The following is a 56468-nucleotide window of genomic DNA, read 5'->3' as shown; positions in this document are numbered from 1 at the left end:
ACGGAAGAAGGGCCGTGCCGTGGGTAATCGGACTACTACGAAACGGTACTACAAAAACGAAGCGCGTATTCTAGCACAGACCGTCGTGGCGGCCACCCGCCCGTAATGGGGGGCTCAAGGGCGTTTCATCCTGCACATGACAGGCGGCACCGTCTGGGCGCGCGGCAGCGCCAGGACCGTGCGAAAGCCGTAACCCGACCCCTCGTTGTCGAATCGAACGCCCGGCGTGCCGGCTTTGTCCATCTCCATTACATAAAGGGGCTGGATGAGCTGATGATCGTCGGCCCGCATCGTGACGTGTTGAAAGCCGTTTTCGTAATCCATGCCCTCGAGCGCCCGGGCGACGTCCTCGGCCCGAGTCGTATGCGCGCGGGAAATCGCCGCGGCAAGCATTTCGATCATGATTTCCATGCGCAAGACGGGGTAGTCGTCCCGCGCGGCCGGGAAACGCGTTCGGAAAGCGGCGTAGTAAGCGTCCGAGGCCGCCGGATTCGCCCCGGCCGCCCGATCCGGAAACAGGGCTGACGCGCCGGCGTTCGGATGCCAATCAGCCACCGCCAGCACGCGCTTCACTCCGGCATCGCCGAGCGCCGCCGGTGCTCCCAGGCTGTTGCCGTAAAACGTATAGAACTTGCCCGCGAAGCCCTGCTCCCGGGCCGCCTTCACGAGCAGCGTGAGATCGTTGCCCCAATTGCCCGTGACGACGGCGTCGGCGCCGCTCGCGCGGATCTTGGCGATATAGGGCGTGAAATCCTTGATCCGGCCGATCGGGTGGAACTCGTCGCCCACGATGGCGATGTCGGGGCGCTTTTCGCCGAGCGCGGCGCGAGCCAGCGCGCTCACGTCGTGCCCGAAGCTGTAGTCCTGATTGAACAGGTAGACCTTCCTGATCGCGCGGTCCCCGGCGATGACGGTCGCCAGCGCGTTCATGCGCATGCCCGCGTGCGCATCGAAGCGAAAGTGCCAGAAACTGCAGCCGGCTTCCGTCAATGCGGGATCGTCGGCCGAGTAGTTGAGGAACAATTGACGGTTGTCCGGCTCGCGAGCGTTGTGCTTGTCGATAGCCGCGATGAGCGCGGCAGCCACGGCCGAGCTGTTGCCTTGCAGGATGAACGGAATGCGCCGGTCCGCCGCGACGCGCTCTTCGACGAGCGCCTGCTCGACGCTGCCGCGGCTGTCCAGCACGACGAGTTCGAGCGGATGGGCGCCGTCGGCGAGCATCACGCCGCCGCGCTGGTTCACCCGCTCGATGCCGAAGCGCAGATTGCGCTCCACGGCCGCGCCGGCGTCGGCGAATGGCCCGGACATGCCCTCGATCAATGCCAGCCGGACGGGCTCGCCGCCCGGACCTGCCGCCGCCGCGGCCAACGCCCACGCCCCAGCCACGATTGCCACCGCCACACGGGCCGCCCATTGCATCATCGGTATGTCTTCCTCTTGCTCTGAATCGCTCGAAGCGCGGATCATAGGGCGTGCGGCGCCGCGCCGCAAGCGTGGACCGCTCGCCATGCACGGTGGCCGAACCCGTGATAAAACGCCGCTGGGATGCGCGAAGGCGCAATGCAACGAACTGCCGGCGAAACGCGAGGCAAATGGAGGATTTTCATGTCGATGCGAATGCGTCTTTACGCCACGCTGGCAGCCGCGGTGCTCTTGGCCGGATGCGTGCCGCCGTGGGAGCACTTTCAGCCCGGCGAGGACCAGTCGGCACTCGTCGCCCGTTTCGGGCCGCCGCGCGAAATCTACGATCTGCCCAGCGGCGGCAAACGTCTGATGTGGCCGACCCAGCCGATGGGCGAAATCACGATGGCGGCCGATGTCGACCCGACGGGCAAGGTACAGAGCCTGCGGCAGGTGCTGCAACCGAGCGAGTTCTATAAGGCCCAGATCGGCCAATGGACGCGGCGCGATGTGCTCGTCAACTTCGGCCGGCCCGTCGAGACCTCCTACTTTCCGCTGATGAAGCGCGAGGTCTGGACCTATCGCTATCTGGAAGCCAATGTCTGGTACATGATGTACAGCTTTTATTTCGACGATGCCGGCATATTGCGGCTCACCCAAAAGACCCCGGACCCGCTGCACGACCCCGATCGTCACCGCTTCGGGTTGTGATGTGGCGCAACGCGGTGGCATGAGGCATGCGCGCCTGATGGGTTTGCGCTAGGCACGCGGATTGCTCCCTAAAAAAGCATCCCCAGCTCGCAGGGAGGTGTCGATGGAGCCGTTCCGAATTCTCCTGACTGCAACGGTGCTTTTTGCCATTGCGGCCGTAGGCGGGGTGGTCATGGCCGGCATGCGTTTCGCCGGCAAGGACTACCCTCCGACTTCCCTGGCGATGCTGCACGGCACACTGGCAGCCGCCGCCCTCACTCTGCTCATCTACGGCGCCGCGACGGTAGGCGTGCCAGGCCTCGCGATCGCTGCCATTGTCCTGTTCGTGCTGGCTGCCGCGGGCGGAGCCTTCATGAATCTGAGCTACCACTGGAAGCATCTGGCGCTGCCGAAGGCCATCGTCATCGTGCACGCCGTCATTGCGGTGGTGGCCTTCATTTTGTTGATTCTCGCGACTGTGGCTGCGCACGGCTGAGCCGCGCGGGACGCTGAACAGCAAAAAGGCCTTCCGGGGAAGGCCTTTCGATCGCTGCGTGAAGTCGCGCCGCTGCACGGCGCGTCGTCGTCAAAGCTCGGGGCGTTGCGGGTTGACCTTGTCGGCTCCCGAATAGAGCTTGTTGAGCGCCGAGATATAGGCCTTTGCCGAGGCCGCGACGATATCGGGATCGGTACCGACACCGTTCACGATGCGCCCGCTCTTCGAGAGCCGCACCGTCACCTCGCCTTGGGCCTGCGTACCCGTCGTAATGGCGTTCACCGAGTACAGCAACAGTTCCGAGCCGCTCGCGGCCTGTGCTTCGATGGCATTGAGCGTCGCGTCGACGGGACCGTTGCCGTCAGCCTCGCCGACCACTTCCTTGCCGCCCACCGATATCACGATGCGCGCATGCGGCCGCTCGCCGGTCTCCGAGCGCTGCGAAAGCGAGACGAACTTGTAGTGCTCCCGCTCCTGCGCTTCGGCCGATTCCTCGGAAACGATCGCGATGATGTCTTCGTCGAAGATCTCGGCCTTGCGGTCCGCGAGTTCCTTGAAACGCGAAAATGCGGCGTTGACCTCGGTTTCGCTGTCGAGCGTGACGTGCAGTTCCTGCAGGCGCTGCTTGAACGCGTTGCGGCCCGAGAGCTTGCCCAGCACGATCTTGTTGGCCGACCAGCCCACATCCTCGGCGCGCATGATCTCGTACGTATCGCGAGCCTTGAGCACACCGTCCTGATGAATCCCGGATGCGTGAGCGAACGCATTGGCGCCCACCACCGCCTTGTTCGGTTGCACGACGAAGCCGGTGATCTGCGAGACGAGCTTCGATGCGGGCACGATCTGCGTCGCGTCGATGCCGAGTTCGAGACCGAAGTGGTCTTTGCGCGTCCTGACGGCCATCACGATTTCTTCCAGCGCCGTATTGCCGGCACGCTCGCCCAGGCCGTTGATCGTGCATTCGACCTGACGCGCGCCCCCGATCTTCACGCCCGCGAGCGAGTTCGCGACGGCCATGCCGAGGTCGTTATGGCAATGCACCGAGAACACGGCCTTGTCCGAATTCGGAATGCGCTCGCGCAACGTCTTGACGAGGTTGCCGTAGAGCTCGGGGACGCCGTAGCCGACCGTGTCGGCGATATTGATCGTGGTCGCGCCCTCGTCGATGACCGCTTCGAGCACGCGACACAGGAAGTCCATATCGGAACGGCTGCCGTCTTCGGGCGAAAACTCGACATCGTTCGTGAATTTGCGCGCGAAGCGCACGGCAAGCCGAGCCTGCTCGTAGACCTGTTCGGGCGTCATGCGCAGCTTCTTCTCCATGTGCAGCGGAGAAGTCGCGATAAACGTATGAATACGGAAACGCTCGGCCGGACGCAATGCATCGGCGGCCCGCTGGATGTCCTTGTCGTTCGCACGCGCGAGCGAGCAGACCGTGCTTTCCTTGATGATCGAGGCGATCGCATTGATGGCGTCGAAATCGCCATTGGAACTCGCCGCGAAACCGGCCTCGATCACATCGACCTTCATCCGCTCGAGCTGCCTCGCGATGCGAATTTTTTCGTCTTTCGTCATCGACGCGCCCGGCGATTGCTCGCCATCGCGCAACGTCGTGTCGAAAATAATCAGCTTGTCTGCCATCTCGGGTCTCCAGGGACGATGATAGGTGCGTTCGATAAGGGGAATTGCGGCGTGGCCACCGCTGGCGACGCCGAACAACGAACGAGGCAGACGGGGGCGAAAACGGTCAGCGCGATAGGTGCGCGAGCGCAGGCGCGAGACCGCATAGCGGCGCACCGGCTAGAAACGACAGGAGGGGAAATGCGAATTTCGGCATGTCGCCGAATATAACGGCATTCGCAAAAACGTGCAATCGCCCGGCGCCGCGCGGAAAACCCCGAGCGGCGCCGCAGCGGATCAGTCGTGCGGAGCCGAGCGGGCAGGATTGGCACGGCGGCGCAGTGACAGATAGGCCCAGAACGCGTAGCCGGAAAGGCCGTAAAGCACGAAAAGGCCGAACAGCATGAGGGGCGGATCGGACGAAACGAGCACGAACGCCATGACGACCAGCAAGATGGCCGCGAACGGCACGCGATGCCGCACGTCCAGCGCCTTGCCGCTGTAAAACGGTGCATTGGACACCATCGTCACCCCGGCATAAACCGTGAGGCCGAATGCCACCCACGGCAGCCACACGAGCTTGAGCGGCACCCGGTTATCGGTCGCGAGCCAGACGAAGCCCGCGATCAGCGCGGCAGCGGCCGGGCTCGGCAAGCCCTGGAAGAAACGCTTGTCGACCACGCCGATATTCGTATTGAAGCGCGCGAGCCGCAGCGCGGCGCCCGAACAGTAGACGAAGGCGGCAAGCCATCCCCATCGCCCGAGATCTTTCAAAATCCACTCGTACATGACGAGCGCCGGCGCGACGCCGAACGAGACCATGTCGGACAGGCTGTCGAACTGCTCGCCGAAGGCGCTTTGGGTATGCGTCATGCGCGCGACGCGCCCGTCCATGCCGTCGAGCACCATTGCGACGAAAATGGCGATCGCCGCAATTTCGAAGCGCACGTTCATCGCCTGTACCACGGCGAAGAACCCGCAGAAAAGCGCGGCCGTCGTAAACGCGTTCGGCAGCAGATAGATGCCGCGCTTGCGCAGGAACTGCTGGCGTGCCGCGCGACGCCTTTCGGCCGGCGCCGGGGCACCGCCCGATCCGGCATCCCCCATGGAGCCGTCCCGCTGGACTTCCCCGGGAAACATCTTATGACGGCGAAACGGCCGCGGCAGCGCCGATTTTCCGGCGCGTGGGCGACGCGGTTTGAATGCGGCCATCGAACTCTCCTCGAGCCAGGCTCAAAGCTCGGCGAGGATCGTCGAGGAGGCATACACCTTCTCGCCGATCGAGACACGGGCGCGGCTGCCGAGCGGCAGATAGACATCGACGCGCGAACCGAAGCGGATGAAGCCATAGCGCTGCCCCCGCGCGAGCGGCTCGCCTGCACGCACGTAGCAGAGAATGCGCCGCGCGATGAGGCCGGCGATCTGCACCGCGGTCACCGTATGGCCGCTGCCTGTCTCGATGACGACCGCATTGCGTTCGTTTTCGAGCGAGGCTTTATCGACGGCTGCATTCAGGTAGGCACCCGGAAAGTACTCGACCTTCGTGATGGCGCCGTCAACGGGCGAGCGTTGCGAATGCACATTGAAGACGTTCATGAACACGCTGATTTTGAGCGCTTCGCGACCGGCGTAGGGATCGAGCGTAGTCTCGACTGCGACGATGCGGCCATCGGCCGGGCACAGCACCGCGTTCGGCTCGCTCGGAATCGGGCGCGGCGGATCGCGGAAGAATTGCACGACGAAGACGAGCAGCAGCCAGAAGAGCCACGCCACGCCGAACCCCGCGATCGCATGGATCACGAGCGCGAGGACAGCGGCAATCGCGATGAATGGCCAGCCTTCGCGCGCGATGATCGGATGAGGGTAATTCATGGATCGGTTCAGTCTTTTTGTAAAACCATAGGATAGCAAAAGCCGTCCGGCGCACGACGCGCGGGACGGCCTCAGGTATTGCACATTCCTTTCGCGAGCGGACCTTTTTCAGCGCTGTGCCGAGCGAGGCCCGCCATTGACGCGCGAAAATCAGTTCTTCGACTGGTCGACGAGCTTGTTCTTCGCGATCCAGGGCATCATCGCGCGCAGCTTCTCGCCGACCTGCTCGATCTGGTGCTCGGCCATCAGACGGCGGCGCGACTGCAGCGTCGGTGCGCCAGCGCGGTTTTCGAGGATGAAGCTCTTCGCGTACTCGCCCGTCTGGATATCCTTGAGCACGTCCTTCATGACCTTCTTCGTCTCTTCGGTGACGACGCGCGGCCCCGTCACGTATTCGCCGTATTCGGCGTTGTTCGAGATCGAGTAGTTCATGTTGGCGATGCCGCCTTCGTAGATCAGATCGACGATGAGCTTCAGCTCATGCAGGCATTCGAAGTAGGCCATTTCGGGCGCATAACCGGCCTCGACCAGCGTTTCGAAACCGGCCTTGATGAGCTCGACGGTGCCGCCGCAGAGCACGGCCTGCTCGCCGAAGAGGTCCGTCTCGGTTTCTTCGCGGAAGTTCGTTTCGATGATGCCCGCGCGTCCGCCGCCGTTGGCCGCCGCGTACGAGAGCGCGATGTCGCGCGCCGCGCCCGACTTGTCCTGCGCCACCGCGATCAGGTGGGGCACGCCGCCGCCTTGCGAGTACGTGCCGCGCACGGTGTGGCCCGGGGCCTTCGGCGCGATCATGATCACGTCGAGATCGGCGCGCGGAATCACCTGGCCGTAATGCACGTTGAAGCCGTGCGCGAAGGCGAGCGCCGCGCCTTCCTTGATGTTCGCATGCACTTCGGTCTTGTAGACCTCGGCGATCTGCTCGTCGGGCAGCAGCATCATGACGACGTCAGCGCCCTTCACGGCTTCGGCCACTTCCTTGACCGCGAGGCCCGCGCCTTCGGCCTTCTTCCACGATGCACCGCCGCGGCGCAGGCCGACCGTCACGCGCACGCCGCTGTCCTTGAGGTTCAACGCGTGGGCATGGCCTTGCGAGCCGTAGCCGATGATCGTGATGTCCTTACCCTTGATGAGGGAGAGGTCGGCGTCTTTATCGTAGAAAACTTTCATGTTCGTTCCTTCGCTTAATCGATTCGATTCAATGAACTGCTGGGCGGTGCCCTGGCTTCGCGTTTCGCAGGCAAGGCACCGGTCGTACCGGCCTCAGACCTTCAGTATCCGCTCGCCGCGGCCGATACCCGAGCTGCCCGTGCGGACCGTCTCGAGGATCACCGTCGTGTCGAGCGCCTCGATGAAGGCATCGAGCTTGTCGCTCGCGCCTGTCAGCTCGATCGTATAGGTCTTCTCGGTCACATCGATGATGCGGCCGCGGAAGATGTCCGCCATCCGCTTCATTTCTTCGCGCTCCTTGCCGACCGCGCGGACCTTGATCAGCATCAGCTCGCGCTCGATGTGGGCGCCTTCGGTCAAGTCGACCACCTTCACCACCTCGATCAGGCGGTTCAAGTGCTTCGTGATCTGTTCGATCACGTCGTCCGAGCCAATGGAGACGATGGTCAGGCGCGAGAGCGAGCGATCCTCGGTCGGCGCCACCGTCAAGGTTTCAATGTTGTAGCCGCGTGCCGAAAAAAGACCGACGATGCGCGAGAGCGCACCCGGTTCGTTTTCCAGCAGGACGGAGATGATGTGTCTCATTTCGTGTTTCCCGTTTTATCCAGATGTCGATGCGAAGCGATGCCGCCGCTCCCGCTCGCCGCTTCGCGCCTTTCGTGAAGGCGGGCGGACGAACGCAGGCCGCGCGCGGCACCGGCCGTCGTTAGAGGTCCTCGGCGCCGAGCAGCATCTCGGTGATGCCCTTGCCGGCTTGAACCATCGGCCAGACGTTTTCTGTCGGATCGGTCTGGAAATCTAGAAACACGGTGCGATCCTTGAGACGCAGCGCCTCCTTCAATGCGGGTTCGACATCCGCCGTTTTTTCGACGCGAATGCCGACATGGCCATACGCTTCGGCCAGTTTCACGAAGTCCGGCAGCGCATCCATATAGGAATGCGAATAGCGCTTGCTGTATTCGATCTGCTGCCACTGGCGGACCATGCCCAGATAGCGGTTGTTGAGCGAAATGATCTTGATGGGCGTGTCGTACTGCTTACAGGTGGACAGCTCCTGGATGCACATCTGGATGGACCCTTCGCCCGTGATGCAGACGACCTCGGACTCGGGGTGCGCCATCTTGACGCCCATCGCGGCCGGCAGACCGAAGCCCATCGTGCCGAGGCCGCCCGAGTTGATCCAGCGGCGCGGCTTGTCGAAGCGATAGAATTGCGCGGCCCACATCTGGTGCTGGCCGACGTCCGAGCAAACGAATGCGTTGCCGTCCGTCAACTCCCACAGCTTTTCGACGACGTACTGCGGCTTGATGATCGTGCTCGCGCGGTCGTACTTGAGGCAGTTCTTCTCGCGCCAGGCCTCGATCTCTCTCCACCACTGCGCGAGGGCCTCCGTATCGGGCCCGTGCTCCGCATGCTGGAGCTGCTCGATGAGCTCCTTGAGCACTTCTTTCACGTCTCCGACGATCGGGATATCGACTTTCACCCGCTTGCTGATCGACGACGGGTCGATGTCGACGTGGATGATCTTGCGTGGACGCGACGAGAAATGCTGCGGATCGCCGATCACGCGATCGTCGAACCGCGCGCCGATTGCGATCAGCACGTCGCAGTTCTGCATCGCCATGTTGGCTTCGTACGTCCCATGCATGCCGAGCATGCCGAGGAACTTCCTGTCGCTCGCGCGATAGGCGCCGAGCCCCATCAGCGTGTTCGTGACCGGGTAGCCGAGCAGATCGACGAACTGGTTGAGCTCGCGCGACGCGTCGGCCAGCACGATGCCGCCGCCCGTATAGATATAGGGGCGCTTGGCCGACAGCAGCAGGGAGACCGCCTTGCGAATCTGCCCCGAATGGCCCTTCGTCACCGGGTTGTACGAGCGCAACGAGACGCTCTTCACGGGCTCGTACTCGCACGGCATTTTCGAGATGTCTTTCGGGATATCGATCAACACAGGGCCGGGGCGCCCCGTACGCGCGATGTAAAACGCCTTCTTGACCGTGGCCGCGAGCTCGCGCACGTCTTTCACGAGGAAGTTGTGCTTCACGCACGGACGCGTGATGCCGACCGTGTCGCATTCCTGGAACGCGTCCTGGCCGATCGCGGCCGTAGGCACCTGGCCGCTGATGATGACGAGCGGGATCGAATCCATGTAGGCCGTGGCGATGCCGGTGACGGCATTGGTCACGCCGGGGCCCGAGGTGACGAGGCATACGCCGACCTTGCCGGTCGAACGCGCATAGCCGTCCGCCGCGTGGACCGCGGCCTGCTCGTGACGCACGAGCACGTGTTGAACCTTGTCCTGCTTGTACAGTTCGTCGTAGATGTAGAGCACTGCGCCGCCGGGATAACCCCAGAGCACTTCGACGCCTTCGTCTGCCAGCGCGCGCATGAGCACGGTGGCGCCTATCGACGAGGCTTCATGGGAAGGAGTGGTATCCGACGTGGAGAATTCCGCGCTGGGCATGTTCATCATTCACCTTTCGAATTTTCGGCAAAAAATTGATCGGGTGCTCTCTGCCGGGCTTGTGGCTCGGGTTCAAGCGGCGCGTCCAGTTTGACTGGCGGACTTCATGGGCCCGCCCCAAAAAGACAAGTCACTTATGTTGCGAACCGGCAACCTTAGCGGCTGCCGAGCACGCGGTCAAGCAAAAAATCGCATCCCAGGCACGGGGCATGCAGTGCCCAGGCGGCCCAGGAGGTGCGTTTGGGGCCAGGCGGCACGGCCATAAGTGCCCCATGGCCCCGAAAAGTTTGCTAGCATCCGCGGGTTTCGCGATATTTTTTTCAATCGATTACACGGCGTGCGCGCGCTTCGCGCCGCTGCCCCCCCGGGATGGCATCAGAAAAGGAACTCGCCGACTTCCTGACGAGCATCGAAAGACGCGCGTTCAAGCAGACCGTCTACGCCGTGCGCGACGACGATGCCGCCCTCGACATCGTGCAGGACGCGATGATCAAGCTCGCCGAAAAATATGGCGACAGACCGCTTGCCGAGCTGACGCTCCTGTTTCAGCGTATTCTCCAAAACGTAACGCACGACCATTTTCGGCGGCAGAAAGTCCGGAACACCTGGGTGAGCCTTTTTTCGTCGTTCGGCAATGCCGACGACGACGATTTCGACCCGCTCGAGACGATCGAAGGGCAGGAACACACGAGCGGTTCGGAGAGCAGCCAGGAAAAGCTCGAGCGCGATCAGGTGCTCACACTCATCGACGCGGAAATCCAAAAATTACCGGCGCGTCAACGGGAAGCGTTTCTCATGCGTTACTGGGAAGATATGGATGTCGCCGAGACCGCCGCCGCCATGGGTTGCTCCGAAGGCAGTGTGAAGACGCACTGTTCGAGGGCGACGCATACACTGGCGGCCGCGCTCAAGGCCAAAGGAATCACGCTATGAGCTCCGCTCCCGAAACCAACGAATTCGAGTTTGCGCACAAAATCTGTCGCGCGCTCGACGAAAATGCGGCCAGCTTGCCCGCCACGACGGTCAACAAACTCGCGGCCGCACGGCGTGTCGCGCTCGGGCGCAAAAAGCCCGAGGCCGCCGTCGCCCGCGCGTTCGTGCTCGCCCCCGCGGGCGGTCCGGCGTTCGGCCCGCAACGTACGAGCCCTGTGGAGCGACGCGTGCCGCCGCTGCGCCGTTTCATGCGGCTTTTGCCGATCCTCGCACTGGTTGGCGGCGTCGCCGTCATCGCTTATTGGGAAAATCTGCAGCGTGCCGCCGAGCTCGCCGATATCGACGCAGCCATGTTGAACGACGAGCTTCCGCTCAATGCGTACCTCGACCACGGCTTCAACGCCTATCTCTCGCGAGCACGCTGACGGGCATGTGCAGGAGGAGACCGGCGTGAGCTACAAGCGCGGCCTGGCCGTCGTGTTCGCCTGTGCGATCGCGTCCGCCGTGGTGTTCGGAGCAACCTACCCCCGCTTTTTCGGCGAGACACCCGCTGCCCGGCCGGCGGGCGCGCCACCTAGCGCGCCTCCCGCACCGACGCTCGCCATCGAGCTCGCTCCCCTCGGCGACAACAACCCGCTCTCGTGGTCGCACCTCAGCGACGAACAGCACGCCGCTTTGGCGCCGTTCGCCACCGAATGGGACAGGTTCAGCGACGAGCGAAAGCGCAAATGGATCAAGATCGCGTCGCGTTTCGCGAAGATGTCGCCCGAAGCGCAAAAAAGACTCCATGAACGGATGGGTCAGTGGGTTGGCATGACGCCCGAGCAGCGCCGTGTCGCGCGCGAAAACTACCAGGTCTCGAAAGCGCTGCCCCCGCAAGCGCGCCAGAAGGCCTGGAAAGCCTATCAAGAACTCTCGCCCGAGCAGAAGGCACGGCTTGCCGCGCTGGAGCGCAAGCGGCGGCCGACCGTCGTGAGCGCCCCGCCATCGGGGCTCAAGAGCGAAATCCACGGCATCAATCGGCTCGCGGATGCTTCGTTGCCGACGAGCGGCGCTGCGGCGGCCAGTGCTGCCGCGGCCGCATCGGGCACAAGCGTGGCACCGCCGGCACCGGCGAGCGGCGTACCGGGCGCACCCACGCCGCTTTCGCCGTCGGAGGCGCCCTCGATCTTCCGCGGCGCCTGATGTCCGGCCCCGCCCGAGCCGCACACGCATGAATTCACCGTCGTTGCCGCCCAGCATTCGCCGCCGCCTCGCATCGCTCGTCTACGAGACGTTGCTGCTTTTCGGCATCGTATTCTTCGCCGGCTATCTGTTCGGCACGCTCACGCAGCAACGCAACGGCCTCACGCACCGCCACCTGCTCGCCGTCTGGCTGGCCTTCGTCGTCGGCGTCTATTTCGTCTGGTGCTGGACGCACGGCGGTCAGACCCTGCCGATGAAAACGTGGCGCCTGCGCCTCGTCGGGCCTTCCGGCCAGACGGTCGGTCCAGTGCGAGCCCTGGCGCGCTATGGGTTGGGCTGGCTCTGGTTCGTGCCCCCGCTTGCGCTGCATCCGGCATTCGGCTTGCCGCTGCCCGCGACGCTCGCTGCGACGGCCGCGTGGTTCCTGCTCTGGGCTGCCTCGGCACGGCTCGATCCGGACCGCCAGTTCCCTCATGACCGCATGGCGGGCACACGTATCGTCGAACTCGCGCCCGACAAGACGAGCGCCCCAGGGCCGGGCGCGGCCGAAACGTCGGGCCCGCCGACCCCGTAATAAGAACTTCCCGTGACTGTCATGTTGCAGTCACGCTCGCGTGGCGCAATGGGCGAATGTCCAACTCGACGCGAGAAGCCATGGACCGCACGACGGCCGCGACTTCCCTCCTTCGGCGGCTCGGCGCGACTGCCGCTGCCGTTCCCTTTCATCCTGCAGCACCCGGCGGCGTCTCGGCGGGCACTCACGAGGCAGCGCACGAAACGGACGCGAGCGGTCACGACGACGACGTCGACAAGCCGCACCGTTACCGGACGATCTGGCTATCGGACATCCATCTCGGCTCGAGCGGCTGCCAAGCGAACTACCTGCTGGACTTCCTGCGCCACAACGATTCCGAATATCTCTACCTCGTCGGCGACATCATCGACGGCTGGCAGCTGAAAAAAGGCTGGTACTGGCCGCAGGCGCACAACGATGTCGTCCAGAAGATCTTGCGCAAGGCGCGCAAGGGCACACAGGTCGTTTATATCCCGGGCAATCACGACGAAGGCGCGCGGCAGTTTTGCGATCTCGCCTTCGGCGACATCCAGGTGCGTGGCGAAGCGTTTCATACGACGATTTCCGGTAAACGCCTGTGGATCGTACACGGCGACCTCTTCGACGGTGTCATCCAGCATGCGAAGTGGCTCGCCTATCTGGGCGACAGCGCCTACACGACGATCCTCGTGCTCAATCGCTGGTTCAACCGCATTCGCAGCCGCTTCGGCTTCCAGTACTGGTCGCTCTCCCAGTATCTGAAGCATCAGGTCAAGAACGCGGTCAATTTCATCTCGTCGTTCGAACACGTCATGGTCGACGAGGCACGGCGACGCGGCTGCGATGGAGTCGTCTGCGGTCACATCCACAAGGCCGAGATCCGCGATGTCGACGGCCTCGTCTACTGCAACGACGGCGACTGGGTCGAAAGCCTTTCCGCGCTCGTCGAAACCTTCGAAGGCGAGCTGCGCGTGGTCTATTGGACCGTCATGCGCTCGCCGCACGCTCATTCGCGCAAGGCCAAGGCAACGGCCTGACGTGTCCGCCTCCCCGCACTGTCCGCCATCCGGACCGGAGACTCTTCGCATGAAAATCATGATCGTGACCGACGCTTGGGAGCCGCAGGTCAACGGCGTCGTTCGCACATTGAAGAACACGACGCGCGAGCTGACCGAACTTGGCCATCGCGTCGAGCTCGTCACGCCGCTCGAATTCCGCACCATTCCATGCCCGACCTATCCTGAGATCCGGCTGTCGCTCTTTCCTCGCCGGCGCCTGCACGCGCGTATCGATGAATTCGCGCCCGACGCGCTGCATATCGCGACCGAGGGGCCGCTCGGCCTCGCCGCGCGCCGCTATGCCATCAAGCACGGGCTGCCGTTCACCACGGCCTATCACACGCGTTTTCCCGAATACGTGGAAGCCCGCTTCGCGTTGCCCGCCGCATTCACCTACCGCTTTCTGCACTGGTTCCACCGGCCCTCGCTCGCCGTGATGGCGCCGACGCCCGTCGTGAAGGCCGACCTCGAGCGCTACGGCTTTACGAATGTCGTCCTCTGGACGCGCGGCGTCGATCTCGATATCTTCCATCCGATGGAATCCAAGGTGCTCAATACCGCCCGGCCGATCTTTCTTTATGTCGGCCGTGTCGCCATCGAAAAAAACGTCGAGGCGTTTTTGAAGCTCGACCTGCCCGGCTCCAAATGGGTGGCCGGTGAAGGGCCTGCGCTCGCGGAACTCAAGTCGCGCTACCCGGAGGTCAATTACCTCGGCGTGCTGACGCAGGCGGAACTGGCGAAGGTCTATGCCGCGGCCGACGTCTTCGTGTTCCCGAGCCGTACAGATACCTTCGGGCTCGTGCTGCTCGAATCGCTGGCCTGCGGTACGCCCGTGGCCGCGTATCCGGTGACGGGGCCGATCGACGTGCTCGGCGACGGCGACGCCGGCGCAATGAACGAGGACCTGCGCGAAGCGTGTCTCGACGCGTTGAAGATCGATCGCGCCGCCGCGCGTGCGTGGGCCGAGCGCTTTTCCTGGCGCGCCGCCTCCGAGCAATTCGCAGCGCACCTGAAACCGCTCTCGCATGCGCCGTGGCACGAGCAAAGCGCCGCCGCATGAAGCACGACGAACCGCCGATCGGCCGCGAGCCGCCCGACGCGCACGAGCCGCTCGGGCCCGACGATCCGCTTGCGCCTCTGCCGTTCAACCCCTACAAGGGCAATCGGGGGTTCACGCGGGCGTGGCATGCGCTCAAGAACTCGCTGAACGGCTTTCGCGTCGCCATTCGCGAGGAAAGCGCGTTCAGGCAGGAGCTCACGCTCGCGGTGCTGCTCGTGCCGATCGGTATCGCCGTGCCGGTGGATGCCGTCTCCCACGTTTTGCTGATCGGCTCGGTGCTGCTCGTGCTCATCGTCGAGCTGCTCAATTCGAGCGTCGAAGCGGCCATCGATCGCATCTCGCTCGAACGTCACGAGCTGTCGCGGCGTGCCAAGGACCTCGGCAGTGCCGCGGTGAGCGTCGCGCTGCTCGTCTGCGGGCTGACCTGGGTTCTGCTCGTCGGGCCGCTCGTCGCCCACTGGGTGCGGCTGCTGCTCGACGGCTGACCGCCCGCCCCATCGAATCACTGGTGAGCGCACCGTTCACCGTTGAACTTCTTGTCTCAAAAAAACGAACGACCGTGCTCCATGAAAACCCGGAGGGCGGTCGAGGAAGAGAACGAGCGGTTTATAATCGGCCCACTACATTCGAGACATACAACCAAAGCCGGGCAAGACGATGTACGGGTCCCGCGTGGGGCCGCGTATTGCCGGGCGCCACTGGGCCGGACGACATGGAAGCCAAAACTCCCCGCCGCACCCGCGAACGGATCCTCGAGTTATCGCTGAAGCTCTTCAACGAGATCGGCGAGCCGAACGTCACGACGACCACGATCGCGGAAGAGATGGAGATCAGCCCAGGCAATCTCTACTATCACTTCCGCAACAAGGACGACATCATCAACAGCATCTTCGCGCAGTTCGAGCAGGCGATCGAAAAGCGTCTGCGGCTGCCCGACGATCATCGTCCGACCATCGACGAAACCTGGTCGTATCTGCAGTACATGGCCGATTTCATGTGGCAGTACCGTTTCCTCTATCGGGATCTCAACGATCTGCTCGCGCGCAATCGCACGCTCGAGACGCATTTCAAGCAAATCATCAGTCACAAAGTCCGCTTCGCGCGCGAGCTGTGCGAGTTGCTCGTGGCCGACGACGAAATGGTCGCCACACCCGAGGAAATCCAGGTCATCGCGACGAACATGGGCGTCATCGCCACCTATTGGCTGTCGTATCAGTTCGTCATGCATCCGCGCAAGTACAACGATCAAGAGGCGATTCGCGTCGAGCTCTATCAGGTGAGCGTGCACGTGATTTCGATCATGGCGCCCTATCTGCGCGGCCGCTCGCGCCAGCTGTTCGACGACCTCGTCTCGGGCAAACTGCCGATGCGCGAATTCCATGATTACCTGCCGCCGCGCGATGCGCTGCCCAAAGCCGCCGTCAAGGACGCCGGAGTATGAGTTTGAAGTCGATTTGCGTTTATTGCGGCTCGTCGATGGGGACACGGCCCGTCTATGTCGAAGCCGCGCAGGCGTTCGGCCGGGCGCTCGTGGACGCGGGCTGCTCGCTCGTCTTCGGCGGTGGACGCGTCGGGCTCATGGGCACGATTGCCGACGCGGTGCTCGAGGCCGGCGGGCGCGCGGTGGGCGTCATTCCGCAGCTGCTGCTCGAAAAGGAAGTCGGGCATACGGGCTTGAGCGAGCTGCATGTCGTCGCCGACATGCATGAGCGCAAGAAGATGATGGCGGACTTGTCGGACGCGTTCGTTGCGCTCCCCGGCGGGGCCGGTACGCTCGAAGAGCTGTTCGAGGTCTTCACGTGGGCCCAGCTCGGCTATCACGCGAAAGGAATCGGCCTGCTCGATATCGACGGATACTATCGGCCGCTCGTCGCCATGCTCGAGCACACGGTGAACGAAGGGTTCATGCAGCGCGAGTATCTCGATATTTTGCAGATCGATGCGCAACCCGATGCGCTCATCTCGAAACTGCAGCGTTATCACCCGCCTCGTCGGGACAAGTGGGCTTCGGAGCGAGAAGCCGTGTAAGTAAACGGCCTGCGTCACGATCGCAACGACTTCCCCATCGGCAGGCACCCGTCATCCTGAAGCTCGCCGATCTCGACACGATGCGGCAAGCTCCGGGCAATCGAGCCGGCGCCGCACAACTTCCTCGACTACGCGGGTACTGCGCCGGCCGCGCGCCGTGCCCATGCCCGTGCCGAACAGCGACTCGCTCGCGCGCGATCGAGGCGCAGCGCCAACGAAAGACCGCCCGCCTGGCATCGCATTTGCTTGGCATATGGATCATGACTGGTCCCATGCCGCCGCGGCGCAGCAGCGACCGTGGCTCGCCGCCCGAGGTGCCGGGTGTTAGAGCACTGACTTCGCTGATCGCCGGCGTCGTGGTGATCGGCGCGCTCTACGTCGGGCGCGACGTGCTCATGCCGATCACATTAGCGGTGTTGCTGAGCTTCGTCCTGGCGCCGTTCGCCACGGCATTGCGGCGTGTCGGTTTCGGCCATGCGCCGTCGGTCATCGCCGCGGTGCTCGTTGCGCTGTTGGTGCTGGCCGCGACGAGCGTCCTCATCGGCGCGCAAATCGCTCAGTTGGCCGGTGACCTCCCGCAGTACGAGGTCGCGGTGGAGCGCAAGGCGAAATTGCTGCACGAAGAGACGTTCGGCCGCGCGGATGCGCTTCTGAAACGGGCGAGCGGCGCGCTCAGACATATTGCGCCCCCTCCTGAACCGCCGGGCAACGACGACCGCTCGGCCAGCCGCTCGGGCCGCCCGCCGATGTCCGTCGAGGTGATCGAACCCCGGCCTTCGTCGCTGAAACTCGTCCAGCGCTTCGTCGCACCGGTGGTGAGTCCGCTCGAGACGGCCGGCATCGTAGCCGTCATCGCGATTTTCATCCTGCTGCAACGCGAAGATTTGCGCGACAGGCTCATTCGCCTTTTCGGCGTGCGCGACCTGCATCGCACCATGACTGCGATGAACGAGGCCGCTCGGCGCTTAAGCCGCTATTTTCTTACTCAAGTGGCGATGAATGCGAGCGTCGGCGCACTGATTTGCATCGGGCTCGCGATTATCGGTGTGCCGGGGGCATTGTTATTCGGCGTCCTGACCGCCTTGCTGCGGTTCGTCCCTTACATCGGCGCATGGCTGGCGGCGCTCCTCGCGGTCATCCTCGCCGCGGCCATCGGGCCCGGCTGGTGGATGACGGTCTGGACTGCGATTCTGTTCGCGGTGATCGAGCTCACCGCGAGCCAGTTCGTCGAGCCGCTGATATACGGCAACAGCACGGGCTTGTCGCCGTTCGGCGTGATCATCGCCGCCATTTTCTGGAGCTGGATATGGGGACCGGTGGGGCTCGTGCTGTCTACACCGCTTACGCTCTGTCTCGTGACGCTCGGGCGCCACATTGAACGCGTCGCCTTCCTCGACGTGCTGTTCGGCGATCATCCGGTGCTGACACCGGGCGAAAACCTCTATCAGCGTTTGCTGGCCGACGACGTACCCGATGCACTCGCTCAAGCCTCGACGATGCTCGAAAAATCCTCTCCCGAGGCCTGGTACGACACGGTCATGCTGGAATGCCTGAGGCTCGCCTGCGGCGACGTCGCGCGTGGCGTGATCACGCCCGGCCAACTCACGGCCGTGCGCCTCGCGGCACTGGGCGTCGTCCGGGGGCTCGCATCGGCCGATTCGCCGGGCCTGAGCGTCGCGCCGCGCAAGCCCGGGCGCACGAGGGGCGGCATGCGCCGTGGGCAGTCTCACGACAGCCAGCACGAAGCACCTGATGAGCCGGCCACCGTGCTCTGTGTCAGGGGGCGCGGTGAGTTCGACGGCGTTGCCGCAACGATCCTGGTGCAACTGCTGCGTCGGCGCGGCATCGAGGCGACTGCCCTTTCGGCCGAACGGTTCTTGCGCAGACGCGTCGACGAGACCCGGATCGGTCACGACACCGTCATCTGTCTCGTGACGCTTGATTGGCGCGAATCGCCTCCCTATCTGCGCAACCTCGTCCGGGGGCTTCGAGCGCGCTCGCCGCACCTCATCATGGGCATTGCGTTTGACGGGGATCCCGACGCCGCGCGGCGCCAAAGCGCGCCGGATCAACCGGCCGCGGGCAGCCCCGCGAAGGAGACGACGATCGGTTCTTTCACTGAACTAACCGACGCTTGTATCGAGGCGTTGCACGCGCGCTCGCAGCCGGACGGCAATAGCGACGCGCAAGCCAAAGGAAATCAGCTGGCTGCCGGTGCGCTATGAACGCGCCAATGCATTCGCAACGGATTGAAAAGGAGGCGCGAAGGCGGGCATTGCGCTTCGTAGCCCGTCATCCTTTTCAGTTCACGGTCCAAGTTCTCAAAGCATTTCGAAAGAATCAAGGCCTTCTTCTCGCAGGCGCGGTTGCGTACTATTCACTGCTTTCGATCGTACCGCTGCTGATTCTGGTGGCCATCGCATTCAGTCATGTGATCGGCCAGGCACTGCTGCTCGATACGCTCGAAAGGCTGCTGAGATGGCTGGTGCCCGGACAGTCGAAAGCGATCGTCGGCGAACTCGCCAATTTTCTCGCGCATCGCTCGGTGGTGGGCTGGTTCCTCGTCGTAACGATGATTTTCTTCAGCTCCCTTGCATTCACCGTGCTCGAAAACGCACTGTCGATCATCTTCGTGCATCGCGTTGTCATCCGGCGGCGCCACTTCCTGATATCGGCGATCGTCCCGTATTGCTTCAGTCTCTCGCTCGGCATCGGCGTGCTGCTCATCACGTTTGTCACGAGCAGCCTGCAGGCAGTCGCGTCGGATAGGGTGGTACTGCTCGGCCACGCGGTCTCGCTGACGGGAACGACGCGAGTCATCCTTTACCTGTGTGGCGTTGCCGGTGAAATATTCGTCCTGACCGCGATCTACATCATCATTCCGGCGGGACGCACCACGTTTCGCCATGCCGTCATGGGCGCCGTGGCAGCCGCGGCGCTGTGGGAGATCACGCGTCGCGTACTGGTCTGGTATTTTGCGACGTTGTCACAGGTGAGCGTTGTGTACGGATCGATGACGACCGCGATCGTCGTGCTCGTCAGTCTCGAAGCACTGGGCACGCTGCTGCTGTTCGGTGCCCAATTGATCGCCGAATACGAGCGGCTCACCGCCGGTTATGGGTTGAAAGAGCCCGAAGCGCTGGCAACGCGTTAGCACGGGCTCGGCACGGCACCCCTCACGCCACGCTGGCCGGCTATCGAAACGACGACCCGGGCTCGAGCAAAAACGCGCGTTCTTCATCGCTCGATTCACGACCGAGCAACGCATTGCGGTGCGGAAAACGTCCGAAGCGCTCGATGATGACCGCGTGCTGGCGAGCGTACCCAAGATAGCCAGCGGCATCTTTGCTCTCGTCTGCCAGCTCGCCGAACAGACGCACCGACGTCTCCTGGCTTTCGGGCGATTCGTCGTGCTCGAAGGGCAAGTAGGCAAACGCGCGGTGGTGCGGCGTCGGCAGCGTGCGATCAGCACGTGTTGCCACCATGCGGCGGGCGGCCTCGACCGCCTGTGCATCGGCCGCAAAAGCTTCGGCACTGCCGCGGTGTATGTTCCGGGAAAACTGATCGAGCACGACGATGAGGGCGAGCGTGCCAAGCGGCGTACGCTGCCACCCAGCGTATTCGCCCCGTCGCGCCGATGCCAACGTTGCGCCGAAACGTTCGCGTAGTTGCGCATCGAACGTGTCGTCGCCCGAGAACCAGCAATTCCATACCTGGCCGAAACGAGGCGATCGCGGCTCGCCGAACCAGAAGTCGAGCACCGCTCGCGCTGTGGGATCGAGCACGTCGTAATCGGTTCCTGCTTCCCTCATCCCGGGTTCCGTCATGACACAAACTCCAATACGAGGCGCCGCGTGCGCGCGCTCTTTTTCTCGAGCTTCGCCACGCGCAGCGCGCCGATCTCCGCCGTGTTGCGCACATGCGTGCCGCCGCACGGCTGCAAGTCCACGTCTTCAATCCTCAAAAGCCGCACGCGGCCCAGCCCCATCGGCGGCTTCACGCTCATCGTGCGTACGAGCTCCGGCCGCGCGGCCATCTCGTCGTCCGTAATCCATTCGGTGGCCACCGGGTGCTCACCCTTCACAAACGATGCGAGACGCGTCTCGACGAGTTCGCGTTCGATCGGCTCCGTCGTCGCGAAATCGAGCCGCGCGTAGTCGACCGTAATGCTGCAGCCGTCGACAGGATAAGGCAGCACCGCGCACATCAGATGGCTCGCCGTATGCAGCTTCATATGCCGGTAGCGCCGCTCCCAATCGATCTCGGCCACGACCGGTTCGCCCGCACCCAACCGCGCGAGCAACGCCTCTTGCCCCGGCGCGGGCACGTGCAACGCGTCGTCGGGCGTGGCGCCCTCGAACTTCGCCTTGCGTGTGTCGGCAATCGCAATGCGCGTGCCGTCGGCGAGTACGAGCGCGCCCGTATCGGCCGCCTGACCGCCGCCGAGCGGATAAAACACGGTCCGATCGAGCAGGATTCCGTCGTCGCCGAGCGCGACGATCGTCGCCTCGCAGCGGGTCAGATAGGCGTCCTCGCGGAATAACGCTTGGGTCGTCATAGTCGGTCCTCGAAAGTCTCTTTCCGGTGGCACAGGCGGGCGCCCGCGCTCCAAAATCGCATTATCGCGGCCCCGCGGCACACGCGGACAGGCAGCGTTCGATCGCCTATAGCCAAGCACTGTACCGGTTACTCAACCGGGCCGGTTTGGCAGGCAGAGTTCTCTCAGGTCGGGACTTCCTGGCGTAGCCACCGCATCGCATTACGTTCGCGCTCGAGGACGGCCGTTCAACCGGGCCGGTTGCGCATCCAATCCGCAGTGTCGAAAAACGCAGTCAGCAGCCGCTCGCGTAACGCTTCGGGCAAGCCGGCATCCTCCATGGCCCAAGCCATGCAGCGCAGCCATTGATCGCGTTCTGACGACGCTATCGCAAATGGCAGATGACGCGCACGCAAGCGCGGATGGCCGAACCGTTCGATGTAGTGGTCCGGACCGCCAAGCCAGCCGCAGAGGAACCAGTAGAGCTTGTCGCGCGAGCCGTCGAGCGACGGCGGATGCAATGCTCGAATGCCCGCGAACTCGGGTTCGAGATCCATCAGGTCGTAGAAACGGTCGACGAGTTCGCGCACGCGTGTCTCGCCGCCCACGAGTTCGAATGCCGTCGGTTGGGCGGGCTGCGAGTCGTCGGTATTGTCGGTCATACGTAAAGCCGGAAAAACAAAGAGAAATTGCAGCGCGAGGGATGCAAGAGTCAACGTTCAAGCGTCGCGCAATGTCTGCCCCGCGGGGCGCGTCAACACGCGCCGCAGACTGAGCCATCCGCCCACACCGGCGCACGCGATGCCAGCAACGATGCCGGCGGGCAACACCCACGGATCGAAGTCCAGATAGAAATCGAAGACGCGAGTGGCCAGCACGGAGCCGAGCACCTGCGCCCCGATCGCCGCCATCGCCCCGGCGAGGGCGCCGACGACGACAAATTCCGCCGCCTGCACCGCGCGCACCTGCGCATGCGAAGCGCCCAGCGCGCGCAACAGGGCCGATTCTCTCATGCGCTCGTCGCGCGTGCCGGCGAGCGCCGCGTAGAGAACGAGCAGACCCGCCGCCAACGTGAAGAGAAACAGAAACTGCACCGCGCCGATCACCTGCTCGAGCATGTGCTGGATCTGTGCGAGGATCGGGCCGATATCGATGGCCGTCAGATTCGGATAGCGGGCGATGAGACCATCGAGTACCGCGCGTCGCTCGGCAGCCAAGTGAAAGCTCGTGATATAGATCGCTGGAAATGCATCGAGTGCGGCGGGCGGCATCAGCACGAAGAAGTTCACCTTGAACGACCCCCAGTCGAGCTTGCGCACGCTCGTGATCGGCGCCTCCACGGATTGGCCGGCGATATCGAAGCGCAGTACGTCGCCGAGTTTCACGCCGATCAGCTTCGCGAGGCCCTCCTCGATCGAAATCTCGGAGCGCTGAGCCGCACCGAACCAGCGGCCCTGCACGATCCGGTTGTCATCGGGCGGCTTGGCGCGGTACGACAGATTGAACTCGCGGTCCACGAGGCGCCGCGCATCGTCGTTCCGATACGCGCCCGGGTCGACCGGCTTGCCGTTGATCGTCGTCAGCCGCGCACGCACCATCGGCTCGAGCGTCGCTCCCGCTATGCCGTGTGCGCTCAGATAGCTCGCGACAGCCTGACGTTGATCGGGCTGGATATCGATGAGGAACTCGTTCGGCGCATCGGGTGGGGTCGATTTGCGCCAGCCCGCCACCAGATCGTTGCGCGTCATGGCAATCAGCAGCAGGCACATGAGACCGAGCGCAAGCGCGGTGATCTGCAACGCGCTGGCCGCACCGCGCCGTTCGAGCGAGGCGAGCGCATAGCGCCAACCGACACCGGCCGGGAGCCGCGCCCCGGCACGCTCGCTGCGCGCTGTGCGCGAGGCGGCCGACAGCGCCGCGCGCGCAACGCCCGCAAAGATCAGCAGCGTCGCGGCAAAGCCGCCGGCGACGATGCCGCCCAGCTTGAGCTCGCCCGCCGCGAGCACGAGCAGCCCGGCGAAGAGCGCGATGCCCGCGGCATAGGCCATCCATGCGGTACGGGCCTGACCGTCCCATTCACGGCGCAGCACGCGCACGGGCGGCACCCGCGTGAGTGGGACGAGCGGCGGCAGTGCGAAGCCGATCAGCAAAACGAGCGCCGCAGCCATGCCTTCGAGCGCCGGTGCGAGCCCCGGTTGCGGCAAATCGACGGCGATGAGTTGTCGAAGCGACGCGAGCAACACGAAATGCCCTGCGTAACCGAGCGCCGCACCCGCGATGCCCCCGGCCAGGCCGACGATCAGAAATTCGAGGGCCACCAGCGTGCGCAGCGCCGCGGCCCCAAGGCCCAGACAACGCATGACGGCGCAACTGTCGAGATGCCGCCGCGTGTAGCGATGCGCAGCCATGGCGATGGCGACGGCCGCAAGCAATGCCGTCAGCAGCGAGACTAGGCGCAGAAAATGCCCAGCCCGATCGAGCGTCAGGCGCACCTGCGGCTGCCCTTCCTGCAGCGATTCGAGCGCCACGCCTCGCATTTTTCCGCCATCCACGCGGGCATGCGCGAACCGCGTGAACTCGGCAACCGCCGCGTCGTCGCCGGCCACGAGCAGCCGATAAGTCACACGGCTGCCGTAACCCAGCAGGCCCGTCGAAGGCAGCGCATCGGCGCGCATCATGAGGCGCGGCGAAAAGTTGACGAATGCAAAGCCGCGATCGAGCTCGCGCGTGATGACCGCGCCGATCGTGAACGTGCGCAATCCGAGCATCACGCGATCGCCCACGTGCAAATGCAGCGCGCCGAGCAGCTCGGCGTCCACCCAAACGGTACCCGGTGCCGGAATGCCCTGCGCAGTGCGATCGGGCGCCGTCGGCCCCGACGCGATGCGCAGCGCACCGCGCAGCGGATAACCGGGCGAGACGGCCTTGACCGCCGCGAGCCGCGCGTTGGCGATAGCGCCCTCGTCTTGCCCAGCCGCGCCGTTCGCCCCCGCGACCATGGTCGGGAAAATGATCGTAGTGGCGGTGCGCAGCCCGAGCGAGTGCGCTCGATCGACGAATGCGGCATCGACGGGATGGTCGGCGCGCACGACGAAATCGGCGGCAATCATGCGCCGGGCATCACGCTCGAGACCCTGCTGGAGACGATCGGCGAGAAAACCGACGCTCGCAAATGCCGCCACCGCGAGCACGAGCGAGAGCGAGAGCATCGTCAGCTCGCCCGCGCGCCAGTCGCGCACGGTCATGCGCAGCGCCTGCCGGATCAGGAGTAAGAACCGAGCGCCACGACTAGCGCGTGGGTCGGGACTGGCAGCGCTCGCACCGCTCGCATCGTTCAATCGCGCTTGCCCCCGAACGAACCGAGCCGCGAGCTCATGTGCGATGCCATGCCGCGAAATCCGCCCTGCACGCCGCGCCACAGCCGCGGCAACGCCCAGCCGGCAAAAAGGAGGAAGCCACCCATCAATACCAGCAGGACAACCGGTGCGAAAAACGCGAGCGCGAGACCAATACAGACCAGCACGTCTTCCGTCGACGAAGCGATCCAGTTCGAAAACGGCTCAGGCGACAAGTTGATGAGCGCGCGCGCTCCGGCCTTGGTGAGGTGGGCGGAACCGGCGAGCGTGCCACCGGCCAGCGCGGCAACGGTCATGAGGGCCGGATCGGCATGGCCCAGCGCGCCGGCGGCGAGCAGTGCGCCGGCCGGAATGCGGATAAACGTATGAACGGCGTCCCAGAGCGAGTCGAATGCGGGAATGCGGTCGGCGAAGAACTCGACGGCAGCGAGAAAAGCCGCGGCGCCGATGACCCACGGCGAAGCCAGTGCCGCGAGCGAATCGGGCAAATGCACGATGTTCAGCCGGTCGAATACACCGACGAGGAGCACCGTCAAATAGAGCCGCAGGCCGCTGGCCCAGGACAGGCCCGCGCCGAGCGAAAGCGCATTGAGCATCGCTCCTCCCTTTAGACTTGCCGCCAGCGAACGTCGTGCATTCCGTCCCCACGCTTCGCCCGGCTTTGTCTCATTATAGACATGGCGATGTCGCGTCCGCTCTCGCTAAAATCGACAGGTGCGGCGGCAAGGCTGCGGCAGCGGGGCCGGATAACGCGGCCCACGCGGCGCTCGGCTCGTTCAGGGTATGAGGAGGGTCGAGCCCGTCGTCTTGCGCGCTTCGAGGTCGCGGTGCGCGGTGGCGACGTCCGCCAACGCATAGCGCTGACGCACATTCGTCTTGACCTTGCCCGAAGCCAGTACGTCGAAGAGCTCGGCCGCCATCGTGTCGAGCCATTCACGCTTGCCCATGTAGCTGAACAGTGTCGGGCGCGTGAAAAAGAGCGAACCGCGATTGGACAACTCCGACGCCTCGATCGCCGGCAGGGGCCCCGACGCGCTGCCGAAACTGACGAAATAGCCGAGCGGAGCCAGGCAATCGAGCGAGGCCTTGTAGGTGTCCTTGCCGATGGAGTCGTAGACGACAGGCACGCCCGCGCCGCGCGTCAGTTCCTTCACTCGCTCGGCAAAGTTCTCGCGCGTATAGACGATTGGATGGTCGCAGCCATGTGCGCGTGCCAACTCGGCTTTCTCGTCCGAACCCACCGTGCCGATCACCGTCGCGCCGAGCGCCTTTGCCCATTGGCAGACGAAGAGTCCGACGCCACCCGCCGCGGCATGGATCAGGATCGTGTCGCCGGCTTGCACGCGATAGGTCCGGCGCAGCAGGTATTGCGCTGTCAGCCCCTGCAGCATGGCGGAAGCCGCATCGTCGAACGAAATGGCGTCGGGCAGTTTGACCAGCGTGGCGATCGGCAAGACGCGCTCTTCGGCATAGGCGCCGGGCGGGCGCGCGACGTACGCCACGCGATCGCCCGTCTTGAACTGCGTGACGCCGGGCCCCGTCGCGCTCACCACGCCCGCCGCCTCCATGCCGAGGCCTGCCGGCAGCGGCATCGGATATTGCCCCGTGCGGAAGTAGACATCGATGTAATTGAGCCCTACCGCATGATGCTTGACGCGGACCTCGCCCGGGCCCGGCTCGCCTGCGTCAACGTCGACCCACTGCATCACCTCGGGTCCGCCCGTTCGCTCGATTCGAATTGCCTTGACCATGATGTTCTCCTTTGGGTAAGTGCTGCTCGGTGTGACGCGCGGCGCGCGCAACCGCCGCCGCTTGCGCCGCGCTTACGCGCGGTCGCCGAGATGCCGCGTCAGCGCGTCGAGAATCATGCGCGCCGTTGCAATGTTGGTCGCGCAGGGAACGTTGTGCACGTCGCAGGCGCGCACGAGCGCATTGATATCGGGCTCGTGCGGCTGTGGGGTTTGCGGGTCGCGTAGAAAGACAACCACGTCCACGCCGCCTTCCGCGAGCCGCGCGCCGATTTGCAGATCGCCGCCGTAAGGGCCCGAGAGCATGCGCTCGACGGTGAGCCCGTGCGCGTCGGCAATCCGCCCGCCCGTCGTGCCTGTCGCAACGAGGCGGCAACGGCGCAGCACGTCGACATATTCGCCGGCGAGGGCAACGATGTCGTCTTTCTTGTGATCGTGCGCAATCAATGCGACGCATGGACTCATGAAGCGGCTCCTTGCCGTCAAATCGGACTACTGTTGCGAAAAATGCTCTGGATGTAACGGAAAACCGACAACGCGAGACCCATTAGCGGTCAGCGGTTCGCCCAAGCGCTCAGAACGTGCCGGGGTACGCGCCGCCGTCGATGAGCCAGTTCTGGCCCGTGATGTAGCCCGCATGCACACTGCACAGAAAGGCGCAGGCCTTGCCGAACTCGCCCGGCTCGCCGAAGCGGCCCGCGGGAATGGTTTTCATGCGCTCGCGGCGCGCCTCGCCGATGCTGATGCCGCGTGCGTCGGCCTGCGCCTTGAACGTGGTGGCAATGCGGTCGGTATCGAAGAGGCCCGGCAGCAGATTGTTGATCGTCACGTTGTGCACCGCCACCTTGCGCGCCACGCCGGCCACGAAGCCGGTGAGCCCCGAGCGCGCGCCGTTGGACAGGCCGAGCACGTCGATCGGCGCCTTGACGGCCGAGCTCGTGATGTTGACGATGCGGCCGAACCCGCGTGCGATCATGCCGTCGATGCTCGCCTGGATCAACGCGATCGGCGTGAGCATGTTGGCTTCGAGCGCGCGGATCCAGTCGTCGTGCGTGAACTGACGGAAATCGCCGGCCGGCGGCCCGCCCGCGTTGTTGACGAGGATATCGGGCTGTGGACAGGCCGCGAGCGCCGCCGCGCGCCCCTCGGCCGTCGTGATGTCGCAGGCTACGGTGCGCACGCTCGCGCCCGTCTTGGCACGAATCTCGGCGGCGCTCGCCTCGAGCGTCTCGGCCGTGCGGGCGACGATCACCAACTCGACGCCCTCGGCGGCGAGCGCCTCGGCGCACCCGCGCCCCAACCCTTTGCTTGCCGCGCATACGAGTGCGGTCTTGCCTGCGAGCCCCAGATCCATGGCGATGTCCCAGTGTTTCGTTGAGTCGATGCGACGAATTGACGGGATTGTAGAAGAATCCCCGCAGCGACGCGCGAAGCGGATCTTTCGGTACACTGGCGGGCAATGTCATCGAGCCGCCGCACGCCCTCGGCACGCACCCACGCCCGCCATGAAACAAGATCCGCGTTTTCCCAACCTGTCCATCCTCGATCATCCGCTGATTCAGCACAAGCTCACGCACATGCGCGACAAAGACACGTCGACGCGCACGTTTCGCGAGTTGCTGCGCGAAATCACGCTGCTGATGGGCTATGAAATCACGCGCAATCTGCCGATCACGACCAAACGCGTCGCCACGCCGCTCGTCGAAGTCGATGCGCCCGTGATTGCCGGTAGGAAGCTCGCCATCGTTCCGGTGCTGCGCGCGGGCATCGGGATGTCCGACGGACTGCTCGAGCTGATTCCCTCCGCGCGAGTCGGGCACATCGGCGTTTATCGCGACGACGCGCATCGGCCCGTGGAATATCTCGTCCGCCTGCCCGACCTCGAAGACCGCATCTTCATCCTCTGCGATCCGATGGTCGCCACCGGCTATTCGGCCGTGCATGCCATCGACGTGCTCAAGCGCCGCAACGTGGCCGGCGAGAACATCCTCTTTCTCGCGCTCGTCGCCGCGCCCGAAGGCGTCGAGGTGTTCCAGCGCGCGCATCCGGATGTCAAACTCTTCGTCGCCTCGCTCGATTCCCACCTGAACGAGCACGCCTATATCGTGCCGGGCCTCGGCGACGCCGGCGACCGCCTGTTCGGCACGAAGAACTGAAAAGCGGCCGGCGCGTTCGCGGCCTTGCCAGCGACCGCCGGCGCCGACGCGGCATGGTAAAATCGACGTCTGCTCTGAGGACGGTCTGCCCTATCCGCCGCGGCCCCGGGATCGCGGACAACGCGCGGCACCATCGAGCGAAGCGCAATCGCGGCACGCCGCCCGACACCTGAACCATCGGCAGGACTCGCACGGTTCACACGATTCGCAATCGACAAAACGCATCATGCGTGTGCCCGGTCGGCACGCGCCACGGAGAAACGTATGGCTGGTCATTCCAAATGGGCCAACATCAAGCATAAGAAGGCGGCCGCGGATGCCAAACGCGGCAAGGTCTGGACGCGTCTCATCAAGGAAATTCAAGTGGCGGCCCGCATGGGCGGGGGCGATATCGACTCGAACCCGCGTTTGCGCCTCGCCGTCGACAAGGCGACCGACGCCAATATGCCGAAGGACAACATCAACCGCGCGATCCAGCGCGGCGTGGGCGGTGTCGATGGCGCGAGCTACGAGGAAATTCGCTACGAGGGCTATGGTATCGGCGGCGCCGCGATCATCGTCGATACGATGACCGACAATCGCACGCGTACCGTCGCCGAAGTGCGGCACGCGTTCTCGAAGTTCGGCGGCAACATGGGCACGGACGGTTCGGTGGCGTTTCTCTTCGATCATGTCGGCCAGTTTCTGTTCGCGCCCGGCACGCCCGAGGACAAACTGATGGAAGCCGCGCTCGAGGCCGGCGCGAACGACGTCGTCACGAACGACGACGGCAGCATCGAAGTACTGTGCGCGCCGAATGACTTCTCGAAGGTCAAGTCGGCGCTCGAAGCGGCAGGTTTCAAGGCCGAACTCGCGGAAGTCACGATGAAGCCTCAGACGGAAGTCGAATTCACCGGCGAAGACGCAGTGAAGATGCAAAAACTGCTCGACGCGCTCGAGAACCTCGACGACGTGCAAGAGGTGTACACGAACGCGTCGATTGCCGAGGAATAACGCGCGCGCTCGGAGCATGCGGCGCAACGTTGCGCCCGTGCGTTCGGGCCAGCGCACATCGAATGCCGATATTGCGGCCGGCGCCCTGCGCCGGCCGTCCCTTTTAGGTTCTCGGGGATTGATATGAAACTACTCGTCGTCGGTTCGGGCGGCCGCGAACATGCGCTGGCCTGGAAGCTTGCGCAATCGCCGCGCGTCCAGCTCGTCTATGTCGCGCCCGGCAATGGCGGCACGGCTCAGGACGAACGTCTGCGCAATGTGCCGATCACCGATCTCGATGCCCTCGCCGACTTCGCGCAGAAAGAGCAGATCGCGCTGACCGTCGTCGGTCCCGAGGCGCCGCTTGCCGCGGGCATCGTCAACCTCTTTCGCCGCCGTGGCCTCAAGGTCTTCGGGCCGACCAAGGAAGCCGCCCAGCTCGAGAGCTCGAAGGACTTCGCCAAAGCGTTCATGAAGCGCAACGGCATTCCGACGGCCGAATACGAAACGTTCTCCGACGCGGCAGCGGCCCACGCCTATCTCGACAAGCAAGGCGCGCCGATCGTCATCAAGGCCGACGGCCTCGCCGCGGGCAAGGGCGTCGTCGTCGCCACCACGCTCGACGAGGCGCATGCGGCCGTCGACATGATGCTCGCCGACAACAAGCTCGGCGATGCCGGTGCGCGCGTCGTCATCGAGGAGTGCTTGCAAGGCGAGGAAGCGAGCTTCATCGTCATGGTCGACGGCAAGCATGTCCTGCCGCTTGCGTCGAGCCAGGACCACAAACGTCTGGCCGATGGCGATGCCGGCCCCAATACCGGCGGCATGGGCGCCTATTCGCCTGCGCCGATCGTCACGCCGCAGCTGCACGCGCGCGTGATGCGCGAGATCATTCTGCCGACCGTGCGCGGGATGGAAAAGGAAGGCATCCGCTATACGGGCTTCCTCTATGCGGGCCTCATGATCGATGCCGAAGGCAACCCGAAGACGCTCGAATTCAACTGCCGCATGGGCGACCCCGAAACGCAACCGATCATGGCGCGTTTGAAGGGCGATTTTTCGAAAGTGATCGAACAGGCCGTAGCCGGCACGCTCGACACGGTCGAGCTGACGTGGGACCGGCGTACGGCGCTCGGTGTCGTGCTCGCCGCGCACGGGTATCCGGATGCCCCGCGCAAGGGCGATACGATCGGCGATATTCCCGCGGAAACCGAAAACGCGGTAACGTTCCATGCCGGGACGACGCTCGCCGACGGCAAGCTCGTCACCTCGGGCGGGCGCGTACTGTGCGTCGTCGGCCTGGCGGACTCCGTGCGCGGCGCGCAATCGGCCGCCTACGATGTGGTCAATCGCATTTCGTTCGACGGCATGCAGTATCGCCGCGATATCGGCTACCGCGCCCTGAACCGGAAATCGTGAGCATGGACGCAGCGAACTTCGATCCGGCGCCCGTGCGCCGCTACCTGCAGGGCTTGCAAACGAGCCTGGCGGACGCCATTGGCGCGCTCGACGGCGCGTCGTTTGCGGCCGACGCCTGGCAGCGCCCCGCTGGCGGATCGCTGCGCGGCGAAGGCGTCACGAAAATCCTCGAAGAGGGCGAACTGATCGAGCGCGGGGGCATCGGCTTTTCCGATGTGGCCGGCGATGCCCTGCCCCCCTCGGCGAGCGCGGCGCGGCCGCAACTCGCCGGCCGCGGCTTCGAAGCGATGGGCGTATCGCTCGTCATGCACCCACGCAATCCGCACTGCCCCACCGCGCACATGAACGTGCGCCTGCTCGTGGCGACCAAGGCCGGCGAGGCGCCGGTGTTCTGGTTCGGCGGCGGCATGGACCTCACGCCCTATTACGGCTACGAGGAAGATGCGAAGCACTTTCACCGCGTTTGCCGCGACGCGCTCACGCCGTTCGGCGACGATCTTTATCCCCGCTTCAAGCACTGGTGCGACGAGTACTTCTTCCTCAAGCATCGAAACGAAACGCGCGGCGTGGGCGGGATATTCTTCGACGACTTCGACGCTCTCGGCTTCGAGCGCTCGTTCGCGATGATGCGCAGCGTGGGCGACGCCTTTGCGAACGCTTATTTGCCGATCCTGCGCAAGCGCCGGGCGACGCCCTATGGCGAGCGCGAGCGCGCATTCCAGAACTACCGACGCGGCCGTTACGTCGAATTCAATCTCGTCTTCGACCGCGGCACCCATTTCGGCTTGCAAAGCGGCGGGCGGGCCGAATCGATTCTGCTGTCGATGCCTCCCGTCGCGAACTGGCGTTACGGCTGGCAGCCGGAGCCCGGCACGCACGAGGCGAAGCTTTATACCGATTTCCTGCGGCCGCGCGCATGGCTCGACGAACCCAACGAAGGGACCGCACCCTGAATTCGCCCGTCGCCCATCTCTCAGTCGACGCCTCAACCGATGGCGCGCGCGAACTGCCACGCCGTGTGGGACTGCTCGGGGGCACATTCGATCCCATCCATCACGGCCATCTGGCACTGGCCCGGCGCTTTGCCGAGTTGCTGCAACTGACGGAGCTCGTCCTGCTGCCGGCGGGGCAGCCCTGGCAGAAGGCCGACGTCAGTGCCGCTGCCCACCGCCTCGCCATGACGCGCGCCGCTGCGGCAACGCTCGTGCTGCCCGGTACCGCCGTGAGCGTGGCCACCGATGAAATAGAGCAGGCCGGTCCCACTTACACGGTCGAAACGCTCGAGCGCTGGCGCCTGCGCGAGGGCGCCGATGTCTCGATTTCGCTTCTGATGGGCGCCGATCAATTATTGCGGCTCGATACCTGGCGCGAATGGCGGCGCTTGTTCGACTTCGCGCACATCGCGGCGGCTACACGGCCTGGATTCGAGCTGACGAGCGCGTCGCCCGCGCTGGCCGGCGAGTTGGCCGCGCGCAAGGCAGATGCGGCGGTGCTGCGCGCGCGGCCTGCCGGTCACCTGTTGATCGACGCGACACTCGCGCTGGACGTATCGGCAACCGATATTCGCGCGCAAATGCGCGAGCGGCTCTCCGGTCGGGGCAACGACGATGCCGTCCAACCCGGCGCGCCCGACTCGGTTCCGGAGCCCGTCTGGCGCTACATTCTCCAACATCACCTGTACCATCGGTAACCATGGATATTCGCAAACTGCAACGCGCGATCGTCGACGGCCTCGAAGACGTCAAAGCGCAAGACATACGTGTCTTCAACACAACCCATCTGACCGAGCTCTTCGATCGCGTCATCGTGGCGAGCGGCACCTCGAACCGGCAGACGAAGGCGCTGGCCTCCAGCGTTCGCGACAAGGTGAAGGAAGCCGGCGGTGAAATCGTCAGCACGGAGGGCGAGGACATCGGCGAATGGGTGCTCGTCGATTGCGGCGACGCCGTGGTCCATATCCTTCAACCCGCGCTGCGGCAGTACTACAACCTCGAAGAGATCTGGGGCGACAAACCTGTGCGCGTGAAGCTCTCGAGCCCGAACCCGTTCGGCGGCGCGCGTGCGAGCGAACCGCTCGAGGACGAGGAGGATGAAGACGACGACGGCCCGGCCGACAGCCGGCCGGCGCCCGCTCGCAAGACGGCGGCAAAGCGGCGCGGCAAGACGTCGTAATCCCCTTCGCGGCGCTTCGGAATGAAACTGCAGATACTCGCCGTCGGACACAAGATGCCGGGGTGGATAGCCAGCGGCTTCGACGAATATGCGAAGCGGATGCCGCCCGAGTTGCGTATCGAGTTGCGCGAGATCAAGCCCGAACCGCGCACGGGCAGTCGGACGGCGCAAAGCGTCATGGCGGCCGAGCGTCAGCGGATCGAGGCGGCCCTGCCGAAAGGCGCGCGCATCGTCGCCCTCGACGAACGCGGGCAGGACTGGACCACGATGCAGTTGGCCGCAGCCCTCCCGGGTTGGCAGCAGGAAGGCCGCGACGTGTCGTTCGTGATCGGGGGCGCCGACGGTCTCGCGCCGGAGCTGAAGGGGCGAGCCGAACTCATGCTGCGCGTGTCCAGTTTGACGTTGCCGCACGGCATGGTGCGTGTGCTATTGGCCGAACAGCTTTACCGCGCGTGGAGCATCACGCAGAATCATCCCTATCACCGCGTCTGACGCGCCGTCTCGGGAGCGGGCCGGCGCATCACGAGAACGACAAATGCCTCCATCGACGTCCGGCTCTTCGCTGTACCCCTCCATCTACCTCGCTTCGCAAAGTCCGCGCCGACAGGAACTGCTCGGTCAGCTCGGCGTGCGCTTCGAGCTCTTGCTGCCCCGGCCCGACGAAGACGCCGAAGCGCTCGAAGCCGAACGCGAAGGCGAGTCGGCCGAACAATATGTGCGCCGCGTGACCGTCGCGAAAGCCGAAGCGGCCCACGCGCGCCGCGTCGCCGGCGCCCATCGCGCCGCGCCCATCCTCGTGGCCGACACCACCGTGGCCGTCGACGGCACGATCCTCGGCAAGCCTACCGACGTCGAGCATGCGGTGACGATGCTCACGCGGCTCGCCGGACGCGATCACGAGGTGTTGACTGCGATTGCGGTCGTCGACGGTACGGGTGAGTTGCTGTCCCCCGCGCTTTCGCGCTCGGTCGTGCGTTTCGCCTCGGCCACCCTCGATGCGCTACGCCGATACGCGCGTACAGGCGAGCCGCTCGGCAAGGCCGGCGCGTACGGCATTCAAGGCCGCGCAGCCGAGTTCATCGAACATATCGACGGATCCTATTCGGGTATCATGGGTCTGCCCCTTTTTGAGACAGCTGCGTTGCTGCGCGCGGCTCGTGTCGACTTCTAAGGCGTCCGAAGGCTTCCGATGAACGAAGAGATTCTGATCAATGTCACTCCGCAGGAAACGCGCGTCGCGCTGGTCCAGCAAGGCGCCGTGCAGGAACTTCACGTCGAGCGCACGGCATCGCGCGGGCGCGTGGGGAACGTTTATCTCGGTAAGGTCGTGCGGGTGTTGCCGGGGATGCAGTCCGCGTTCATCGATATCGGTCTCGAACGCGCGGCGTTCCTGCATGTCGCCGATATCTGGCAGCCGCGCGCCGCGGGCGAACATGCGGGGCCGGTGCAGCCGATAGAAAAGACGGTGTTCGAGGGGCAGACGCTGATGGTTCAGGTGATCAAGGACCCGATCGGCACGAAGGGGGCACGCCTGTCGACGCAAGTCAGCATCGCGGGCCGCACGCTCGTCTATCTGCCGCAGGAGCCGCATATCGGCATTTCGCAGAAGATCGAAGACGAAGCGGAGCGCGAGGCCATTCGCGCGCGCTTGACCGCGGTCCTGCCCGCCGACGAAAAAGGCGGCTATATCGTGCGCACGATCGCCGAAGATGCCACGGGCGAAGAGCTGGCGGGCGACGTAGCCTATCTGCGCAAGACCTGGGCCACGATCGTGGCTCAGGCCCAACGCCTGCCGCCCACGAGTCTGCTCTATCAGGACCTCAATCTCGCACAGCGCGTATTACGCGATTTCGTCAACGACGAGACGACGCGGATTCAAGTCGATTCGCGCGAGACTTATCAAATGCTCGTGGAATTCGCGGCCGAATTCACGCCGGCCGTCAGTGCGAAGCTCAACCACTATATCGGCGAGCGGCCTTTGTTCGATCTTTATAACGTCGAAACGGAAATTCAACGGGCGCTGTCGCGGCGCGTCGATCTGAAGTCCGGCGGCTACCTGATGATCGATCAGACCGAAGCGATGACGACCATCGACGTCAATACCGGCGGCTATGTCGGCGCGCGCAATTTCGACGACACGATCTTCAAGACCAATCTCGAAGCCGCGCACACGATCGCGCGGCAACTGCGGCTGCGCAATCTCGGCGGCATCATCATCATCGACTTCATCGACATGGAAAACGCCGAACACCGCGATGCCGTGCTCGGCGAGTTGAAGAAGGCGCTGTCGCGCGACCGCACGCGTTCGACCGTCAACGGCTTTTCGCAGCTCGGGCTCGTCGAGATGACGCGCAAGCGCACGCGCGAATCGCTCGCGCACGTGTTGTGCGAACCGTGCCCCGTTTGTCAGGGCAAGGGACAAGTCAAGACAGCGCGCACCGTCTGCTACGACGTGCTGCGTGAAATTTTGCGCGAGTCCCGCCAGTTCAATCCGCGCGAGTTCCGCGTCATCGCCTCACAGCAAGTCATCGATCTTTTTCTCGATGAGGAATCGCAACATCTCGCGATGCTGATCGATTTCATCGGCAAACCTGTGTCGCTGCAGGTCGAGTCGAACTTGAGCCAGGAACAGTACGACATCGTGCTGATGTAACGCTGGCGCAATTGCCCGCTTGCGGCTCAACGGCGCCCGTGCCCCCCGCCGTGGTGATGATGGTGGCCCCCGCCGCCGAACACCCCGACGATGCCGACCGACGGTCCAGCGTAATAGCCGGGTGCGTAGTAGCCCGGCGCGTAATACTCCGGTGCGTAGCCATACCCCGGATCGTAGCCGTAGTAGGCCGGGCCCGGATCGACCACGCAACCGGCCAGCCCGGCGGCGAGCAAGACGGCAACGATTGATCTGACCATGATATGTCCCCTTCGTACAGCTTAGAGCGCGTCGTTGCGCATAGCGTTCGAGAGGACTTGTGTCATCCCGTTACAGACGTAACGCGGCCAGTCCCTCAGCCCCCCCTTCGCAAATCACCTAGAATTGACTGACGCAGGTGAGTCATCGGGAGGTCCTCATGGCCCAATCGATCGAAAGCATCGTGACCGGCCTCGTCTTGCTGATTGCCGCCGTCGTCATCGTCGCGTCGCACTATCAACGCGAGCACCGGCGTGAACGATGGCTCGGCCGCTCGAGCGGTCATCGCCTATGGGACAGGGTCTGGCGTCGGCACTGAGACCCGCGCGGCAACGCAACATTTGCGGCCGGCGCGGCAACCGCGCTGTCGCCTGACCGCTCCTTGCAGGGAGACGGTGCCATGTCTGATGAAACCCTCGCGTGGCGGATGACCGAATACGAAGGCTTCGAAATCCATGTCGCCACGCCAGTGAAGGAACCGGAAGCTGCGTCGACCGCCGGCCGGTCATCCGTGGCCTCGTCACCGTATACGTACATCGGTTATGTCTGCCATCCGGGCGCCGATCCGAAATTACCCGGTCACGTCGTTCCGTTTCATGCCGATGGCGAGGAAGCCTTCGAGAGCGAAGCCGCCGCGTGGGAAGAGGCGGTGCACATCGGGCGCAGCATCGTCGACGGCACCCATCCCGACCTCACCGTCTTACCGCTCGTGACCGGTGGTGTCTGAGCGTGGGCGGCAGGGTACGAGCGTTTCGAGCACGCGGTAATACCCCGCTCAGGCGGCCTGCTGCTGGTACTGGATGCGATGCAGATGCGCGTAAAGGCCATCGCGTCGCAGCAGATCCGCATGGCTGCCCTCTTCCGCGATGCGGCCCGCTTCCATGACGAGAATGCGATCGGCCCGCTCGATCGTCGAAAGCCGGTGCGCGATCACGAGCGTCGTACGGCCTTCCATCAGCGTCTCCAGTGCAGCCTGCACATGGCGCTCGGACTCGGAATCGAGCGCCGAGGTCGCTTCGTCGAGAATCAGGATCGGCGCATCTTTGTAGATCGCCCGCGCAATCGCGAGACGCTGCCGCTGTCCGCCCGAAAGCCGCATGCCATTGCCGCCGATGACGGTATCGATGCCGTTCGGCATGGCTGCGACGGCATCCGCCAGGTTGGCCGCCCGCAGCGCCGCGTCGACGCGCTCGCGATCGGGCGTCTGGCCGTACGCGACGTTGGCCGCGATGGTGTCGTTGAACAGCACGACGTCCTGGCTCACCATCGCCATCTGAGCGCGCAAGGCGTGAATGTCGTATTCGGCAATCGGCACACCGTCGACGAGAATCGTTCCGTCCGTGGGATCGAAAAAGCGCGGCAGCAGGTTGACGAGCGTCGTCTTGCCGCTGCCCGACGGCCCGGCGAGTGCCACCATCTCGCCCGGCGCCACTTTGATCGAGACGTTTTTAAGAATCGGCTGATCGGTGGTGCCGTAGGAGAACGACACGTCGCGGAACTCGATCTCGCCGCGCGAGCTCGGCAGCTCGCGGGTACCGCCGTGGGGCTCGGCCGGCTCGTCGATGAGGCCGAAGATCAGCTCGGCTGCGGTCATCCCACGCTGCAGCGGCTGATTGACGTCGATCAAATGCTTGAGCGGCGAAATGACGAGCAGCATGGAAGTGACGAATGCGACGAAGCCGCCCACCGTCGTCTGGTCGTTCGCCGATTGCAGGACCGCGATCGTAATGACGATGGCGAGTGCGATCGACGCCAGGAACTGCGTGAGCGGCTGCGCGAGACCGCCCGAGACGGTCATCCGCATGGCATAGCCCCTCAGGCGCCTGCTCATTTCGGTGAAACGATCGATTTCGTACGGCTCGCCGTTGTGGACCTTGACGACTTTATAGCCGCCCACCGTCTCTTCGACGATATAGGACAGCTCGTTGGTGAGCGTTTGCTGCTCGCGTCCGAGACGGCGCAAACGCCGGTTGATCTTGCTGACGATCCAGCCGATGCCGGGCAGGATCACCGCCACGATGAGCGTGAGCCGCCAGTTCAGATAAAAGAGGTAGCCGAGCAGGAAGACGACCGTCAGCGTATCGCGCACTAGCGTCACCATCACGCCGGTCAGCACGCTCAGGATCTGATTGACCTCGAATACGATCGCGTTGATGACGGTGCTTGCCGTCTCCCGCTGAAAGAACGATGCGCTCGTATGGATCATCCGCTCGAACATCGTGAGCCGCAGTTGCAGCAAGATGCGGTTCGACACATACGAGAGCAGATACCCGGACGCATATTGCGATACGCCGCGCACGAGCGCGAGCCCGATGACGGCCAGGGGCACGAGCCATTTCGCGCTCACACTCGCCTTCGCGCCGAAACCGTGGTCGAGCAGCGGCTTGAGCAGCGCGGGGATGCCCGCGTCGGTCGCGGAACTCACGCCCATCGTGACGACCGCCAGCAGCACGACCCACACGTTCGGTTTGATGTACGGCCAAAGCCGTTTGAGCACGGATGCGGGCGACGTTCCACTCTCGCCTATCGCCTTGCGCAGGGTATTTTCGGTTTCCAACTGATTCCTTCGCCCGTTCCTTCGTTGCCGTGCCCGTATGCGCGCGAGAGCGCGTGCCGCCTTCAAAACCGGTGCATTATAGCTGCCCGGCCACCGGCGCGCGGCCGCGGGCCACCGACGCCCCGAAGCACGCGGGACGTCCGAGGCACACTCCGGCCTGTATACTCCGCTCACTTTCCACGACGCGACCCATGCCCGCCGTGTCCGCCACGAACCCGCCCCCTGCCCGTCCGACGCTCGGCGTCGCCATCATCGCGCTCAACAGTGAGGCGCATCTCGCGCAATGCCTCGATGCGGTGGCATTCGCCGACGACATCGTCGTCGTCGACGGCGGCAGTCGAGACGCCACGGTCGCCATCGCGCGCGCACGCGGCGCGCGCGTGCTCGTCGAGACGGACTGGCCCGGCTTCGGGCCGCAGAAAAACCGCGCTGTCGCAGCGCTCGACACCGACTGGGTGCTGTCGATCGATACCGACGAGATCGTGTCGCCCGAGTTGGCCCGCTCGATCGACGAAGCGCTTCGCGCGCCACGCGCGAGCGTCTACGCGGTGGATCGGCTCTCGAGCTTTTGCGGCGACTGGATCCGCCACAGCGGCTGGTATCCGGACTGGATACCGCGCTTGTTCAGACGCGACGCCGCGCGCTTTTCCGACGATCTCGTTCATGAGCGCCTCGTCTTCGATGGGCCGGCCGAACGCCTCGAAGGCAAGCTGCTGCATTACTCGTACGAGGACTTCGAGACGGTGCTGCGCAAGCTCGATGCCTACTCGAGCGCGGGAGCGCGTCAGCGTTTCGCCGCCGGCGAGCGCGGAGGGCTGGGCGTGGCGCTCGCGCGCGGACTATGGGCTTTCGTGCGCACGTATGTGCTGCGCCGCGGCTTCAGCGACGGGCGCGCGGGCTTCATGATCGCGGTGTTCAACGCGCAGACGGTCTATTACCGGTTCGTCAAACTCGCCTGGCTGGCGCGGCAAAACGAGCGGCGCTGAGCATGCAACCGCATGCCCACTGGCACGCGAGCCCAACGCGCAGTTCAGCCGCGTTCGACCGGGAGGCGAACGAGCGGCTGCGTGTCGCCGGCGGCTGACGCCGTTGGAAGACCGAGCATGACCTTCGCCGCATCGATCACCCGCTTCGCGTCGAGTTCGGTCAGACACCGGCTCTCGCTCGCGAGGTGCCGCTCGCACCCTTCCGCCTTGCAGGGCACACACTCTCCCTCGCCTTGCAGCAGGAACACGTTGCCGCGGCGGCCCGACCCGCGCAGCGGCCAGGGTTCGTTGCCGGCAGGCCAGTCGCGCGGCCATGGTCCCCAGCGACAAGGATTCGACGGCCCGAACAGCGCCACCGTCGGTGTACCGCACGCGGCGGCGATATGCGTGACACCGGTGTCCGGCCCAACGAAAAGTACGGCGCGCCGGATCATTTCGGCGGTCTCGCCAAGGCTCAATTGACCGACGAAGTTCATGACCGGCTCGCTTGCCGACTCGGCAATGCGTCGCGCGTACTCGAGCTCGGCGGACGCCGGCCCGCCGCTCAGCGCAACGACAAAGCCTTGGGCGCGCAGCCAGTCGATCAGTTGCAACCATCCTTGCGCATGCCACTGCTTGTAGGCAAACATCGGATAGGGGTGGACGACGACAAGCGGCCGCGGCGGCGTGCCACGGCCTGCCGCGAGCCGGGCGTCGAATGCGGCCCGGCGCGTGGGATCGTCGCCGATCCCCGGAGCCACCACCTCGCCCACCGGGGCAACGCCCAGAACCGGCGCGAGGGCGAGATAGCTCGTCACCGTGTGAACGCGCCGATGCTCGTCCGGCGCCAGACGATGCAACAAAAACCGGGTCGCGCGTTTTGGACGATCGGGATCGAAGAGTCCGACACGCCACCGCCCGGCTGCCCAGGCATAGAAACGGCAACGGCTCGAGGCGAGCGTGGCGCAGGCGATATCGTAGCGGCGCCAAAGACGCGCCGCGCTCGCGAGCCGCTCGCGCCACGACGCGCGGCGCTCAACCGTGACCGCATTTCTGAGGTCGGGATTGTGCTCGAGCACACCCTCGGTACCGCGATAGACGATCATGTCGATCTCGGCGTCCGGCCACTGCCGCTTGATCGATCGCACCAACGCAGTGGCGAGCAAAACGTCGCCGATGCGCTGGGTGCACACGACGGCGACCGTGCGCGGAGGATTGGAAGGGGCAGCGGACTCGTTCACGATGCGAAGAATAAATTACGCCGGTTCAATCGGCGATTGCGGCCGAACTGCGGCCCGATGCATCGAAGATACCCGGACAGAATCGCTGTGCGAGCACGAGCATGCGCGCATTCGCGCTCGTTGGAGAAAATGTCCGGACCTTGTCTTGCGCGCGCCGCCTCACGGTATCGCGCAACTGCCCATCGACACTCAAGCGGATCATCGCCTCGCACATGCCGTCCGCGTCGCCGGGCTTCACCAGCAGCCCGGCTTCGCCGCCTTCGAGCAAATCGCGCGGCCCCGTCGGGCAATCGGCCGAGATGACCGGGGTGCCGAGCGCCATGGCCTCGCCGAGAACCATGCCGAAGCCTTCATACCGGCTGCTCAGCACCAGCATCTCCGCTGCGCGAATGTAAGGGAATGGGTTACTGCAAAAACCGAGAAAGCGAACCGCATCATGAATGCCGAGCTCCTTCGCCAATGCCTCGAGCGATGCACGGTCAGGGCCTTCGCCGATCAGCAGCAGTTGGCCGATCCCGGGCAGGCGCTCACGCGCTTTCGCGTATGCACACAACAGCGTCCGATGATCCTTTTGCCCTTCGTCGAGGCGCGCAACCGATACGATAAACGGCGAGTCCGGCTTGGGCACGGGCTCCTCGGCGCGCCGACGGATCGAGTCGATCTGAATCACGTTCGGCAGTTCCTCTGCACGCGCCTCGGTGCCGCGAAAAAGGCCACGCGCTTCCCTCAACATATCCGGCGTGAGAACCGCCACGGCGGCATAACGCTCGAATTGCCGGATACGCCGGGTCCGGTGGCCCACCGACTTGTTTCCGAGTCGGGCGGCAAAGCTGTAATGACTGACGCCGATCCACGGTACACCCGCGCGTCCGGCAATGCGCCGCAACGAAAGGTCGAAATCGCAAACGATGTCATGCCGGCTCGCGATCTGCAGGAAACGCCTCGCCACCAGGGGGCGAATCGCGGCATGCGTACTCAGCTTATGCACGAGCTTCTCGAATTTTCCGAGCTTGCGATGCCGCTGCGCCTGGTGCAATACATGGCTCCAGCGCGACCGCGCGAGGACATGCACCTCCACGTCCGGGGGCAACGAATGCCCGCGCCAGAAATCGAGGTCGTCAGTCGGGTACGCCACCGACACCGCCGGGACGAAGCATCGCCTGTCCAATGCATTGATCCATGCGAGGAGCGCCGTCTCGGTGCCTCCCCGCCCGAAATCGTTGATATGGAAGAGAATGCGTACCGGACGCACGGGGCGGGCCGCATCGCCGAGCGCGTCGCTCCCCCCGGATGCGCCGGCGCTAGTTCGGTTCATGGCGTCCGCGTTCGCCTGCGCCCAACAACAGACCAGCGAACGCCCAGAAAGCAAGCATCGTCGTCTTCCACATGAAGTCGTCGGTGAAATTCTTCGTGACCATGCCAACGACGAGCGCGATACCAGCCGCCGCGATATACGGGTCGGCTCGCCGCAGCCGCCAGTAGCGCAGCATCAGCGCCACGAGCAGCACGCTTTGCAGCACGACCCCGATCGCCCCGGTCTGCAGCCAGGTATTCAGGAACAGATTGTGGGCATGCGTGGGAGCCTGGGGCTCGAGCGCGAGCAGCTCGGGAGGCATGTCGGAACGCAGCGCCAGGCCCGGCAACGGTTTGCCGAATCCTACACCGAGCCAGGCATGATGAAGCGCCTCGCGGCCGTAAAAGGCCCAGAGCTTGGGCCGCGTATCGGAGCGCACCGCATCGTCGAACGCCACGAGCGAGGGCGGCACCTCGTGCGGCTGCCCGGTCGCACCGGATGGACTCGATGCTGCTGCCGCTGCCTGCTCGCCAAAGCGCAACGCGCCACCGTAGATCGCCAGCATCCCGCCAATTGCGGACAAGGCTACCAAAACGGCCAGCGCGTATTTGAGACGTCGCCGATAAAGCGGAAAGGCCGCGACGAAAAGCGTCGCCGCAACAGCCGGCCAAAAAAACCGATTCAACGTGGCAAAACCGATAAACACACACAATGCCACGCCCACCAGTCCGAAGGGCCGGGTGCGCTCGCCCATCATGAGCCCGGCGAACAACGGAATCGCAAAAATCGCGAGCGTGCTCGTATGGCCGACGCGCGCGTAGAAATGCAGCGGGAAAGTCTCGGGCGTGGGGGGCTGTAAATGCCCGAGATAGACAGCGCTGATCGCCGCCAGCAGCAGGCAGGCGGCCCAGCATGCCCACGCTGCCCAGACGGGCCGGCCCACGCGTTGCGCGAACAACCAAAAGCCCCAAAACGTGACGAGCGGATACACAACCTCATCGAACCATGCGTGCCGGCTCAAAGCCGGATAGGCGGACCACGCGACAGCCGCAAGGCTCCATGCCGCCCATAAGCCGATCGGCACGGCGAGCGGCCACCGAGCCAACGATCGAGGCGCCGACCAGGCAGCGACGACCACGCCCAGCCCGGTCAGCGCGAGGCCCGTATTGATGACCCCCGTCATATGGCCGAACATCGCCGCGAACGCAATGAGCGGACAAGAAATCGACAGCGAGCGGACAAGCGCCGCGCGGACGTTCGTCATGCCGCCTCCAGCGCGGCTTTCAATGCCTCGTTCACCGCGTCGACGCTGAGCCGTCCCATGCAGCCCGCGTGGTCGCCGCGCCAATCGAGGCAAGTCGTCGTATCGCGGTCGCAGCGGCGCACCCAGGCGAGCTCGCGGCGAAAGATACCGGGCTGATTGCGGCACGGCATGTCCTCGATCGTCACCGGCACGAACGGCACAGCGCTCCAATAACGTCCGGCTCCGTGAATCTGTGCGTTGCCAGGACCGAAAAGCGTGACGGCCGGCGTGCCGATCAGGCGGGCGAGATGCGCCGTTCCCGTGTCCGGGCAAACGAGCGCCCTGGCCCCGGCAAATAAATGCCAGAGATCGGCCAGGCCGAGACGCCCTGCGAAATTCAGCCGGGACGAATCGGGATCAATTTGTCGGACGAGTTCGGCTTCGCTCGCACCTCCGCTCCAGACGACACGATAGCCGAGCGCTTCGACGCGCGACGCGAGTTCGCGCCAGCGCTCGATCGGCCACCGCTTGACCGCCGTACTGGCCCCGGGGTGCAGCACGACATAGGGCGTATGCGGCCGCAATGAATCGTCGAATATCACGGGCGCCGGCGCAGGCCAGAATTCGGGGCGGTAAAGGGGCGGAGCCTCGCCTGGCACGAGATCGGCCGCGAGATCGGCCCACGCGGCCGGTCGCTCCGGATACGCGATCAGTTCGTCGACGGGCCAGTTCTTCCACGCCGGTCTGTCGCCGGCATGCGCGACGATCCAGCGGCAACGCGCACCGTAGGCGAGCCAGCTATGACGATTGTCCCCGGTGACGATGCCGAGATCGTAGGGGCCCGAGCGCAATACGTGACGGACGGTACGAGGATCGCGCGGATCGAACGGCAGAGCATCGATGCCGAACGGGCGGCCAGCGTAGAGCGGCACGATCGCTTTCGGACAAGCGAGCACGATTTGCGCGTCCGGATAAAGACCGCGCAGCTTCGCGAGCAACGGCGTGAGCAAAAGGGTATCGCCGAGCAAGAGATGATGCGCAATCAAGATTCGGCGAGGCCGCAGGCACTTGCGGCGAAAAGGCTTGAGCACGAGCCGCGGCAATGCACGCGCAAAGATCTGAATACGTCCTAACAGTCGACTCATTGGCTAACTAATCCCGCCCCGCCATTTGTTGTGTAGTCCTCGAGGCGAGACACACCGTCGCACCGCAACCAGCGGTCCGTACTGTCGCGGCGGCGTCACTCCTTTATGGGATACGCTCGATGCTCGGGACCCGGCATGGCCGCCGGCGGCCCCGTTCGGAAGCTTGCCAGTATACCGTACGCCGATGGGCCGGATCCCGCCTGACCGAGCGCGAATTGCCCAACCGCACGGTGCGCAACCGCCGCCGTCCGGCCTCGGCCAGACGGCGTAACGCTGCACGCGATCAGACCTCGATGCTCGAGGCGGCGGTGCGCGGCGCTTGTGCGGTGGCGGCCGGCCGCCATACGGAAGCGACGGCGTCGGCGACTGCGCCGACGGAAGGCACGTCGCCCTCATCTCCGACCGATACCGCGGTACCGGGTAGGCTGACACCGAAATGGCGGCGCGACGTCGCCGTAAAGATCATGACCGTAGGCTGACGGAGCGCGGCGGCAAGGTGCACGAAGCCCGTATCGGTGCCGACGATGAGCGACGCGAGTTCGATGTGCTGCGCGATTTCGAGCACCGACAGTCGCGGCAGCACGAGCGCATCGGGGATGCCCTCCGCAATGGCGAGGGCTTCGGCATGTTCGGCCTGCGAGCCCCAGGGGAGCAGAGCCCGAAGACCCTGGGCCCGTAATTGGGTCCCGAGCCGCTGCCAGTGTTCAAGCGGCCACTTCTTGTCATCGCACGAGGTCGCGTGGAAAAGGATCGCGAATGCCCCATGCCGGGCGGCAGCGGGAATCGCGGCGGGAGCCGGTATCTTCAGGCCGAACCGAGGCGGCGTATCGATCGAATAGCCGAAAGCCTGCCCGACGCTCTCGCGCAAGCCTTCCCACGCGTTGCGCTCGGCAGGCCGAGCGAATCGCCTTGAATAAGCGAACGCCGCACCTTTTTCGCCCAGGTCCGCCGACCGGTAGCCGTACCGTGCGCGAGCTCGGGCGAGAAACGCAATGATGGCGCTCTTGTAGACGCCGTGCACGTCGATGACCGCGTCGTACCGGACGCGCCGCAATTCCGCGATCGATGCGGCAATGCGCTTGAAGTCGGTCAAACCGCGCTGCGACTTGAAACGACGCAAAGGCGCGCACAGCACACGATCGATCCCCGGATTCCATCGCAAAACCTCCGCGAACGCGGCGTCGGCGGCCCAGTCGATGCTCACCCCCGGAAAGTTGCGGCGCAAATCGTCCACGAGCGGCTGCGCGTGCACGATGTCGCCGAGCGATGTGACCTTCACGATGAGAACGCGATCCATGGCGCCTTCCGGTGGTTTGGGATTGACGGAGCGGATCCGGCCCGCTAAATGAGCGCATGCTCTGCTCTGCTCGCGCATCGTGCCGCCATGCGCGCAACCGCAAAAGTATACTGGATCGGCGAAACGGCGCGCGCAGGCGCCCTATAAGCAGGCCACTAAGCCGATCGCCGGTGAGCAGCCGCCGTGCGCGTCGCCGGTTGGCGGCGCCGCGCCTCGATCTGCCATGCCAGTCCGAGCAGCGCATCGACATGGGCGGCCACATCGGGGTCGTAGGCCAGGGCGGCTCGGCCACCCGCCGTCCAGGCACGCTGCGGGCCCGTGCGAGCGACACGGGTCGCGCGCTCGAGCACCGCATGCAAGTCCGCGGCATCGTCCGGTGCGAAGACGAACCGCTGCTCCGGCGCAATGGCATCGCAGCAACCGATGTTCCCCGCGACAATCGCGGGCGTGCCGCACATCGCCGATTCGATGGCGACGAGGCCGAACGGCTCGTACTTCGAAGCAAGAATGGTGAAATCCGCGGCCCGGTAACCGTCTTCCAGGTCCTTGAGGTAGCCAATGTAGCGGATCCGCTCGCTCGTGCGCTCGGGCGGCCGTCCGGCCACCGCGACCACGACCGGCAGCCGCGTTTGCCGCACGACCGTCTCGATGAGCGGCAAGCCTTTACGCGCGTGGGAGCTCGAAGCGAACAGCAGAACGACCTCATCGTCGGCAAAGCCGAAGCGCCGACGTAGCGTACGACGCGCGTCCATGTCGACGGCGTGAAACCGGGCTGCATCGACGGGCGGGTAGACGAGGCGGATCTTGTCGTCGGGCAAGCCATAAAGCGAACGCAGCTCGTCTCGCATCAGCTCGGAGTGAGCAACCACGATTTCGGCGTTGGCGTATTGCCGTGCTTCGAGCGAGATCTGCCAATGATCCGCGCGCGTGGGCTCGCGGCCCATCGCGCGCAAAAAGCCGCGGTGCGTGCCTCCGCAAACGGCGATGTCGGACGAATCCACGCGATTGCAGCCAATCAGCACGTCCACGCCCGCCGCACGCTTGGCACTGCGCAGCCTCCAGGAAAACCAGTGGTCGCGCAGTTTTCCCGGCAGCCACGAAACGCCGATCCTATGGGGCTCGACGAGCGCGAATTCGGGCAACCCCGTATCGAAACGGCGCGCGAAAAAATCGGGCTCGATGCCGCGTGCTGCCAGGCCACGAGCCAAATCCATCGCATAGCGCTCGAACCCGCCTCCATGTTTGAGCGCATTGGCGGAAATGCCGATATGGATCGATCGCCCCGCTGCGCCGGATGTCGGAGGGGGCATATCAATAGACGATTTCGACAATGCTCGATGCAAATTCGCTGCGCAGTGCGCTCAGCAGGTCGTCGCTGGGACGCACACGCCACGCGTCGCCAAGCCTCACTTCGCCTTGCGCGTGCGCGTTGCTGTAAGCGATCTGCACGGCAAGTCCGTTCGGCAGCGCCGTCGTACGTGTACGCGCGCCGTCTCCACCGCCGCGCGGCCCGAACCGCCCGGCCGCCGACGGCGCCGCCGCGGGCGCGCTCGGCTGCGCCTCGGCCGGCGGCGCGCAATGCGCCTCGAGCACGCGCCGCAAGGTCACCGCATCCGCGTTGCCGTTCATGCTGACCTTCACCGCCTGCGCGTAACGACTGCGCGCACGCTCGAGATCCATGACCGAATCCACGGTGAAACGAATGCCGCCCGTGAAGGCATCGTTGCGCGCCTGCCCTTGCACGACGAGCAACTCGTCCTCCTTGAACACGGCCTTGTTCGCCTCGTATTGCTCGTTGAAGACCGTCACTTCGCACTGCCCCGAGCCGTCGTCGATGAGCGCGATCAGCATCTTGCCGCGCTGAGTCATCTGCGTGCGCAGCGAAACGATGATCCCCGCCACGAGCTTGTCGCGCCCTTCCTTGAGCTCGCCGAGCTTTTGACGTACGAACCGGCGCACCTCGCCCTTGTAGGCATCGAAAAGATGGCCCGAGAGGTAAAAGCCGAGCGCCGTCTTTTCTTCCTGCAGCTTGCGCTTTTCGGGCCAGGCCGGCTCGTCGACGAGCTCATGCCCTTGCGAAGGCCCATCGTCCATTTCGAACAGCCCCGCCTGCATCGCGTTGGCGCTCGCCTGATCGGCCGCCTCCATCGCGAGCGGCACCGACGCAATCAGCTGAGCGCGATTCGCGTGCAGCGTGTCGAACGCGCCGGCACGGATGAGCGCTTCCACGGTGCGCCGGTTGACGACGCGCCGGTCGATGCGGGCACAGAAATCGAATAGGTCGACGAACGGGCCCGCCTCCCGCGCGCGCAAAATTTCCTCGATCGCATTCTGGCCGCTGCCCTTGACGGCGCCCAGACCGTAGCGAATCGTGCGGGCGCGCTTGCCATCCGGTTCGGCGACCGGCTCGAAACGGTAGGCCGAGCAATTGATGTCGGGCGGCAGCACGCTCATGCCGTTCGCCTTGCAATCCTCGTAGAGGATCTTCACCTTGTCGGTGTCGTCCATGGCCAAGCTCATGTTGGCTGCCATGAATTCGGCCGGATGATGCGCCTTGAGCCACGCGGTGTAGTAGGCGAGCAGCGCGTATGCAGCGGCGTGCGACTTGTTGAAGCCGTAGCCGGCGAACTTCTCCATCAAGTCGAAGATCTCGTCGGCCTTTGCCCCGCTGAGCCCGTTTTTCGCGGCGCCCTCGCGAAAGAGCTCGCGATGCTTGGCCATCTCCTCGGCCTTTTTCTTGCCCATCGCCCGGCGCAGCAAATCCGCGCCGCCGAGCGAATAGCCGCCGATGATCTGGGCCATCTGCATCACCTGCTCCTGATAGACCATGATGCCGTAGGTCTCTTTCAGAACAGGCTCGACGCGCGGATCGGGATACTCCACCGTCTCGCGGCCGTGCTTGCGGGCGCAAAAGCTCGGAATCAGATCCATCGGGCCCGGACGGTACAGCGCCACGAGCGCGATGATGTCCTCGAAGCGATCGGGCTGCGCGTCCTTCAGCATGCCTTGCATGCCGCGGCTTTCCAGCTGGAACACGGCGACCGTATTCGCTTTTTTGAGGATCGAGAACGACGCTTGATCGTCGAGCGGCACTTGCGCGAGCGACCAGTCCGCTTTCGCGGGGTCGAGCCGGCGGATGTAGCGCTCGGCCCAATCCAGGATCGTCAGCGTCGTCAGCCCGAGAAAGTCGAACTTCACGAGGCCGACCGCCTCGACATCGTCCTTGTCGTACTGGCTCACGACACCGCCGTCGTCGCCCTGCGTATAGAGCGGACAGAAGTCGGTCAGTTTGCCAGGCGCGATCAGGACGCCGCCCGCGTGCATGCCCACGTTGCGCGTCAGGCCCTCGACGCGCTGCGCGAGATCGAGCAGTTGGCGGACCTCGTCCTCGTTGTCGTAGCGCTCTTGCAGCAGCGGCTCTTCCTTCATCGCGTCGGCGATCGTGACATGCTTGCCCGGCTTGAACGGGATCAGCTTCGCCACGCCGTCCGTGAACGTGTAGCCGAGATCGAGCACGCGGCCGATATCGCGCACGGCGGCCTTGGCCGCCATCGTGCCGAACGTCGCGATTTGCGACACCGCATCCGCGCCGTACTTGCCCTTCACGTACTGAATGACGCGATCGCGTCCTTCCTGGCAAAAGTCGATGTCGAAGTCCGGCATCGACACGCGTTCAGGGTTCAGGAAGCGCTCGAACAGCAGGTTGTAGCGCAGCGGATCGAGGTCGGTGATGCCCAGCGCGTAGGCGACGAGCGAGCCCGCGCCCGAGCCGCGCCCGGGACCCACCGGCACGCCGTTGTTCTTCGCCCAGTTGATGAAGTCCGCGACGATCAGGAAGTAGCCCGGAAAGCCCATCTTGACGATCGTGCCGCACTCGAACTCGAGCCGCTCGAAATAGCTTTCGCGCGCTTCGTTGCGCTTCGCTTCGTCGGGATAGAGTTCGACGAGCCGGCGCTCGAGCCCGTCTTTCGAGAGCTGCACGAGGTACTCGTCGAGCGACATGCCATCGGGGGTCGGAAAAAGCGGCAGCTTCGGCTTGCCGAGCTCGAGCGTGAGGTTGCAGCGCTTCGCGATTTCGACCGTATTCGCGATGGCGGACGGGATATCGGCATAAAGCCGCGCCATCTCGTCCTGAGTCAGAAAATGCTGAGCCGTCGTGAAACGCTTTTGCCGGCGCGGATTCGCCAGCATATCGCCTTCCGAAATACAGACGCGCGCCTCGTGCGCGGTGAAATCGTCCGCCGTCATGAACTGCACGGGATGCGTCGCGACGACGGGCAATTGCAGCGCCGATGCGAGCTCGACCGCTTCGTGCACGTACGTCTCGCCGCCCGGCTGGCCGCAGCGCTGCAGTTCGATGTAAAACGCGTTCGGAAAGCGCTCGGCCCAGTGCATGGCGTGGCGTCGCGCGGCTTCCTTGTTGCCCGCTGCAAGTGCGAGGCCTATGTCGCCCTGCTGAGCACCCGAGAGCGCGATGAGCCCAAGGGCCAGCGGCGTGTCGAACCAGGCGGGATCGACTTCGGCGCGCCCGCGGTATTGATTCGTGAGCCACGCCCGCGTCAGCAGCTCGCAAAGGTTCAGATACCCGCGGCGATCCTTGACGAGCAGCAGCAGGCGCGACGGCTTGTCGCGATCGGCGCTATTGGTGACCCACACGTCGCAGCCGGCGATCGGCTTGATGCCCTTGCCGCGCGCTTCCTTGTAGAAACGGACGAGCCCAAAAGCGTTGGCGAGGTCGGTCAGCGCAAGCGCGCCCTGCCCGTCCTCGGCGGCGGCTTCGACGATGTCGTCGAGGCGCACGATGCCGTCGGCGATCGAGAATTCGGAATGAACGCGGAGATGGACGAAACGTGGATCTGGCATGGGCGGTATTGTACATCCGAGCAGCCCCGGCTTTGCCCGTCCGATTCGCCGCGGTTGGCCCCGGTATGCGCCGAATCGACCGCCTTCGGGCTTCGTGCGCAACGGCTCGCGCGCACGTCCGCGCGCGGGCCGTCGCCCGTTTGCGGGATAATACGCGTTTTCCCAGTTTGTGCGCCCTCGCGCCCGCTGCCATGCGCGCGCGCTCGCCCGAGTCCGCATCGCCATCATGAGCATCGTCAATCTCGCCGCCTACCGGTTCGTCACACTCAACGCCATCCAGGCCTGGCGCCCGCTCGTCGCCGAACGCTGTGCCGCACTCGGTCTGCGCGGCACCATCCTGCTCTCGCCCGAAGGCATCAATTTGTTCGTCGCGGGCACGCGCGAAGCCGCCGATGCCTTCATCGACTACATCCGTCACGACGCCCTGTTCGAGGGCAAATTCTCGTCGCTGGCGTTCAAGGAGAGTCTGTCGCCCGCGCAGCCATTCCGGCGCATGCTCGTCAAGCTCAAGCGCGAAATCATCACGATGAAAAAGCCGGCGATCCAGCCCGAGCTCGGCCGCGCCCCCGCGGTCGACGCGGCGACGCTCAAGCGCTGGCTCGATAGCGGACACGACGATGCGGGCCGGCCCGTCGTCATGCTCGATACGCGCAACGCGTTCGAAGTCGACGTCGGTACGTTCGACGATGCGATCGATTACCGCATCGCGAAGTTCAGCGAGTTCCCGGAAGCCGTGGCTGCGCATCGCGACGCGTTGGCCGACAAGACCGTCGTCTCGTTCTGCACGGGTGGCATTCGCTGCGAGAAGGCTGCCATTCACATGAAGGAGATCGGCCTCGGGCATGTGTACCAGCTCGAAGGCGGCATTCTGAAATACTTCGAGGAAGTCGGCGGCGCCCATTACCACGGCGAATGTTTCGTCTTCGACTATCGGACCGCGGTCGATCCGCGGCTCGAGCCGACGCCGACGACCCAGTGCTTCGGCTGCCGTGCCGTGGTGACGCAAGAAGCGCAGCGTTCGCCGCTTTACGAAGCCGGCAAGTACTGCCCGGCCTGCCACCCGCGGCGCGAGTCGGCGCGGGCTGCCTGAGCCGATCGATCATGACCGCTCAGGCCGGGCAAACCGCTGCGGCCGCCGTCGGCTGCGCTGCGTCGCGAGCCGCCTATCGCGGCCGGTTCGCCCCTTCGCCGACCGGTCCCCTGCACTTCGGCTCGCTCGTGGGCGCACTCGCGAGCTGGCTCGATGCACGCGCACACGGCGGCGCCTGGCTCGTTCGCATCGAGGATATCGACGGCCCGCGCACGGTGCCGGGCGCCGACCGGGAGATCCTCGCGACGCTCGAACGCTTCGGCATGCGGCCCGACGACCCGCCGGTCTGGCAAAGCACGCGCACGCCCCTTTACGCCCGCGCATTCGCGCAGCTCAGCGCGACAGGACTCGTCTATCCGTGCGGCTGCACGCGCAAGGAAATTGCCGATTCGCTGGCAAGCCGCAGCGCGCGCCATGCGACGCTGGCCTACCCTGGCACCTGTCGCGGCGGGCTCGCCGGCAAGCCGGCGCGCGCGTGGCGCGTGCGGGTGCCCGATGGGGCGGCGGCGATCGTTTCGTTCGAGGACCGCTGGCAAGGCGCCCAACAGCAGGATCTCGCCACGGAAGTCGGCGACTTCGTCGTGAAGCGCGCCGATGGACAATGGGCCTACCAACTCGCCGTCATCGTCGACGATGCCGATCAGGGCATTACGCATGTCGTGCGCGGTGCCGACCTGCTCGATTCGACCGCGCGCCAGATCTATCTGCAGCGGTGTCTTGGCCTGCCCGAGCCCGCCTACCTGCACGTACCGCTCGTCACGGACGCGAATGGCGAAAAGCTCAGCAAGCAAACCGGCGCTGCCCCGCTCGATGTCAGTCGGCCGCTGCCCGCGCTGCAAGATGCGGCGCGTCATCTCGATCTCGTACCCGCGAGCGGTAACTGGAACGCGACGACACTCGCGGCGTTTCACGAGGAAGCCACCACGCTCTGGGCTCGGCGTTTCGAAGTGCCGCGGCGATAACGGCCGCCGCGTCGAGCTCAGGAAGAGGAAGAGTTGCGGCGGGGCATGCCGAAGCCGCCCAGCAGCGCGGCGAGCGGCTGCTTGGGTGCCGTCTTCGACGGTGTTGCGGGTTCGGCGGCGCGCGCTTCGTCGTGCTGGAGTGCCGATGGCGAAGGCTCGTAGGGTTTGAAAAAGAAATCGTCGACCGGCGCGTGCGAATGCCGGTGCACCGGCCGATCGTGGGCCGGCGCGGCGCGGCGACGGCCGGGGCGATCGTCGCGCTCGCGCCGCGCGCGCTCCTCGCGCGGATGACGGGGAGGCGCGTCGACCGCGAGCGGCTGAATGACAAGCGGACGTTTGATGAGCTTCTCGATATCGGCGAGCTGCTTGCGTTCGTTAGGGCTGCAAAGCGATAGCGCATCGCCCGATGCGCCCGCTCGCCCCGTACGACCGATGCGGTGGACGTAGTCCTCGGCGTTGAACGGCAGATCGAAATTGATGACCGCCGGCAGTTCCACGATATCGAGACCGCGCGCGGCCACATCGGTGGCGACCAGCGCTTCGATCTCGCCGCGCTTGAATGCGTCGAGCGCCTGCATCCGCTCGTTTTGCGATTTATCGCCATGAATCGCGGAGGCCACGACACCATCGCGCTCGAGCTGCCGGGCGAGCCGCCCCGCGCCGATCTTGCTGTTGCAAAACACGATGACCTGCTTGAGTCCGCGCTCGCGAATCAACTGCACGACGGCGCCTTGCTTGTCGCCTTCGGCCACTTCGTAGACGATCTGCGTGACATTGGTCGCCGTCGAGTTGCTGCGAGCGACTTCGATCGTTTGCGGGTTGCGCAGGTAGGTCGCTGCGAGCTTCTTGATCTCGGGCGAAAACGTGGCTGAAAAGAGCAGCGTCTGGCGCTCCTTCGGCAACAAATTCAGGATGCGCTGCAGATCGGGCAGAAACCCCATGTCGAGCATGCGATCCGCTTCGTCGAGCACGAGCATCTGCACCTGGCCGAGATTGACCGTCTTTTGTTGCACGTGATCGAGCAGCCGCCCGGGCGTGGCGATCAGAATTTCGACGCCGCGCCGCAACTCGGCGGACTGCGGGTTCATGTCGACACCGCCGAACACCACCGCGCTTCTGATCGGCGTGTGCTTGGCGTACGCATGCACGTTGGCGGCAACCTGATCGGCGAGCTCGCGCGTCGGCGTGAGGATCAACGCGCGGACCGGATGCCGCGCGGGCGAGGCACTCGTGCTCGCCTGCGGCAGCAGCCGCTGGATGATCGGCAGCGAGAAACTCGCCGTCTTGCCGGTGCCGGTCTGGGCGGCGCCCATCACGTCGCGGCCGGCGAGGACGACCGGAATCGCCTCCGCCTGAATCGGCGTGGGCGTGGTGTAGCCCTGCTCGACGACCGCTTTGAGGATGTCGGCGGCAAGGCCGAACTGATCAAAGGTCGCGACGGTGGACTGGGCAGCGGGATCTGACATAGTGGCGTTCGCTAAAAGTGCGCCGCGTGGCGCAGGCGTCGGTCGCGCGCGGCAGGCGGCCCATGGGCCACGGAGGCGGCTCGGCGGCATCGACGCCGGCTAGTGGGCCGCGCCAATGGGCGTGGCCGTACCCGGCTGCAGACATGTGCCGCCGGAAAGGCCGGTATTGTAGCACCGCGCGATGACGCGAGCCGCAAGCGCACATTGCGGCGATCCAGCGCCCTGGATAACGCCCTACCGCGTCGACACGGGCCGCACGGCCGAAGCCGCTGCCTTCGCACGCTCGCGCGCCTCGCGGATGTCGCCACCCGTTGCCACCGCCACGCCCATGCGCCGCTTCTTGAAGCTTTCGGGTTTGCCGAAAAGGCGCAAGTCGGAATCGGGAACGGCGAGCGCTTCGCGCACACCTTCGAATGCAATGCCGGCTTCATCGAGTCCGCCGTAGATCACCGCCGATGCGCCGGGCGCCACGAGCGCGGTATCGACAGGCAGGCCGAGAATCGCGCGCGCGTGCAACTCGAACTCCGACAGGCGCTGCGAGCGCAGCGTGACGAGCCCGGTGTCATGCGGACGCGGACTGACTTCGGAGAACCAGACTTCGTCGCCGCGCACGAAGAATTCGACGCCGAAAACGCCGCGGCCACCCAGCGCGCCGGTGATGTTTTGCGCGATCTCCCGCGAGCGGGCGAGCGCCGCAGCCGACATCGGCTGCGGCTGCCACGATTCGACATAGTCTCCCGCCACCTGCAGGTGGCCGATCGGCTCGCAAAACGATGTTTCGACGGTGCCCGTTCGCGGATCGACGGCGCGCACCGTGAGCAGCGTGATCTCGTAGTCGAACGTGACGAAGCCTTCGACGATGACGCGTCCCACGTTCACGCGCGCGCCCGCCGTCGCATATTGCCATGCGGGCTCGAGGTCGGCCTCGCTCTCGAGGACCGACTGCCCCTTGCCCGAAGACGACATCACGGGCTTGACCACGCACGGATAGCCGATACGGGCCACCGCCGCCTTGAAGGCGTCGAACGATTCGGCGAACGCATAAGGCGACGTCGGCAGCCCGAGCGTCTCGGCCGCCAGCCGGCGAATGCCTTCGCGATTCATCGTGAGCTGTGTGGCACGCGCGGTCGGGATGACTTCGGCGAGGCCCGCTGCTTCGATTTCGGCAAGCGCATCGGTGGCGATCGCCTCGATCTCGGGCACGATCAGATGCGGCCGCTCGACGCGCACGAGTTCGGCGATGGCAGCCGGATCCGTCATGTCGATGACATGCGCGCGATGCGCGACTTGATGGCCCGGCGCGTTCGGATAGCGGTCCACGGCGATGGTTTCGGCACCGAGCCGCTGCAAGGCGATGATGACTTCCTTGCCCAGCTCGCCGGCGCCGAGCAGCATGACGCGCGTGGCGCCGGGCGTGAGCGGCGTGCCGAGTCGTTGACCGATCTGCATGGCGAAACCTCTTCGTGAAGCGGGTGAGCGGTAATGCGGGAAAACGCGATGCTAGCATGCGCGCAATCCGCCTGACGCTCGCCGGAGTGCGTTACCCTTACGCCTTCGCCAGCACACCGAAGGAAAGACGCCAGTCATGCCGAGTTCGTTCATCGCGCCGCAGCGGGCGGCAAGATACGCTTTCCGGGTGTCGCTCGCGCTCATGGCTGCGGCGCTTGCGGGCTGCGCAATGCCGACGCACCCTGATTCGGCCGCGCCGCCAAGCGATCCCTTCAATCGCGCCGCGGTTCAGTTGCTCGACGACACGAGCTGGACGCTCGCCGCCTGGAAAACGGCCGACGGCCGCGAGCGCGACGTAGCCGCACTCGGCCTCGATGTACGCCCCACCCTCGTCCTGTCGACGGCCAAGGGTCAGCGCCGCGCGCACGGCTTCGCCGGCTGCAACCGGTTCAACGGGGTGTATACGCTCAAAGACGGTCAGCTCTCGTTCGGTACGTTCGTGACGACGCGCATGGCATGCGGCAGCTCACGCGACGCGCTCGAACGCGACTATCTCGATGCCTTGACGCATGTCGGCAAAACCGGCGTGCAATGGCACTCCCCTCCTCAATTGCAAATCGTCACCGACGACGGGGCGACACTCACGTTCCAGGCAGCCGGCCGATAAGCATCGGGCCGCCAACCGAAGCGTTGCGGCCCGCTAACGGTTAAACTCGCCGGGTTTGGCGCTTCCTCGTCTCGTTCTCGCTCTCGCATGCATACGGTCGTTCTGGGCTGGTTCGGCGTCTCTGCCTTCTGGTTTCTTCCCTTTTTGTGGCGTCTGATCAAGGCGGCGCTGCCCGGCGGCGATGGCTTGCGCGGCCCCGGGACGATTCGCCTATGGCTCGGCTTCGTGTGCGTGCTCGCCGCGAGTTGCGCGCTCGAAGCCGCGCTCTTCTCGCCTGCCGGCGATGCGCTCGGGCACTGGGTGATGAGCGGTGCGGGCCGCCTCGCCGGACGCATCGGCGCGCCGCTGCTGATGCTCGTACTGCTGGTCGTCGCGTTGCCCTGGCTGCTTGGTTTTCGCTGGCTGGACACGGTCGCCGCGGCCGATCGAGCGTT

55 protein-coding genes are annotated in these 56468 nt (G+C 64.9%); 29 read left to right on the top strand and 26 right to left on the bottom strand.

Going from position 1 to position 56468, the window contains the following annotated elements; genetic code table 11:
• Window positions 1-114 precede the first annotated feature (114 nt).
• Window positions 115-1422 (bottom strand): branched-chain amino acid ABC transporter substrate-binding protein, encoded by a 1308-nt coding sequence (locus ACO1XS_RS16970; RefSeq protein ID WP_331568942.1) that lies wholly within the window; start codon window positions 1420-1422, stop codon window positions 115-117.
• Window positions 1423-1611: 189 nt separating this feature from the next.
• Here ACO1XS_RS16970 and ACO1XS_RS16965 point away from each other — a divergent pair, with 189 nt between their 5' ends.
• Complete coding sequence (locus tag ACO1XS_RS16965) at window positions 1612-2112, top strand: hypothetical protein (protein ID WP_486391216.1); 501 nt, start codon at window positions 1612-1614, stop codon at window positions 2110-2112.
• A 103-nt stretch (window positions 2113-2215) separates the two neighbouring features.
• Entirely contained in the window at window positions 2216-2587 is a 372-nt protein-coding gene (locus ACO1XS_RS16960) for a hypothetical protein (protein WP_331568944.1), read from the top strand.
• A 90-nt stretch (window positions 2588-2677) separates the two neighbouring features.
• On the opposite strand, the gene ACO1XS_RS16955 is transcribed toward ACO1XS_RS16960, so the two are convergent.
• From ACO1XS_RS16955 to ACO1XS_RS16930, 6 genes are all read right to left on the bottom strand, one after another.
• Complete coding sequence (locus tag ACO1XS_RS16955) at window positions 2678-4228, bottom strand: 2-isopropylmalate synthase (RefSeq protein ID WP_331568946.1); 1551 nt, start codon at window positions 4226-4228, stop codon at window positions 2678-2680.
• A 276-nt stretch (window positions 4229-4504) separates the two neighbouring features.
• Window positions 4505-5419, bottom strand: coding sequence for a CDP-diacylglycerol--serine O-phosphatidyltransferase (gene pssA / locus ACO1XS_RS16950; RefSeq protein ID WP_486391212.1), 915 nt, complete (start codon window positions 5417-5419; stop codon window positions 4505-4507).
• A gap of 21 nt (window positions 5420-5440) precedes the next feature.
• Window positions 5441-6079, bottom strand: a complete 639-nt coding sequence (locus ACO1XS_RS16945; protein ID WP_331568950.1) for a phosphatidylserine decarboxylase — start codon at window positions 6077-6079, stop codon at window positions 5441-5443.
• Between the two features lie 150 nt (window positions 6080-6229).
• Entirely contained in the window at window positions 6230-7246 is a 1017-nt protein-coding gene (gene ilvC, locus ACO1XS_RS16940) for a ketol-acid reductoisomerase (protein WP_331568952.1), read from the bottom strand.
• Window positions 7247-7339: 93 nt separating this feature from the next.
• Entirely contained in the window at window positions 7340-7831 is a 492-nt protein-coding gene (ilvN, locus tag ACO1XS_RS16935) for an acetolactate synthase small subunit (RefSeq protein ID WP_173256566.1), read from the bottom strand.
• 121 nt (window positions 7832-7952) lie between these two features.
• Window positions 7953-9716, bottom strand: a complete 1764-nt coding sequence (locus ACO1XS_RS16930) for an acetolactate synthase 3 catalytic subunit (RefSeq protein ID WP_486391215.1) — start codon at window positions 9714-9716, stop codon at window positions 7953-7955.
• Window positions 9717-10079: 363 nt separating this feature from the next.
• On the opposite strand from ACO1XS_RS16930, the gene ACO1XS_RS16925 reads away from it, so the two are divergent.
• The 11 genes from ACO1XS_RS16925 to ACO1XS_RS16875 all read left to right on the top strand — a co-directional run bounded on the left by ACO1XS_RS16925 (window position 10080) and on the right by ACO1XS_RS16875 (window position 19681).
• The gene (locus ACO1XS_RS16925) at window positions 10080-10643 is read left to right on the top strand and encodes an RNA polymerase sigma factor (protein ID WP_331569016.1); all 564 of its coding nucleotides are present in this window, start codon (window positions 10080-10082) and stop codon (window positions 10641-10643) included.
• Window positions 10640-11068 (top strand): DUF3619 family protein, encoded by a 429-nt coding sequence (locus tag ACO1XS_RS16920; protein ID WP_331569018.1) that lies wholly within the window; start codon window positions 10640-10642, stop codon window positions 11066-11068. Before ACO1XS_RS16925 ends, ACO1XS_RS16920 begins: the two co-directional genes overlap by 4 nt.
• A gap of 25 nt (window positions 11069-11093) precedes the next feature.
• Complete coding sequence (locus ACO1XS_RS16915; RefSeq protein ID WP_486391211.1) at window positions 11094-11828, top strand: DUF3106 domain-containing protein; 735 nt, start codon at window positions 11094-11096, stop codon at window positions 11826-11828.
• Between the two features lie 28 nt (window positions 11829-11856).
• Complete coding sequence (locus ACO1XS_RS16910) at window positions 11857-12402, top strand: RDD family protein (protein WP_486391210.1); 546 nt, start codon at window positions 11857-11859, stop codon at window positions 12400-12402.
• An 80-nt stretch (window positions 12403-12482) separates the two neighbouring features.
• A complete protein-coding gene (locus ACO1XS_RS16905) occupies window positions 12483-13418 on the top strand; it encodes a UDP-2,3-diacylglucosamine diphosphatase (RefSeq protein ID WP_440558841.1) in 936 nt (311 codons plus the stop codon).
• Between the two features lie 49 nt (window positions 13419-13467).
• The gene (locus ACO1XS_RS16900) at window positions 13468-14499 is read left to right on the top strand and encodes a glycosyltransferase family 4 protein (protein WP_331569026.1); all 1032 of its coding nucleotides are present in this window, start codon (window positions 13468-13470) and stop codon (window positions 14497-14499) included.
• Window positions 14496-14984, top strand: coding sequence for a diacylglycerol kinase (locus ACO1XS_RS16895; protein ID WP_331569028.1), 489 nt, complete (start codon window positions 14496-14498; stop codon window positions 14982-14984). The genes ACO1XS_RS16900 and ACO1XS_RS16895 overlap by 4 nt, the downstream gene beginning before the upstream one ends.
• A 227-nt stretch (window positions 14985-15211) precedes the next feature.
• Window positions 15212-15940 carry a TetR/AcrR family transcriptional regulator gene (locus ACO1XS_RS16890; protein WP_173256557.1) on the top strand — a complete coding sequence of 243 codons (729 nt, stop codon included), beginning with the start codon at window positions 15212-15214 and terminating at the stop codon, window positions 15938-15940.
• Between the two features lie 2 nt (window positions 15941-15942).
• Window positions 15943-16527 carry an LOG family protein gene (locus ACO1XS_RS16885; RefSeq protein WP_486391214.1) on the top strand — a complete coding sequence of 195 codons (585 nt, stop codon included), beginning with the start codon at window positions 15943-15945 and terminating at the stop codon, window positions 16525-16527.
• A 260-nt stretch (window positions 16528-16787) separates the two neighbouring features.
• Window positions 16788-18752, top strand: a complete 1965-nt coding sequence (locus ACO1XS_RS16880; RefSeq protein ID WP_331571729.1) for an AI-2E family transporter — start codon at window positions 16788-16790, stop codon at window positions 18750-18752.
• Window positions 18749-19681 carry a YihY/virulence factor BrkB family protein gene (locus ACO1XS_RS16875; protein WP_331571731.1) on the top strand — a complete coding sequence of 311 codons (933 nt, stop codon included), beginning with the start codon at window positions 18749-18751 and terminating at the stop codon, window positions 19679-19681. Before ACO1XS_RS16880 ends, ACO1XS_RS16875 begins: the two co-directional genes overlap by 4 nt.
• 40 nt (window positions 19682-19721) lie before the next feature.
• Here the strand turns inward: ACO1XS_RS16875 and ACO1XS_RS16870 are convergent, their stop codons facing one another.
• From ACO1XS_RS16870 to ACO1XS_RS16835, 8 genes are all read right to left on the bottom strand, one after another.
• Complete coding sequence (locus ACO1XS_RS16870) at window positions 19722-20339, bottom strand: DUF924 family protein (RefSeq protein ID WP_486391209.1); 618 nt, start codon at window positions 20337-20339, stop codon at window positions 19722-19724.
• 11 nt (window positions 20340-20350) lie between these two features.
• Window positions 20351-21085 carry an alanyl-tRNA editing protein gene (locus ACO1XS_RS16865; RefSeq protein WP_331571734.1) on the bottom strand — a complete coding sequence of 245 codons (735 nt, stop codon included), beginning with the start codon at window positions 21083-21085 and terminating at the stop codon, window positions 20351-20353.
• Window positions 21086-21312: 227 nt separating this feature from the next.
• Window positions 21313-21726: a group II truncated hemoglobin gene (locus ACO1XS_RS16860; RefSeq protein ID WP_486391208.1), complete on the bottom strand. Its 414-nt coding sequence runs from the start codon at window positions 21724-21726 to the stop codon at window positions 21313-21315.
• Between the two features lie 57 nt (window positions 21727-21783).
• Complete coding sequence (locus tag ACO1XS_RS16855) at window positions 21784-24309, bottom strand: ABC transporter permease (protein ID WP_486391207.1); 2526 nt, start codon at window positions 24307-24309, stop codon at window positions 21784-21786.
• A gap of 89 nt (window positions 24310-24398) precedes the next feature.
• The gene (locus tag ACO1XS_RS16850) at window positions 24399-25016 is read right to left on the bottom strand and encodes a DUF4126 domain-containing protein (RefSeq protein WP_331571740.1); all 618 of its coding nucleotides are present in this window, start codon (window positions 25014-25016) and stop codon (window positions 24399-24401) included.
• 180 nt (window positions 25017-25196) lie between these two features.
• Window positions 25197-26171 (bottom strand): quinone oxidoreductase family protein, encoded by a 975-nt coding sequence (locus ACO1XS_RS16845; RefSeq protein ID WP_331571742.1) that lies wholly within the window; start codon window positions 26169-26171, stop codon window positions 25197-25199.
• A 72-nt stretch (window positions 26172-26243) separates the two neighbouring features.
• Complete coding sequence (locus ACO1XS_RS16840) at window positions 26244-26633, bottom strand: methylglyoxal synthase (protein WP_173256545.1); 390 nt, start codon at window positions 26631-26633, stop codon at window positions 26244-26246.
• A 109-nt stretch (window positions 26634-26742) separates the two neighbouring features.
• The gene (locus tag ACO1XS_RS16835; RefSeq protein WP_331571744.1) at window positions 26743-27522 is read right to left on the bottom strand and encodes an SDR family oxidoreductase; all 780 of its coding nucleotides are present in this window, start codon (window positions 27520-27522) and stop codon (window positions 26743-26745) included.
• Between the two features lie 151 nt (window positions 27523-27673).
• Here ACO1XS_RS16835 and upp point away from each other — a divergent pair, with 151 nt between their 5' ends.
• From upp to rng, 9 genes are all read left to right on the top strand, one after another.
• Window positions 27674-28324: a uracil phosphoribosyltransferase gene (gene upp / locus ACO1XS_RS16830; RefSeq protein ID WP_331571746.1), complete on the top strand. Its 651-nt coding sequence runs from the start codon at window positions 27674-27676 to the stop codon at window positions 28322-28324.
• Between the two features lie 264 nt (window positions 28325-28588).
• Window positions 28589-29317 carry a YebC/PmpR family DNA-binding transcriptional regulator gene (locus ACO1XS_RS16825; protein WP_486391206.1) on the top strand — a complete coding sequence of 243 codons (729 nt, stop codon included), beginning with the start codon at window positions 28589-28591 and terminating at the stop codon, window positions 29315-29317.
• Between the two features lie 123 nt (window positions 29318-29440).
• Window positions 29441-30715 (top strand): phosphoribosylamine--glycine ligase, encoded by a 1275-nt coding sequence (gene purD, locus ACO1XS_RS16820; protein WP_331571750.1) that lies wholly within the window; start codon window positions 29441-29443, stop codon window positions 30713-30715.
• A gap of 2 nt (window positions 30716-30717) precedes the next feature.
• Entirely contained in the window at window positions 30718-31668 is a 951-nt protein-coding gene (hemF, locus tag ACO1XS_RS16815; protein WP_331571752.1) for an oxygen-dependent coproporphyrinogen oxidase, read from the top strand.
• Complete coding sequence (locus tag ACO1XS_RS16810; RefSeq protein ID WP_486391205.1) at window positions 31632-32405, top strand: nicotinate-nucleotide adenylyltransferase; 774 nt, start codon at window positions 31632-31634, stop codon at window positions 32403-32405. The genes hemF and ACO1XS_RS16810 overlap by 37 nt, the downstream gene beginning before the upstream one ends.
• 2 nt (window positions 32406-32407) lie before the next feature.
• Window positions 32408-32887: a ribosome silencing factor gene (gene rsfS / locus ACO1XS_RS16805; protein ID WP_331571756.1), complete on the top strand. Its 480-nt coding sequence runs from the start codon at window positions 32408-32410 to the stop codon at window positions 32885-32887.
• A 21-nt stretch (window positions 32888-32908) separates the two neighbouring features.
• Complete coding sequence (rlmH, locus tag ACO1XS_RS16800; protein WP_331571758.1) at window positions 32909-33379, top strand: 23S rRNA (pseudouridine(1915)-N(3))-methyltransferase RlmH; 471 nt, start codon at window positions 32909-32911, stop codon at window positions 33377-33379.
• Between the two features lie 43 nt (window positions 33380-33422).
• Window positions 33423-34058 (top strand): Maf family protein, encoded by a 636-nt coding sequence (locus tag ACO1XS_RS16795; RefSeq protein WP_331571759.1) that lies wholly within the window; start codon window positions 33423-33425, stop codon window positions 34056-34058.
• 18 nt (window positions 34059-34076) lie between these two features.
• On the top strand, window positions 34077-35540 hold the full coding sequence (rng, locus tag ACO1XS_RS16790; RefSeq protein ID WP_331571760.1) for a ribonuclease G: 1464 nt from the start codon (window positions 34077-34079) through the stop codon (window positions 35538-35540).
• 26 nt (window positions 35541-35566) lie between these two features.
• Here the strand turns inward: rng and ACO1XS_RS16785 are convergent, their stop codons facing one another.
• Entirely contained in the window at window positions 35567-35797 is a 231-nt protein-coding gene (locus ACO1XS_RS16785; RefSeq protein WP_331571761.1) for a hypothetical protein, read from the bottom strand.
• A gap of 158 nt (window positions 35798-35955) precedes the next feature.
• Between ACO1XS_RS16785 and ACO1XS_RS16780 the strand changes: the two genes are divergently transcribed.
• Together ACO1XS_RS16780 and ACO1XS_RS16775 are read left to right on the top strand one after the other, a co-directional pair.
• Window positions 35956-36114, top strand: a complete 159-nt coding sequence (locus ACO1XS_RS16780) for a hypothetical protein (RefSeq protein WP_486391204.1) — start codon at window positions 35956-35958, stop codon at window positions 36112-36114.
• Between the two features lie 81 nt (window positions 36115-36195).
• Window positions 36196-36522 carry a hypothetical protein gene (locus ACO1XS_RS16775; protein ID WP_440558582.1) on the top strand — a complete coding sequence of 109 codons (327 nt, stop codon included), beginning with the start codon at window positions 36196-36198 and terminating at the stop codon, window positions 36520-36522.
• Between the two features lie 48 nt (window positions 36523-36570).
• On the opposite strand, the gene msbA is transcribed toward ACO1XS_RS16775, so the two are convergent.
• On the bottom strand, window positions 36571-38352 hold the full coding sequence (gene msbA / locus ACO1XS_RS16770; protein WP_331571765.1) for a lipid A export permease/ATP-binding protein MsbA: 1782 nt from the start codon (window positions 38350-38352) through the stop codon (window positions 36571-36573).
• Window positions 38353-38543: 191 nt separating this feature from the next.
• Between msbA and ACO1XS_RS16765 the strand changes: the two genes are divergently transcribed.
• Complete coding sequence (locus tag ACO1XS_RS16765; protein ID WP_440558585.1) at window positions 38544-39338, top strand: glycosyltransferase family 2 protein; 795 nt, start codon at window positions 38544-38546, stop codon at window positions 39336-39338.
• A gap of 44 nt (window positions 39339-39382) precedes the next feature.
• Here the strand turns inward: ACO1XS_RS16765 and ACO1XS_RS16760 are convergent, their stop codons facing one another.
• From ACO1XS_RS16760 to dnaE, 7 genes are all read right to left on the bottom strand, one after another.
• Window positions 39383-40558 carry a glycosyltransferase family 9 protein gene (locus ACO1XS_RS16760; RefSeq protein WP_486391203.1) on the bottom strand — a complete coding sequence of 392 codons (1176 nt, stop codon included), beginning with the start codon at window positions 40556-40558 and terminating at the stop codon, window positions 39383-39385.
• A gap of 25 nt (window positions 40559-40583) precedes the next feature.
• Window positions 40584-41873 carry a glycosyltransferase gene (locus tag ACO1XS_RS16755; RefSeq protein ID WP_486391202.1) on the bottom strand — a complete coding sequence of 430 codons (1290 nt, stop codon included), beginning with the start codon at window positions 41871-41873 and terminating at the stop codon, window positions 40584-40586.
• The gene (locus tag ACO1XS_RS16750; protein WP_486391201.1) at window positions 41860-43116 is read right to left on the bottom strand and encodes an O-antigen ligase family protein; all 1257 of its coding nucleotides are present in this window, start codon (window positions 43114-43116) and stop codon (window positions 41860-41862) included. Before ACO1XS_RS16750 ends, ACO1XS_RS16755 begins: the two co-directional genes overlap by 14 nt.
• Window positions 43113-44240, bottom strand: coding sequence for a glycosyltransferase family 9 protein (locus ACO1XS_RS16745; protein ID WP_440558590.1), 1128 nt, complete (start codon window positions 44238-44240; stop codon window positions 43113-43115). The genes ACO1XS_RS16750 and ACO1XS_RS16745 overlap by 4 nt, the downstream gene beginning before the upstream one ends.
• Before the next feature lie 283 nt (window positions 44241-44523).
• Entirely contained in the window at window positions 44524-45537 is a 1014-nt protein-coding gene (gene waaC / locus ACO1XS_RS16740) for a lipopolysaccharide heptosyltransferase I (RefSeq protein WP_331571778.1), read from the bottom strand.
• Window positions 45538-45692: 155 nt separating this feature from the next.
• Complete coding sequence (locus ACO1XS_RS16735) at window positions 45693-46811, bottom strand: glycosyltransferase family 4 protein (RefSeq protein ID WP_331571860.1); 1119 nt, start codon at window positions 46809-46811, stop codon at window positions 45693-45695.
• A 37-nt stretch (window positions 46812-46848) separates the two neighbouring features.
• On the bottom strand, window positions 46849-50409 hold the full coding sequence (dnaE, locus tag ACO1XS_RS16730) for a DNA polymerase III subunit alpha (RefSeq protein WP_486391213.1): 3561 nt from the start codon (window positions 50407-50409) through the stop codon (window positions 46849-46851).
• 217 nt (window positions 50410-50626) lie between these two features.
• Between dnaE and ACO1XS_RS16725 the strand changes: the two genes are divergently transcribed.
• Together ACO1XS_RS16725 and gluQRS are read left to right on the top strand one after the other, a co-directional pair.
• A complete protein-coding gene (locus ACO1XS_RS16725) occupies window positions 50627-51490 on the top strand; it encodes a sulfurtransferase (RefSeq protein ID WP_331571780.1) in 864 nt (287 codons plus the stop codon).
• Window positions 51491-51501: 11 nt separating this feature from the next.
• Window positions 51502-52452, top strand: coding sequence for a tRNA glutamyl-Q(34) synthetase GluQRS (gluQRS, locus tag ACO1XS_RS16720; RefSeq protein ID WP_331571782.1), 951 nt, complete (start codon window positions 51502-51504; stop codon window positions 52450-52452).
• A 17-nt stretch (window positions 52453-52469) separates the two neighbouring features.
• Here the strand turns inward: gluQRS and ACO1XS_RS16715 are convergent, their stop codons facing one another.
• Window positions 52470-53918, bottom strand: coding sequence for a DEAD/DEAH box helicase (locus tag ACO1XS_RS16715; RefSeq protein WP_440560486.1), 1449 nt, complete (start codon window positions 53916-53918; stop codon window positions 52470-52472).
• 234 nt (window positions 53919-54152) lie between these two features.
• A complete protein-coding gene (purT, locus tag ACO1XS_RS16710; RefSeq protein WP_486391200.1) occupies window positions 54153-55367 on the bottom strand; it encodes a formate-dependent phosphoribosylglycinamide formyltransferase in 1215 nt (404 codons plus the stop codon).
• Between the two features lie 136 nt (window positions 55368-55503).
• Here purT and ACO1XS_RS16705 point away from each other — a divergent pair, with 136 nt between their 5' ends.
• Window positions 55504-56034, top strand: coding sequence for an META domain-containing protein (locus tag ACO1XS_RS16705; protein ID WP_486391199.1), 531 nt, complete (start codon window positions 55504-55506; stop codon window positions 56032-56034).
• 87 nt (window positions 56035-56121) lie between these two features.
• The coding region (locus ACO1XS_RS16700; RefSeq protein ID WP_486391198.1) for a DNA translocase FtsK 4TM domain-containing protein at window positions 56122-56468 on the top strand (347 nt) is incomplete at its 3' end.

It is taken from the genome of Trinickia sp., from assembly GCF_057351765.1.
This window is presented reverse-complemented; position numbering and strand designations above follow the sequence as displayed.

Coding starts and splice junctions, on each gene's coding strand:
- ACO1XS_RS16970 (WP_331568942.1), bottom strand. CDS start 1,422: ATGATGCAATGGGCGGCCCGTGTGGCGGTGGCAATCGTGGCTGGGGCG.
- ACO1XS_RS16965 (WP_486391216.1), top strand. CDS start 1,612: ATGCGAATGCGTCTTTACGCCACGCTGGCAGCCGCGGTGCTCTTGGCC.
- ACO1XS_RS16960 (WP_331568944.1), top strand. CDS start 2,216: ATGGAGCCGTTCCGAATTCTCCTGACTGCAACGGTGCTTTTTGCCATT.
- ACO1XS_RS16955 (WP_331568946.1), bottom strand. CDS start 4,228: ATGGCAGACAAGCTGATTATTTTCGACACGACGTTGCGCGATGGCGAG.
- pssA (WP_486391212.1), bottom strand. CDS start 5,419: ATGGCCGCATTCAAACCGCGTCGCCCACGCGCCGGAAAATCGGCGCTG.
- ACO1XS_RS16945 (WP_331568950.1), bottom strand. CDS start 6,079: ATGAATTACCCTCATCCGATCATCGCGCGCGAAGGCTGGCCATTCATC.
- ilvC (WP_331568952.1), bottom strand. CDS start 7,246: ATGAAAGTTTTCTACGATAAAGACGCCGACCTCTCCCTCATCAAGGGT.
- ilvN (WP_173256566.1), bottom strand. CDS start 7,831: ATGAGACACATCATCTCCGTCCTGCTGGAAAACGAACCGGGTGCGCTC.
- ACO1XS_RS16930 (WP_486391215.1), bottom strand. CDS start 9,716: ATGAACATGCCCAGCGCGGAATTCTCCACGTCGGATACCACTCCTTCC.
- ACO1XS_RS16925 (WP_331569016.1), top strand. CDS start 10,080: ATGGCATCAGAAAAGGAACTCGCCGACTTCCTGACGAGCATCGAAAGA.
- ACO1XS_RS16920 (WP_331569018.1), top strand. CDS start 10,640: ATGAGCTCCGCTCCCGAAACCAACGAATTCGAGTTTGCGCACAAAATC.
- ACO1XS_RS16910 (WP_486391210.1), top strand. CDS start 11,857: ATGAATTCACCGTCGTTGCCGCCCAGCATTCGCCGCCGCCTCGCATCG.
- ACO1XS_RS16905 (WP_440558841.1), top strand. CDS start 12,483: ATGGACCGCACGACGGCCGCGACTTCCCTCCTTCGGCGGCTCGGCGCG.
- ACO1XS_RS16900 (WP_331569026.1), top strand. CDS start 13,468: ATGAAAATCATGATCGTGACCGACGCTTGGGAGCCGCAGGTCAACGGC.
- ACO1XS_RS16895 (WP_331569028.1), top strand. CDS start 14,496: ATGAAGCACGACGAACCGCCGATCGGCCGCGAGCCGCCCGACGCGCAC.
- ACO1XS_RS16890 (WP_173256557.1), top strand. CDS start 15,212: ATGGAAGCCAAAACTCCCCGCCGCACCCGCGAACGGATCCTCGAGTTA.
- ACO1XS_RS16880 (WP_331571729.1), top strand. CDS start 16,788: ATGACTGGTCCCATGCCGCCGCGGCGCAGCAGCGACCGTGGCTCGCCG.
- ACO1XS_RS16875 (WP_331571731.1), top strand. CDS start 18,749: ATGAACGCGCCAATGCATTCGCAACGGATTGAAAAGGAGGCGCGAAGG.
- ACO1XS_RS16870 (WP_486391209.1), bottom strand. CDS start 20,339: ATGAGGGAAGCAGGAACCGATTACGACGTGCTCGATCCCACAGCGCGA.
- ACO1XS_RS16865 (WP_331571734.1), bottom strand. CDS start 21,085: ATGACGACCCAAGCGTTATTCCGCGAGGACGCCTATCTGACCCGCTGC.
- ACO1XS_RS16860 (WP_486391208.1), bottom strand. CDS start 21,726: ATGACCGACAATACCGACGACTCGCAGCCCGCCCAACCGACGGCATTC.
- ACO1XS_RS16855 (WP_486391207.1), bottom strand. CDS start 24,309: ATGACCGTGCGCGACTGGCGCGCGGGCGAGCTGACGATGCTCTCGCTC.
- ACO1XS_RS16850 (WP_331571740.1), bottom strand. CDS start 25,016: ATGCTCAATGCGCTTTCGCTCGGCGCGGGCCTGTCCTGGGCCAGCGGC.
- ACO1XS_RS16845 (WP_331571742.1), bottom strand. CDS start 26,171: ATGGTCAAGGCAATTCGAATCGAGCGAACGGGCGGACCCGAGGTGATG.
- ACO1XS_RS16840 (WP_173256545.1), bottom strand. CDS start 26,633: ATGAGTCCATGCGTCGCATTGATTGCGCACGATCACAAGAAAGACGAC.
- ACO1XS_RS16835 (WP_331571744.1), bottom strand. CDS start 27,522: ATGGATCTGGGGCTCGCAGGCAAGACCGCACTCGTATGCGCGGCAAGC.
- upp (WP_331571746.1), top strand. CDS start 27,674: ATGAAACAAGATCCGCGTTTTCCCAACCTGTCCATCCTCGATCATCCG.
- ACO1XS_RS16825 (WP_486391206.1), top strand. CDS start 28,589: ATGGCTGGTCATTCCAAATGGGCCAACATCAAGCATAAGAAGGCGGCC.
- purD (WP_331571750.1), top strand. CDS start 29,441: ATGAAACTACTCGTCGTCGGTTCGGGCGGCCGCGAACATGCGCTGGCC.
- hemF (WP_331571752.1), top strand. CDS start 30,718: ATGGACGCAGCGAACTTCGATCCGGCGCCCGTGCGCCGCTACCTGCAG.
- ACO1XS_RS16810 (WP_486391205.1), top strand. CDS start 31,632: ATGGCTCGACGAACCCAACGAAGGGACCGCACCCTGAATTCGCCCGTC.
- rsfS (WP_331571756.1), top strand. CDS start 32,408: ATGGATATTCGCAAACTGCAACGCGCGATCGTCGACGGCCTCGAAGAC.
- rlmH (WP_331571758.1), top strand. CDS start 32,909: ATGAAACTGCAGATACTCGCCGTCGGACACAAGATGCCGGGGTGGATA.
- ACO1XS_RS16795 (WP_331571759.1), top strand. CDS start 33,423: ATGCCTCCATCGACGTCCGGCTCTTCGCTGTACCCCTCCATCTACCTC.
- rng (WP_331571760.1), top strand. CDS start 34,077: ATGAACGAAGAGATTCTGATCAATGTCACTCCGCAGGAAACGCGCGTC.
- ACO1XS_RS16785 (WP_331571761.1), bottom strand. CDS start 35,797: ATGGTCAGATCAATCGTTGCCGTCTTGCTCGCCGCCGGGCTGGCCGGT.
- ACO1XS_RS16780 (WP_486391204.1), top strand. CDS start 35,956: ATGGCCCAATCGATCGAAAGCATCGTGACCGGCCTCGTCTTGCTGATT.
- ACO1XS_RS16775 (WP_440558582.1), top strand. CDS start 36,196: ATGTCTGATGAAACCCTCGCGTGGCGGATGACCGAATACGAAGGCTTC.
- ACO1XS_RS16765 (WP_440558585.1), top strand. CDS start 38,544: ATGCCCGCCGTGTCCGCCACGAACCCGCCCCCTGCCCGTCCGACGCTC.
- ACO1XS_RS16755 (WP_486391202.1), bottom strand. CDS start 41,873: ATGAACCGAACTAGCGCCGGCGCATCCGGGGGGAGCGACGCGCTCGGC.
- ACO1XS_RS16750 (WP_486391201.1), bottom strand. CDS start 43,116: ATGACGAACGTCCGCGCGGCGCTTGTCCGCTCGCTGTCGATTTCTTGT.
- ACO1XS_RS16745 (WP_440558590.1), bottom strand. CDS start 44,240: ATGAGTCGACTGTTAGGACGTATTCAGATCTTTGCGCGTGCATTGCCG.
- waaC (WP_331571778.1), bottom strand. CDS start 45,537: ATGGATCGCGTTCTCATCGTGAAGGTCACATCGCTCGGCGACATCGTG.
- ACO1XS_RS16725 (WP_331571780.1), top strand. CDS start 50,627: ATGAGCATCGTCAATCTCGCCGCCTACCGGTTCGTCACACTCAACGCC.
- gluQRS (WP_331571782.1), top strand. CDS start 51,502: ATGACCGCTCAGGCCGGGCAAACCGCTGCGGCCGCCGTCGGCTGCGCT.
- ACO1XS_RS16715 (WP_440560486.1), bottom strand. CDS start 53,918: ATGTCAGATCCCGCTGCCCAGTCCACCGTCGCGACCTTTGATCAGTTC.
- purT (WP_486391200.1), bottom strand. CDS start 55,367: ATGCAGATCGGTCAACGACTCGGCACGCCGCTCACGCCCGGCGCCACG.
- ACO1XS_RS16705 (WP_486391199.1), top strand. CDS start 55,504: ATGCCGAGTTCGTTCATCGCGCCGCAGCGGGCGGCAAGATACGCTTTC.